Source organism: Flavobacterium flavigenum, assembly GCF_027111255.2.
Taxonomy (GTDB): domain Bacteria; phylum Bacteroidota; class Bacteroidia; order Flavobacteriales; family Flavobacteriaceae; genus Flavobacterium; species Flavobacterium flavigenum.
On sequence record NZ_CP114285.2, the window covers coordinates 4,383,030 to 4,440,700 of the forward strand.

A 57,671-nucleotide genomic window follows, 5' to 3' on the forward strand; every position below is an offset into this window, starting at 1 on the left:
GTCGCGCAATATGACGCAGGCCAACTCGCCGGTATTGTTGTAAGGGCTTTTTATAATGATCCGGCAGATGTAGATAATTATTATTTATATAAATATACCTATTCCAATAAAATTACCTCTACGTATTATGCTGATAAAGACGAGTTTTATCAGGGCAACGAATTTTTTAGCGTTTCTGATGACGAAGATTTAAAAACAGGAGACGAAGTCGAAATAACGCATTATGGAATTTCAAAGCAATACTATAATTATATGAATATATTAGTAAGTCTTGCAGGCAATAATATAGGTGGTCCTTTCCAGACTCCTCCGGCAACAGTAAAAGGCAATATTATTAACACAACCGATAAAAGCAATTATCCGCTGGGTTATTTTTCGCTAAGTGAAAGTGTTTCAAGAAAATATACGGTAAAATAATTAATTATATGGATTCCAGAATCGAAACCCTAACCGGGAAAAAACTCATAGGCAAACACATTACAATGTCTTTCGTCGAAAATAAAACATTCCAGTTATGGAGCAGTTTCATGCCGGAGAGAAAAAAAATCAGGAATTCTATAGACTCTAATTTATACTCACTTGAAGTTTTTCCTGAAGGACATTTTAACAATTTCGATCCTAAAAATACTTTTGAAAAATGGGCAGCTGTTGAAGTGTCTGATTTAAATGAAATTCCGGCAGGTATGGAAAGTTTGTTGATTCCTGATGGATTGTATGCTGTTTTTATTTACAAAGGGCCATCGACAGAAGCTGAGAAATCCTATCGTTTTATTTTTACAGAATGGCTTCCGGATTCAAAATATTTTGTTGATGACCGTCCACATTTTGCTGTAATGACTGAAAACTACAAAAAAGATGATCCGGATTCAGAAGAAGAAATCTGGATTCCTGTAAAAAATAAAGTTTAATATTATGCTGATAGAAAATTTACGATTGCTTTTTAACCGCGATCTCAATAAACTAAAAGAAGAAATCGAAGCGTATCAAACCGAAAACCAGCTTTGGGTTATTGATAAAAACATTGCTAATTCTGCAGGAAATCTTTGCCTGCATTTAATTGGAAATCTTAATAATTACATAGGTGCTGTCCTCGGAAATACAGCTTATGTCCGTAACCGCCCTTTAGAATTTTCATCAAAAGATGTTCAAAAAGATCAATTAATAACTAAAATTGAAGAAACAATTTTGATGGTAAACAACACATTGGATATTTTAAAGGAAGCCGATTTAGAAGCGATATATCCGCAAATTGTTTTTGAAAAAGAAATGAAATTGGGTTTTTTTCTTATGCATCTTTCTACTCATTTGGCATATCATTTAGGGCAAATCAATTACCATAGGAGGCTGCTGGATTTTGATTCTGTAAAAGATCGTAAATCTTAAATTTGAAATATAAAATAGGAGCAGTACCTTTGCACAGCATTCAAAAAAACACACAGCATGTCATCACATCATATAGTTCGCGACGATCAGGAACCTGCATTAATTATTGCAAACGGAGCTGCCTGCAGTGCTGAATTACTAGGACAATTGCTCGAATGGTCTCCGCTTGTTATCGTACTCGATTCGGCTATTGAACGTGTGATTGATCTGGAAATTAAAGTTGATGTACTGTTGGGGGATTTCGATCGGGGGTTTGATCCTGAAATCTATAAAACAGCCCAGTATCCAATCGAAATTGTGTATACCCCGGATCAAAATAAAACCGATTTAGAGAAAGCTTTTGATTACCTAATTGATAGAAAAATCCCTGCTGTAAATGTAGTCTGGGCTACAGGAAAACGTGCAGACCACACCATTACAAATCTTACCAATATCGTTCGGTACCGCGATTTACTTAAAATTGTTATTCTCGACGATCATTCCAAAATATTTCTACTGCCCAATAAATTCGAAAAATGGTACACTGAACAAACGCCAATTTCCCTTATCCCGATTGGAGTTGTAAATGGCATTTTTTCGAACAACCTAAAATATGAATTACAGGATGATACGCTCACAATGGGGTACAGAACAGGCAGCAGCAATTCAGTAGCAAAGGACGGAATAGTTACTATTACGCACAATAAAGGTGATTTATTATTGATGGAATGTACGGATTAGCCATTGAATTTGAAATTGACATTGCTATTTGAATTTGAAGAAGCTATTTACTTTGTATCTTTGCCGCTTAGAACTATTGAATAAATAAAATGCGAATTGATATTATTACGATTTTGCCAGAATTATTAAAAAGTCCTTTTGAGGCTTCGATTATGAAACGTGCCATTGATAAAGGTATGGTTGAAGTTCATTTTCATAATTTACGCGATTATACTACCAATAAACAAAAAAGTGTTGATGATTATCCTTTTGGAGGAGGAGCCGGAATGGTAATGACCGTTCAGCCTATTGATGACTGCATTACACACTTGAAAAGCCAGCGCGAATATGACGAAATCATTTATATGTCTCCGGATGGAGAAACACTGAATCAGAAAATGGCTAATACCATGTCGATGTATGAAAATATTATTATTTTATGCGGACATTATAAAGGTGTAGACCAGCGTGTTCGAGATCATTTTATTACCAAAGAGATTTCAATTGGTGATTATGTTTTATCTGGGGGTGAATTAGGTGCTTTAGTTTTATCAGATGCATTAATCAGATTGATACCAGGGGTTTTAAGTGACGAAACTTCGGCATTGACAGATAGTTTTCAGGACAATCTGCTTTCTGGTCCTATATATACAAGACCTGCAGATTATAAAGGCTGGAAAGTGCCGGAAGTTTTAACCAGCGGTCATGCTGCCAAAATTGATAAATGGCGCGAAGACATGGCGTATGAACACACAAAAAACAGACGTCCGGATTTACTCGAATAAATTCTAAATTTTTAAAATTCCAAATCCCAATTAATCAGTTAGTTGAAAAATGGAATTTGGAGTTTGTTTTGTTTGGAATTTTATTTTTTTTATCTACATTTGCACCCGAATTAGACCAACCTCTGGCGAAATCCGTGTATGTTGCTTTATTATAAAAACCATAATTTAAATTATCATGGCAGATTTATTAAAATTCGTTCAAAACGAATTCGTTGCTAAAAAAGATTTCCCTGAATTTGGAGCTGGAGATACTATCACAGTTTTCTACGAAATTAAAGAGGGTGAAAAAACAAGAACTCAGTTTTTTAAAGGAGTTGTTATTCAAAGAAGAGGTTCTGGTAACACAGAAACGTTTACTATTCGTAAAATGTCTGGATCAGTTGGTGTTGAGCGTATCTTCCCTGTGAACTTGCCAGCTTTACAAAAAATTGAAATCAACAAGAAAGGTGCTGTACGTAGAGCAAGAATTTTCTACTTCAGAGATCTTACTGGTAAAAAAGCTAAGATTAAAGATAAAAGAAGATAATCATTTATCTCTTTGTTATAAAAAACTCGTTTCAGGTAATCTGAAACGAGTTTTTTTTTAGGGCTATTTTTTGAAATACCAAAAACATAATTTTTTATTGTAAAAATCATTGATTTAATAATTTAAAGTCTGCGAAATAGTAATCTGTTAATTTCAGGATTTCTGCTCAAAACTACACCGTTTTCGCAGTGTTTTTACTATATTTGCTCCGCTCATTTTGAGCCAACTATACTTTGAAATTGCTGATTTCGGCAATACCAATCATAAAAAAAAAAAAATGACACAGAATTCAAAAATTTTTTACACCTTAACTGATGAGGCGCCATTATTAGCGACTTATTCTTTATTGCCTATTGTTCAGGCTTTTACTTCTACAGCCGGTATAGCAATTGAAACCAGGGACATTTCTTTGGCAGGAAGAATTTTATCTAATTTTCCTGAATCATTAACCGATGCTCAAAAAACAGGAGATGCATTGGCAGAATTGGGTCAGTTAGCTACTCAACCAGAAGCTAACATTATCAAATTGCCAAACATTTCAGCATCTGTACCACAATTAAAAGCTGCTATTGCTGAATTACAATCTCACGGATACAACTTACCAAATTATCCTGAAGATCCTCAAAATGATGCTGAAAAAGAAATTAAAGCTAAATACGCAAAAGTATTAGGTTCTGCTGTTAACCCGGTTTTACGTGAAGGAAACTCTGACCGTAGAGCGCCAAGAGCAGTTAAAAACTTTGCAAAAGCAAACCCGCATTCTATGGGTGCCTGGTCTGCTGACTCAAAAACTAAGGTTGCTTCTATGTCAGGCGGTGATTTTTACGGAAGTGAAAAATCTGTTACTGTTACTGAAGCTAATGATGTAAAAATTGAATTCGTTGCTAAAGACGGTACTGCTACTGTTCTTAAAGCAAGTACTCCACTAAAAGCGGGCGAAATTATCGACAGTTCTGTATTAAGTGTAAGTAAATTAAAAGCTTTTGCTGCTGAAGCTATTGCTGAAGCTAAAAAAGAAGGTGTTTTGCTTTCTGTACACTTAAAAGCTACAATGATGAAAGTTTCAGATCCAATTATCTTTGGGGCTATCGTTGAAGTTTATTTTGCTGATCTTTTTAAAAAATACGAATCTTTATTTGCTGAATTAAACGTTGATACCAGAAATGGTTTAGGTGATATTTATGCAAAAATTGCAGGAAGACCTGAACAGGCTGAGGTTGAAGCAGCTATTACACAAGCTATCGAAAACGGACCAGCTTTGGCAATGGTTAATTCTGATAAAGGAATTACAAACTTACACGTTCCGTCAGACGTAATTGTTGATGCTTCTATGCCGGCAATGATCCGTACTTCTGGACAAATGTGGAACAAAGAAGGGAAATCACAAGATACAATCGCTGTTATCCCGGATCGTTGTTATGCAGGAGTTTATACAGCTACAATTGATTTCTGTAAAAAACACGGGGCTTTTGATCCAAAAACAATGGGAAGTGTTCCTAACGTAGGTTTAATGGCTCAAAAAGCTGAAGAATATGGTTCTCACGACAAAACTTTCCAAATTGCTGCAGATGGAATTGTTCGTGTTGTTGATAAAAATGGAAATGTTTTAATGGAACAAAACGTTGAAACAAACGATATTTTCAGAATGTGTCAGGCGAAAGATGCGCCTATTCAGGACTGGGTTAAACTAGCGGTAAACAGAGCTCGTTTATCTGACACTCCTGCTGTTTTCTGGTTAGACGAAAACAGAGCACACGACAGGGAATTGATCGTAAAAGTTCAAAAATATCTTAAAGATTACGACACTACAAACTTAGATATCCGTATTTTAAATCCTGTTGCTGCTACTGAATTTACTTTAGAAAGAATCATCAAAGGTTTAGATACAATTTCTGTAACCGGAAACGTATTACGTGATTACTTAACAGATTTATTCCCAATCTTAGAATTAGGAACTTCAGCTAAAATGCTTTCTATCGTTCCTTTAATGAATGGTGGTGGATTGTTCGAAACAGGTGCCGGAGGTTCTGCTCCTAAACACGTTGAGCAATTTACTGAAGAAGGATATTTACGTTGGGATTCATTAGGGGAATTTTTAGCGCTTGGTGCTTCATTAGAGCATTTAGGACAAACTTTAAACAATTCTAAAGCTATCGTTTTATCTGAAACTTTAGATCAGGCTAATGATAAATTCCTGGCAAATGATAAGTCTCCTGCTCGTAAAGTAGGTCAGATTGACAATAGAGGTTCTCACTTTTACCTTGCTTTCTACTGGGCTCAGGCATTAGCGACTCAAGATAAAGACGCTGAATTAAAAGCAATCTTTACTCCAATTGCAGCTGAATTTGAAGCTAATGAAGCTAAAATTGATGCTGAATTAATTGCTGCTCAAGGCAAGACTCAGAATATTGGGGGGTACTATCAGCCAACACCTGAATTAGTTAGTAAAGCGATGCGTCCTAGCGAAACTTTCAATGCTATTATTGCTAAAATTGTATAATTAAAGCAATCTTATTTATATATTAGAAAAAGACAATCAGAAATGGTTGTCTTTTTTTGTTTTCAAAAATGAAGACATTTTTTTGATACTTCATTTACTTTAGAATAAACATTCACAAAGATAACTTCATTTACATTTAGGAAGCATTATAATAATAGATAGTAGGATGAAGGGCTGGAGAAAGACGCAGTATTCTTTTATCCTGATTTATTGACTATCATAGATAAATTGATCGGCAACGTAAAAGCTATTTTTGAAAACGGTTCACGATACATTTTTGTCTGTTTCTCTCCACAAAAAAATACTCAACCGATGTTTTTCAATCATGTCACTCAACTGGTGGACTTAAATTACTTCTGAGTCATCATAAAATTCATCATCAGCCGCTGTCTGATTTGTAAAAGCTCCCCACCCAGGGAGCTTTTTTTATTGTTTTTACTGAATGAAATCTCATACTTGATTTTGTCAGAAAGCGGATTCTGCCAAATAACAAACACGCTATGATACTTGTTGACGGTTTTTTAAAGCCATTGGTCTAAAGCAAAAAGCCAATCATCTAATAGTTCCGGAAAAGCCTAAAACGTAAACGAAATTTGTAGTGTAATAATGGCATTGCTCCCCAACGATAAAATTATTACGCAAAACAATTTTAATGAATTAAAGGCTCTCCTCCCCAAGGGAGCTTTTAATATTGGTTTTGCGAATTATGAATTGCAATTGAATTCTGTTTAAAAAAAAGAAATATTAAATACATTTTACTTACGTAATATGACTACAAAAATGAATAGCACATTCGTTATTTTCCTCATTACTTTGCTTTCGTTTTCGCAGGAAAAATTCACATTAAGTGGTACAGTAACTGACTTCAAAAATAATGAAACCCTGGCAGGGGTTCATATCTATGTACAGGATCTGAAAATTGGTACTTATACTGAAAAGTATGGATTTTATTCGCTGGCGCTACCTGCTGGGAAACATCAATTGAGGATAAAAAACCTGGGATATAAGGAGGTTGAAAAAACAATATTTTTAGAGGAAAATACAAAAGAAAACTTATCCTTAGATCAAAGCAGTGAAGAACTTCAGGAAGTTGTAATTAAGGAGGGCAGATACAAAACCAATCTTCAGTCACCTGAAATGAGCGTTAACAGACTGTCTGTTTCTTCCATAAAAAAAATGCCTGTAGTTTTTGGTGAAGTCGATGTTTTAAAATCCATTTTGTCGCTGCCTGGGGTTACCAGTGCAGGAGATGGTGCTTCAGGATTTAATGTAAGAGGAGGCAGTGCGGATCAGAATTTAATTTTATTAGACGATGCGCCCCTATTTAATTCTTCACATGTTTTTGGATTTTTTTCTGTTTTCAACCCGGATGTTGTTAAGGACTTAAAATTGTATAAAGGAGGAATTCCGGCTCGTTATGGAGGAGCAGTATCTTCTGTTTTGGATATTTATCAGAAAGACGGAAATAGTAAAGAGTTTCATTTAAATGGAGGCATTGGCCTGATTACCAGCCGGCTTCTCGCTGAAGGCCCAATAGTCAAAAACAAAGGTTCGTTTTTGATAGCAGGAAGAGCCTCTTATGCCCATTTATTTCTAAAATTATCTAAGGACCAAAAAGATAACGCAGCCTATTTTTATGATCTGAATGCCAAGTTGAGTTATGAACTAAACGAGAACAACAGTTTGTTTTTATCAGGTTATTTTGGACGTGACGTTTTCAAGCTGAATGAAATTTTTATGAATACTTATGGAAACTTGATGTTGAATTTACGTTGGAACCATTTGTATTCGGATAAATTAAGTGCTAATTTATCATTGATCTACAGTGATTATTATTATGGGCTTGATTTGAATTTTGTAGGTTTCAAATGGAATTCCGGAATTAAAAATTATACGGTCAAATACGATTTTGAAAATTTTATTTCGGATAAATTCAAACTAAATTATGGTTTAAACGGAATTTATTATGAGTTTAATCCCGGAATAATCGAGGCTTTAAGAGATAAATACACAATCAATCCAAAGCGGTTAGATAAAAAATATGCGCTTTCTATGTCACCTTATATTGGCGCAGAAAGTCAGCTTTCTGAAAACATCACGGTTAGTGGCGGGGTACGGTTTAGTATGTTTTATCGTTTGGGAGCCTCGACAATTAACCTTTATGAAAACAATAGTCCGGTAGTGTTTAATTCAGACATGCAGATTTATGAGAAAGGGACACCAATTGGTACTTCATATTACAAAAACAACAAGACCATTGAACAATATAACAACTTTGAACCCCGATTTTCGGTTTCCTTTCAGCTCAATGAGGCTGCAGCGATAAAAACGAGTTACAACAGAATGGTGCAATACCTTCAGTTAATTTCTAATACCTCGTCCCCGACACCTCTTGATGTCTGGATGCCGAGCGACAATTATATCAAACCTCAGATTGCAGATCAGGTTGCCCTGGGTTATTTTAGAAACTTTAATGACGGCGCTTATTCGCTTGAAACGGAAATTTATTATAAGAAAGTTAAAAACAGGCTGGATTATATCGATGGTGCTGATCTGATTGCAAATGATGCAATAGAGCAGGTGGTTTTAAATGGTCGTATGCGTGCCTGTGGTTTAGAGGTCATGTTTAGGAAGAATGAAGGGAAATTCAACGGCTGGATTTCCTATACATTATCTAAATCAGAACAGCAGACTCCTGGAAGAACAGCTGAAGAAACAGGGATTAATAATGGGCAATGGTATAGCTCGGCTTATGATAAAAGACATAATCTGGCCATTACAACAGCTTATAATTTAAGTGAAAAATGGTCGTTTGGAGCGAACTTTGCCCTGCAGTCCGGACAGCCGGTTACCTATCCAAATGGTCAATATCAATATTTAGGAATAACGGTTCCAAGCTACGGATTGCGAAATGAAAACCGTTTACCGGCATACCATCATTTGGATGTTTCGGCAACACTTACTCCAACAAAAACTAAAAAAGCAAAGTGGAGTAGCGAATGGGTATTTAGTATTTATAACCTATACAATCGTCAAAATGCAGCCTCTATAAACTTCCGTCAAAATGCAGACAGTGGATATAATGAAGCAGTGAAAACCTCCATATTCGGTATTGTTCCGGCAATTAGTTACAATTTTAAATATTAAGAAAACATTTTCTATAAAAGATATAAAAAGGATATAACATGAAAAAAGTAATTTTGTCAATCGTATTTTTTACCTCCCTATTCTTTACCAGCTGTGAAGAAGTTGTAGATGTAGATTTGAGTACTGCTCCTCCAAAATTAGTAATAGAAGCTGCTATTAATTGGAAAAAAGGAACTTCAGGCTCTAAACAGACCATAAAACTGACTACTACAACGGCTTATTTTGAAAACGAGATCCCGATAGTATCAGGAGCAGTTGTTTTTATTAAGAATAGCGCCAACCAACAATTTACTTTTACAGAAGTCCCAAATACGGGTACCTACGTCTGCAATGATTTCAAACCTGTACTGGATGAAACTTATAACCTTACCGTAGTGAGTAATAATAACACCTACACGGCAAGCGAAACCCTAAAATCAATAGCGCCTATTAACTATTTTATACAAGATGACGGTTCTCAACTTGCAGGAATTGTTGTGAGGGCCTTTTATAATGACCCGGCCGGAGTGTATAATTATTATCTTTATAAGTATACATATTCAAACAAAGCTATAGCGACGTATTATGCAGATGAGGATAAGTTTTATCAGGGCAACAAGTTTTTTAGTATTTCTGATGATGATGATTTGAAAGCCGGAGATGAAATTGAGGTTACGCATTATGGTATTTCAAAACAATATTATAATTATATGAATATCCTGACAGATATTGCGGGTAGCGGTATGGGAGGGCCATTTCAGACACCTCCGGCCACTGTTAGAGGGAATATTATCAATATAACAGATAAAAATAACTATCCATTGGGTTACTTTTCTTTAAGTGAAACAGTTTCAGAAAAGTATAAGGTCAAATAAGGGATGCGTGCAAAATTGTAGAAATCTTAGTTGATATTTAAGAGGCAATCAGAAATGGTTGTCTTTTTTTTCGATGAAATTTTTTTCCTGAATTCGCTTACTTAAAGTTTATTCTGTATCAATTATAAGGAGGAGACTAGTGTAAAATTCTTGTGTATAATACTGATATCATGAAAACAAACTGATTTTTACCAGATTTTGGGTTATATGATCGGTTTTATTTTAAAAAAAAAGCACCATAAATAAGCGAACATTCATTTATATTTAATAATTTCGTATTGTAATAACATAATCCAATGCGTACAAGAGATCTTAAAAAAGAAGAACAGGTTAAGCAAAAAGCGATTGAAATGCTTGTCAGGTATGGCATTGAAGGCTTTGGGATGAACAGACTGGCAAAAGAAAGCGGTGTCTCTGTAGCCACATTATATATTTATTATTCGGACAAAGAGGATTTGATAAAGAAAATTGGGACAGAAATCGGTCAAGCTTTTTTTAGTGAAATGGTAAAAGATTTTTCCCCCAAAATGTCCTTCAAGGAAGGATTGCGAAAACAATGGGAAAACAGGGCTCGTTTTGTATTGAAAAATCCTTTAAAAGTAGCATGTTGGGAAGCTTTAAGCCATTCCAGTTACCGAAATGATATGTTAGAGGAAAGTCTGGCAGATTTTAAAAAAACGATGTGGAGTTTTGTCGAAAATGCATTAGAAAGAAAAGAACTTTTGCCTATTTCTATTGAAGTATTCTGGAGTGTAGCCTATGGTCCTTTATATGCTTTACTTCGTTTTGAAAATGAAGGTAAAAGTTTTGGTGACACGCCCTTTAAGCTCACAAAACAAAAAATGGATGAGGCATTTGAACTCGTAATAAAAGCATTAACACCATAAATAAATACGCTTATGAAAAATACTCTGAGTGATATATTGGTATTTGCAACCAATATCAGGACCAATAGCGACAAACAATTAATAAGTCGGATATTTGATGAACATTCCGAAATCCAGGAATGGAATATTGATCAGGAAGACATTGATTGTGTTTTAAGAATTGTAACTAAAAAACTGTCGGAAGAGCAGATAGTCCATATTCTCCAACAGCAGAATTTTAATTGTACACCTTTAGAATAAATCAAAATGAAAGAAGAAAATCAGGCGATCCCTTTTACAGGATATCAGAAATTTGCAGTTTTTATACTTGCCATTACACAATTTACAGTTATTCTGGATTTTATGGTAATGTCTCCGTTAGGTGATATCCTGATGAAAGATTTGGATCTAAAACCCACCCGTTTTGGTTTGGTGGTTTCAGCATACGCTTTCAGTGCAGGAATTTCAGGACTCCTAACCGCGGGTTTTGCAGATAAATTTGACAGGAAAAAATTATTGCTGTTCTTTTATATTGGTTTCATAGGCGGTACAATTTTATGTGGATTGGTTGATTCTTACCCATTATTAATCGCAGCCAGAATCGTTACCGGTTTATTTGGCGGTGTAATAGGTTCCATTTCGATGGCGATAGTTGCCGATTTATTTATGCTTCAGCAACGAGGAAGGGTAATGGGATTTCTTCAAATGGGGTTTGGGGCAAGCCAGATTCTTGGTATTCCAATTGGGTTATATCTGGCCAATGCATGGGGCTGGCATGCCCCTTTTTTATGGGTAGCAGCAATGGCAGCACTAATAGCAGTCTTAATTGCTGTGAAATTAAAACCAATTAATGAACATCTTGGACTTCAGGAAGATAAATCTGCTTTTACCCATTTAATGCATACTATTCGCAAAAAAGAATACCGAATTGGATTTACAGCTACAGCTTTACTTTCAATCGGAGGTTTTATGATTATGCCCTTTGGAAGTGCTTTTGCTATCAATAATTTAAAAATCACCCAGGACGAGCTGCCAATTGTATTTATGATTGCAGGCTTATCAACTTTGGTTGTAATGCCGGTAATTGGAAAATTAAGTGATAAAATGGATAAATTCAGGATATTTGTTTACGCTTCTGTATGGACAATCGTAATGGTTGGTATTTATACGAATCTTGGCGCTAACCCGCTCTGGCTTGTTATTATATTTAATGTGCTTATGATGATGGGGGTAATGGGGCGTATGGTTCCTTCGACAGCATTAGTCACTTCAATACCCGCTATGCAGGACAGGGGAGCTTTTATGAGTATCAATTCATCACTGCAGCAAATAGCCGGTGGAATAGCAGCTGCTTTTGCCGGAACGATTGTGGTACAAAAAGACAAATTCAGTCCGCTTGAGCATTATGATACTTTGGGTTATATAATTATTGGAATTTCATTGATTACCATATTCCTTTTGTACCGTGTCAGCCAACTTGTAAAAAGAAAAGCAAGAGTAATTACCGAAACTGTTCAGGAAATTCAGGAGGTTTGAATCTGGAAAAGTATTTTATTGCTATTTAAAGGCAACTTTATCCGCGCCAGCTGGGTTTACTTCTGCCCGTGCCAGCCTAGGGGACACTCGCACTAGCCGTGCAACTTTCTTAAAAACAATAAAAGCCACTCCGTAATAAAGTGGCTTTATTTATTTTAACCGCGTTGCAAACGCTACGATTTGTTTTCATAAGTTAAGTTAAGTAGGTACTCGATGTAATCGAGCACCAGAGATCCCGGACAAACGAGCGCCAGTGGGGGGGTATGTATTGTGTGAGTAAGCTGATGAAAAAGACTCCTGAACAAAGCGTAACAGCAATTCCGACACTTCATGAAATCTAAGAAAGTTATTCATTATATATTTAAGATAACTCTTTTTTGTTTTTTTTTTATCCCTACCAACCATGGCGAATTACTTCTAATAGATCTCTTTTAAATTCAAATAATTCACCAGAAATAAAAATACCATTGTTTGTATAAAGATTTCTTCCGCTGTGGAAAACTCCCGCCTCCAACAAGCAATATTTGAAATTGTATGATGTGGACTGCGAAACGGCCTTTGATAATTAATCCCGCTTTTTTTAATTACCAGCAACGCTGTGAATTTTTGTAGTTTTTAAAACTTCATGCAGGGTAATTTGTGGTAAATATTCGGTAAACATTTAGCAAACATTACCTCTCCTGCTCTTGGTGGTTCAATCAAAATGATGTTATATTCGGTACTTAGCAAGTACAGCAAAATAATAAAAATTGTATTTAAAACTTTAAATTTAGAACCCAGCTGGTTGAAAGAAAAGAATCAGATAATGAATTAGATGTTTTTTATAGAAAAATATCCTTATATAAATTTAAAGAAAAAGCTATATTGATTATTTAGTATTTTTTAAAATATTTAATTAAAATCATTTAAAATACAGGTGTTTATACTCTATTTTAAAGAGTCTTGAAATTATAATTTTGTGTTAACAAACAAAAACTAAGAAATTATGAAAACAAAATTATTATTTTGCTACTTATTTGTTCAAAGCATTTGTATAAGTCAAACTAAAGAGATTCCTAGCACATTGCAAAATGTAATAGTAACCTTAAAGCAAATTAGTGGAAACGCTAATCCCGACAGAATTGTTAAAATTGATGTAAACAATGATAAGGTTGTTGATTACTCCATTGTTGTAAATTATAGAGGTTATTTTGAACAAACATTAACGACAGAATTAAAATCAGGGGAAATAATTAAAGTTTGGACTGTTGATGAATTAAATAAAGAATCAACTATATTAGAATTTACATCAGCAACACCTGAAGAGATTCTTAATAAAGTAAAATTAAATACTATTTCTCTCCCTTATCAGTCTATTAATCCTGAACTTGATGGGGCGCAACCAGCAAGTACTAATTACAAATATAATTGTAGGATGCTAAACACTAACTTTACAATACCAATTGCTAGGTTCAATTTGACAAAACACGATGATACGACTTCTAAGCAAGGTGATGTAATTTTATTCAATTCTATCGGTGCTGGAGTGGGTATGAGCTGGGGTCAATTTGAAAAAACAACAGATGCAAAAGGTGAAATAATAAATACTGAATTTACAAATTCATTTGGTATTCATATAGGTTTTTTATTCTCGGCTGGTAATGATGATACTGAAAATAAAAATGTTTTTGCTCCATCAGTTTCAATTAGTGTATTAGATTTTCAGATTGGATATGGTCACGAATTAGGAACTCTTGCACCAAGTCAAAAGAAAGGTTTTTTAACTTTAGCATATGCAATACCAATATCCAAACTTTTAAAAGGTAAATACTATATTTTCAAATCATCAAAAGGTTATAATTCAAAAAATCCTTTACCAACAATCTTAATTGATGAAGGCTCATCGAACACTACCATGCCTAATAAAACTGATAAACCCGATGAAACTAAGAAATCTAATAAAGCTAACTTTTCTGATTGGAAACGCATACGCAGTTTTGTGGGTTAATAAATGTTATCTTAATCAATGCTAGTTTAATCGATAGCTTTTATTATTATATTTGAATACAATTATTAATTTATCGAAAATAAAAAATTTGATATACATCAACTTCAATTGAAAAAGGAATTGATTTAATTTCAGTATTCATTGAAAAACTTGCTGGTTCCACAATCGAATAAGCTTGTTTAATGTTTGGTGATAAAATGAAGGTAAAAAGATTAAAGAATCAAATAAAGGTATTTTCAGAAGTTAAAAAGACGACAGAAGAAAATAATATCACACTTAAGAAATAAATCTTAAACGCTTGTACCACTACTTGAATTTTCATCACTTGAAGAAGACGAAACATTACAACAAAAATGAATTATCAATTTTCCTACTTATATTAAATCAATTAACAAGTAAAGAAGTAATTGAAATCCAAAAGATAAGTGAATCAAATACTACAAGTGGACAAAAGATAAAGTTATAATAGAGTAGATAAATCAAATTTAGTAAGATTATGATTAATAGAAATTATTTATGAAGAATCAAGCAAAAGAACAAGTCCATTTAACATTAATAGAGCAAAATCATTTAATGATTGGTTTGGTAAAAACTTAGAAGGTAAATATAAAATAACTGATTTGGGTGTAGAATTTGTTAAATGCTGTTCAAGAAAATAAAAGCAATAAGGCCATCGTAATTGATAGCCTTATTTTTTTGTTGTCTTTTTACCCCAACCACCCATCACGATCTAAGCTTCTATACTGAATTGCTTCAGCAATATGCGATGAAGCGATTTGAGGAGCAGCATCTAAATCAGCAATAGTTCTGGCAACTTTTAAAATACGGTCGTAAGCCCTTGCTGAAAGATTCAGTCGTTCCATGGCGGTTTTCAATAATTCTTTTGATTGCTCATCAAGAACACAGTACTCCCTGATTAATTTACTGCTCATTTGTGCATTATAATGAATGTTTGTCAATTCTTGAAAACGAACAGACTGGACTTCACGTGCAGAAGTCACTCTTTGTCTAATTGAGGCACTGCTTTCTGCTTTATTGTCATCTGATAGTTTCTCGAAAGGCACCGGTGTTACTTCTATATGAATATCGATCCGGTCTAATAAAGGTCCGGAAATTTTACTCATGTAGCGTTGCATTTCATGGGGGGAAGAAGTATTGGGCATTGATGGATCGTTAAAAAAACCACTCGGACTCGGATTCATACTGGCGACGAGCATAAAAGAAGAAGGATAAGTTACAGTAAATTTGGCTCTTGAAATCGTAACTTCCCTGTCTTCTAAAGGCTGACGCATTACCTCCAATACATCTCTTTTAAATTCCGGCAATTCATCCAGAAACAAGACTCCGTTATGCGCCATTGAGATTTCTCCCGGCTGAGGATAACTTCCACCGCCAACCAGTGCAACATTCGAAATAGTATGATGCGGACTACGAAATGGCCTTTGGTTCATTAATCCAACTTCTTTTAATTTACCCGCAACGCTATGAATTTTTGTTGTTTCTAACGCTTCTCTCAAAGTCATTGGAGGTAAAATACTTGGCAGACGTTTCGCTAACATTGTTTTTCCTGCTCCCGGAGGTCCAATCAGAATGATATTATGTCCTCCGGCAGCTGCAATTTCCATACAGCGTTTAATGCTTTCCTGGCCTCTAACATCTGAAAAATCAAACTCAGGGAAATCTAAGGTTTTGTAGAATTCTGCGCGGGTATCAATAATTGTAGGTTCTAAAGTTCCTTTTCCTTCAAAGAAATCAATGACTTCCTGAACATTTTCAACCCCGTAAACATCTAATCCGGCAACTATAGCAGCTTCTTTTACATTTTGCTTTGGAAGAAAAAAACCTTTATAGCCTTCTTCTTTTGCTTTAATAGCTATAGACAATGCACCATTTATAGATTGTAAACTTCCATCCAGTGAAAGTTCGCCCATGATGATATAGCGATCAATTTCTGCAGCCTTTATCTGGTCTGAAGCTACTAAAATTCCAATAGCTAAAGTTAAATCATAAGCAGAACCTTCTTTGCGCAAATCGGCAGGTGCCATATTTATCGTTATCTTTTTGCCTGGCATAGTATAGCCATTATTTTTAAGAGCTGCAGCTATGCGATAACTGCTTTCTTTTATTGCATTGTCAGGCAAACCTACCAAATGATAACCAATTCCTTTGTCCATATTCACCTCTACTGTTATAGTAGTAGCTTCAACTCCAAAAACGGCACTTCCATAAACTTTAATGAGCATACTTATTTATTTTTGTAAATATTTTTTTAATTTTTTACAAAATAAGTAAATATTTTAATAAATAAAGTATTACAATAGGTATTTTTTTCTTTCAATTTAATCAAATTTTAAACCAATCTGATTTTTTACTTCTTCGACAATTTTACTTAAATCCAAACAATTTTGATGCGACCAGAGCTTACTTTCAAGTTGATTGTTTTTAATACAGGTATGGCATTCTATAGCTTCATGCGCAAAACCTTTTCCGATATTAGGTATACTAAATTTTTCTTCCTGCTCATCTTCAATAATAGAATATCCTTCTGTCATGAACCATGGTGAATTAATGTCAATTCTTCCCTCAGTGCCGCTAATTGTGGCTTTCATGTCAGAAGCAGAAACTAAACCGGCGTGTAAAACAGACTGAGCCGACTCATATTGTAAAATCATAGTAGTCTGCAAATCGACTCCTGTTGTATGAAAAGTTGATTTGGCTATAATTTCTTCCGGAATTCCGAGTATGATATAAGACAGAAATAGCGGATACACGCCGATGTCATAAAGTGCACCGCCACCTAATTTTTTGTCTGTCAGCCTAGTTCCTAATTCTTTATTATAATAGGCAAAATCAGCTTTAAGGTATTTAACTGATCCTATTTCTCCATTTTTTACTTTTGACAAAAGTTCCTGAATGGATGGAATAAATCGCGTCCAAAAAGCTTCCATGAAAAATTTATTGTACTTTTTTGAGGCATCAGTCATTCGTACCGCATCTTGGTAGGATAAAGACAAAGGCTTTTCGCATAATACATGTTTGCCGTTTTCCATTGCGCGGATTGATAATTCGGCATGTGAATCGTGAGGTGTTGCTATATAAACAATATCAACGTTGTCGTCTAAAAACAGGTCATTATATGATCCATAAAATGTATCGCAATCGTACTTTTTGGCAAATTCACCGGCCTTACAGATGTCTCTTGAAGCTACGGCAACTAATTCGGCTTCATTTATTAATTGTAAATCAGCAGCAAATTGGCCTGCAATGTTTCCTAAACCAACTATTCCCCATTTTATTTTATTCATTTTTCATCTAAACAGGCCATATTACTAGAACCTAAGAGTTATTGGATTAAAGATAAGATTTATATTAAGTAGGAAAAATAAAAGTTGTAGGATTATATATATTTTATATTTTTATAACAAATATATACTTGTAAATGAAAAAAATATTCTTACTGCTCTTTCTGGGTTTTTTTGTAACAAAAGCATGGGCTCAGGAATACTTTCCTGTTAATGAAAGTATTCAAAACAAAAACAACAATTATACAGTTTTTACCAACGCTGTGATATACATCACACCGACCCAAAAAATTGAAAAAGGAACCTTAGTTGTTCAAAATGGCAAAGTAGTCAATGTTGGAAATAATATAGCGATTCCAAAAAATGCGATTTTGATTAGTCTTGAAGGCAAAACAATTTACCCTTCGTTTATTGATATTTATACCAGTTTTGGAATTGAAAAACCTAAGCGAAATTTAACTCCTGGCAGAGAAGATAATATTTATGATACCAAAAAAACAGGATATTACTGGAATGAAAGTGTATTGTCTCATCTAAATGGATATGAGACATTCAAATATGATCAGCCAAAAGCTGAAGAATTTTTAAAAGCAGGATTTGGCATTGTAGGTACGCATATTCATGATGGAGTTGCACAGGGAACAGGACTTTTGGTTGCTTTGAATAATACTGATGGCAAGAGTCAAATTATTTCGAACAAAATAACCCATCACTTTTCGTTTAACAGAAGTGCTTTAACAAATCAGGCTTATCCTAGTTCTTTAATGGGATCGATGGCGCTTCTTCGCCAGATGTATTTTGATTTGGATTGGTACAAAAAAGGAAATTCAGAGACGAGAGATTTATCATTGGAAGCTCTGGCTGCAAATGAAAAACTGGTACAGATTTTTACATCAGAGGATAAATTAAATAGCTTAAGAGCTTCTAAAATTGCAAAAGAATTTGGTTTAAACTATATTTTAAAGGGAAGCGGGAATGAATTTGAAAGAATTGAGGAGATTAAAAACACCAATTCAAAATTCATTATTCCAATTCATTTTCCTGAAGCTTATGATGTTTCAAATCCGTATTTATCCAATCAGATAGAACTTGCCGATATGCGTTTCTGGAATCAGGCACCTGCCAATCCGAAAGTACTTTCAGATAACGGAATCATTTTCGCTCTTACAACAGATAAACTGAAAAAAATGGAAGATTTTAGAATTAACCTTCTAAAATCAATTAAATATGGTTTTGATAAAACAAAAGCCCTGGAAGCGCTAACTACAATTCCGGCAGCAATTTTAGGAAAGAGCAACGAAATTGGAAGTTTGAAAACAGGAAGTTTTGCCAATTTTGTAATTACTTCTGGCGAAATATTCGATGAAAAAACAATTTTATACGAGAATTGGGTACAGGGAAATAAATACGTCATAAACGATATCAGTGCAAAAGATATTCGAGGCAATTATAATCTGACCATTGGAAATGAAACATTAAAATGGAAAATTGACGGAACCGTCGAAGCGCCAAAATCTGAAATAACTACAGCGGATAATAAAAAAGTAAAGAACACTTTTTCTGTTTCAAAAAACTGGATTTCACTTTTGATAAAATCCAATGACACTATAAAATCCAATTTTACCCGTTTAACCGGATTAGTAGAAAATACTAATAATATCTCAGGAAAAGGTGAATTATACAATGGCACTCAGGTAAACTGGACAGCTGTAAAAACTTCTCCGTTTGTAGTAGTAAAAGATACTGTAAAACCTGAAAAACCAAATCCCATCATGCCAACAACTTTTCCGAATATTGCTTTTGGAAATCCAAAAAAGTTAACAGCTCAGACTTTACTGTTTAAAAATGCAACAATTTGGACCAATGAAAAAGACGGAATCTTAACCGAGACTGATGTTTTGATAAAGAACGGAAAAATTATTTCCATTGGTAAAAATCTTTCAGATGCTTCAGCAGCAATTATTGATGCCAAAGGAAAACACCTTACCAGCGGAATTATTGATGAACATTCGCATATTGCCATTTCAAAAGGTGTTAATGAAATGGGGCATAATTCTACAGCCGAAGTTACTATAGAAGATGTCGTAAATTCTGAAGATATTAATATTTACAGGGATTTAGCGGGAGGTGTGACTATTTCGCAATTACTACACGGTTCTGCCAACCCAATCGGAGGACGCTCTGCAATTGTAAAATGGAAATGGGGGCTATCTCCTGATGAAATGCTATATAAAAACCAGCCTAAATTTATCAAATTTGCTTTAGGTGAAAATGTAAAACAATCTAATTGGGGGATAATTAATCCATCACGTTATCCTCAGACCAGAATGGGGGTTGAACAGGTTTTTACAGACTATTTCCAGCGCGCCAAAGAATATGATGAGAACTGGAAAAAATTCAATGCCAATCCTAAAAAAGAAAAAGCACCAAGAGTGGATCTTGAACTACAAACGCTGGCCGAAATCTTAAATAAGAAGCGATTTATTACCTGTCATTCTTATGTAGAATCGGAGATATTAATGCTGATGAATGTTGCAGATAAATTCAATTTTAATGTGAACACTTTCACACACATCCTGGAAGGCTATAAAGTTGCTGATAAAATGAAGGAACATGGAGTTGGGGCTTCAACTTTTTCAGACTGGTGGGCTTACAAATTTGAAGTAAATGATGCTATCCCTTTCAACGGACCAATTATGCATAACGAAGGTTTGGTTGTAGCTTACAATTCAGATGATGCAGAAATGTCCCGAAGATTAAATCAGGAAGCTGCAAAAGCGGTAAAATATGGCAACATTTCAGAAGAGGAAGCCTGGAAATTTGTAACCCTTAACCCGGCTAAATTATTACATATCGATGATAAAGTTGGAAGTATTAAAGTGGGTAAAGATGCCGATTTAGTACTTTGGAGCGACAATCCTTTGTCTGTTTATGCAAAAGCAGAAAAAACGATTATTGAAGGCGTTGTGTATTTTGACATAGAAAAAGAACTTGAAAAACAAGAAGCTATTACAAAAGAAAGAAATCTGTTAATAGGTCAGATGCTGCAGGAAAAAAATAAGGGAATGAGCACACAGGAACCAACAAAAAAAGAGAAAAAAGAATATCACTGTGACACTTTGGAACAATACTAAGGAACTAAAGGATTTCACATAAAAATGACAAATATGATAACTAAAAACATATATATATTGTTGTTGGTTTTTGGGATGATAATACAAACCAAAGCTCAACAGATTCCGGCACCAAAGCAGGCAAAATCAATCCTGATCCTAAATGCAACGGCACATATTGGAAACGGAAAAATAATAGAAAATAGTGCAATAGGTTTTAAGGATGGCAAGCTGACATTAGTAGCTGATTCCACGACTATAAGACTTTCAGAAAATGCTTATGATAATATCATAGATGCTACCGGAAAGCATGTCTATCCTGGCTTTATTGCACCTAATTCTACTTTAGGACTTGTTGAAATTGATGCGGTAAAATCATCCGACGATCAGGAAGAAATTGGTAATATGAATCCAAACGTTAGGAGTATAGTAGCTTATAATTCAACTTCAAAAGTAACCGAAACTGTTCGTCCAAACGGAATTTTAATTGCTCAGATAGTGCCTCGTGGAGGAAGAATTTCCGGAACATCTTCAATTGTTCAGCTGGATGCCTGGACGTGGAAAGATGCCCTTGTAAAAGAAAATGACGGAATACATTTAAACTTTCCTTCCGGATTTAGAAGGACAGGAAACTGGTTTGAACCTGGTATAATTGAGCCTAATAAGGATTATGCAACACAGATTAACGAAATAAATAGCTTTCTAATTAATTCGAAAGCTTATTTAGGAGAGACTTCAAAACAAAGAAATGTGATTTTTGAATCAACAAAAGGACTTTTTGATGGAACCCAGACCTTATTCATTCATGCTGATGAAGAAAAGCAAATTACAGATGCAATTCAGTTAGCTAAGAGCAATGGAGTAAAAAGAATAGTTATCGTAGGTGGTTTTGAAGCTTACAAAGCTGCCGATCTATTGCAAAAAAATAATATCGGGATACTTTTAAGACGTGTACATGATATGCCTGCAAGTGATGACCAGGATGTGAGGGCTCCTTTTAAGATGGCTAAGATTCTAACAGATAAAGGAATTTTGGTTGGACTTGAGAACAGTGGTGATAATGAACGAATGAATACCCGTAACTTGCCTTTTTTAGCAGGGACCTGTGCTGCTTATGGGCTTGATAAAGAAAAAGCTTTACAATTAATAACCCTTAATACGGCTCAGTTATTAGGTATCGATGCCTTCTGCGGCTCTTTAGAAACAGGAAAAGATGCTACATTGTTTATTTCAGAAGGAGATGCTCTTGATATGAGAACCAACCAACTTACTCATGCTTTTATTCAGGGAAGAGCAATAAGCCTTGAAACACACCAGACTCAGCTTAATAAAAAGTACAAAGAAAAATACGGCCAGAAATAACCAAATACTATTACCAAGAAAAGGCATCATCTGAATCAGCAGGTGATGCCTTTTTTCATTAATTATTTAATGTTTTTTAGAAAAAGCAATAAATAATGCTATAATTAACTTAAAACCAAAATTATTTTCGTGTTTTTTCTTATAAAATACATTTAAAATGCATTTTCGTCACATCCCGGATTGATGATTTGTAAATTTTAAGTCATTTTTAGCCAAAATGAATAAAACTTAAGGGGGGTAAATTGAAAAATTAACAAAAATTAAGCATAATAGGGTATTTTTTATGGGGGTATTAAATGATTTTATACTTTTATCAAAAATTTTAAAACTAAATAACGATGCGAAAAATTATTTTAAGTGTGATTCTTATCACAATTTTGTTACTGTCCATTTTTTCTATTTCATTTGTTACTGAATCAAAGACATTGGGTGCTCATGTTGTCGAATTGAAAATGGACACAGGGGATACCGCATGGATGGTTGTTGCAACTGCTTTTGTGTTATTAATGACGCCAGGTTTAGGTTTCTTCTACGGAGGTATGGTTGGTAAGAAAAACGTAATTAGTACCATGCTGCAAAGTTTTATGGCAATGGTTATTGTTACTATTTTATGGGTAGTTATTGCTTTTGGATTATGTTTTGGTCCATCAATAGGCGGATTCATAGGAGATCCTACTTCAAATATATTCTTTCAGGGGGTCAGTGCTAATACTGCCTGGGAATTAGCTCCAACAATCCCTTTTATTCTTTTCGCATTATTTCAGGCTAAATTTGCTATTATTACACCTGCGTTAATAACAGGAGCTTTTGCTGAGCGTGTACGCTTCTGGGCTTACTTATTATTCATGGTTTTATTCATATTATTAATTTACGCTCCATTATGTCACATGACATGGCATCCTGATGGACTATTCTTCGGATGGGGAGTTTTAGATTTTGCTGGAGGAACAGTGGTACACATGAGTGCTGGATGGGCTGCATTAGCAGGAGCTATGTTCTTAGGAAAACGTAAAGTTCAAAAAGTAAACCCTGCAAGAATTACCTATGTATTATTAGGTACAGGTTTATTATGGTTTGGATGGTTTGGTTTCAATGCAGGTTCTGCTGTTGGAGCTGGTAGCCTTGCTGCTCAGGCGTTAGGAACTACAACAGTTGCGGCTGCTTCTGCGGCAATGGCATGGGTGTTCCTTGATAAAATCTTAGGGCACAAATTATCTGCTATGGGTGCTTGTATCGGGGCTGTTGTAGGTTTGGTAGCTATTACGCCTGCTGCAGGTTTTGTCTCTATTCCTCATGCATTGGCAATTGGAATTATCGCTGCTGTAATCAGTAATCTTGTAGTGAGCAAATTCCCTAAAGGAAAAATTGATGATGCTCTTGACGTTTTCGCTTGCCACGGTGTTGGTGGAATGGTAGGAATGCTGTTAACAGGAGTATTTGCATCAAATACAGTTAATTCAGTAGTAGGAGATCATCAAGGTCTGATTTTTGGTGATGCTACTTTATTTCTGACTCAGTTAAAAGCATTAGTATTGGTTTCTATATTTGCTTTTGCAGCATCATATGCATTATTCTTCATCGTTAACAAAATTACTCCTCTAAGAGTTACTGAAGAAAAAGAAGAATTAGGATTAGATATCTCTCAACACGGAGAATACCTATAAGGAATTATTCAGGTACTTACATAAAAAATGCCCTCTAAGCTTTAAAGTTTTAGAGGGTATTTTATTTTGAATTAATTTCACCTTGAAATAAATTTTGGTAAGCTTTTCTATTTAGAAAGTAATGAATTTACAAAAGAGAAAAAATGAACTATGCAAAAAATAATCAAAAAGAAAATAATTGCCCATGATTTAAATATTTCTACTCGGGTTAAACCTTCATGCATATCTTTTTCTCTTCGTGTTTTTACATTGTCCTTATTAAGCAAATAAAATAAAAATGCCAATAAGCCCAATGCTCCACTAATAATTAAATCTAAAAAGCCAGGAAATTTCATTTTATTACTTGAAATTTGAAATCCCTTCTTTTAACCAAACCAAATACTCTTCAACATCAACATAGCTAATTGTAGGTTTTGAGCTGTTCAGATTATTTCCTTTAAGATCAGTTATAACATATAAAGGCTGAGTATTAGTTTTGTATTTTGAAATCATAAACTCGGTCCATTTATCTCCAACCGTTTCAATTTTATCTCCCGAAGCTGTTACAAATTGTTGGTCTTCAGGTAATTTACGTTTATCGTCCACATACAAAGAAATCAAAACCAGTTCATTTTTTAAGATGGGTAAAACTTTTTCATCAGACCAGACATTGTTTTCCATTTTTCTGCAATTTACACAGGCATGTCCGGTAAAATCAAGCATAATAGGTTTTTTAACAGATTTTGCATAGGCTAAACCATTTTCATAATCATCAAATACAACAATACCATTCGGACCTAATTTTGCACCCTTCGGCAATTCTTGCTTAATTGAGTTTGATTCTCCCAAGCTACCTATTCCAAACGGACTTTCGCTATAGGTTAGAGGTGGAGGAAAAGCGCTGATTAATTTCAAAGGAGCTCCCCAAAGTCCCGGAATTAAATAAAGTGTAAACATCAGCGTAATCAATCCTAAGTATAATCTTCCAACAGAAATATGATGCAAAGGGCTATCATGAGGCAATGTGATTTTTCCGAATAAGTATAATGTCAGTGCTCCAAAAATGGCAATCCAAATGGCTATAAAAACTTCTCTTTCCAGAAAGTGCAATTGTAAAACCAAATCGGCATTTGATAAAAATTTAAATGCTAAAGCTAATTCTAAAAATCCAAGAACAACTTTTACTGTATTTAACCAGCCTCCTGATTTTGGTAATGAATTTAGCCATCCCGGAAACATCGCAAATAACATAAACGGAAGTGCTAATGCAGATGAGAATCCCAGCATTCCAACAACTGGAGCGATTCCTCCATTTGAAGCTGCTTCAACTAGTAAGGTTCCGACAATTGGTCCAGTACATGAAAATGAAACAATAGCCAAAGCTAAGGCCATAAATAATATACCAATTATACCGCCTTTATCTGCCTGCTGATCAGCTTTGTTTGCCCATGAATTAGGAAGCATAATTTCGAAAGCTCCTAAAAAAGAAGTCGCAAAAATGACCAATATCACGAAGAAAATCAGGTTAAACCAAACGTCTGTTGATAAAGCATTCAGAGCATCTGCTCCAAATATCTTTGTTACAATTAAGCCTAAAATCACATAAATAGCAATGATGGAAAATCCGTAAATAATAGCATTACGAATTCCTTTTGCCCTGCTTTTGCTTTGTTTTGTAAAAAAACTTACCGTCATTGGTATCATTGGAAATACACAAGGAGTCAGTAAGGCTGCGAATCCTGATATAAAAGCAATAAAAAAGATAGACCATAAACTTCTTGCCGGAGCAGGCTTTTTTAAATCATCTACAGCTTTTGCCGTTGCATTATCTGTTTTTTCTAACTTAATTCCTTTAGGATCTGCTGCTTTTTCTACTGTATCAACCGCTAAACCTTCTCTTTTGGTTTCATCTTTTTGAGCTTCAGTTACAGCGGGAACTGTTTCCATTTTAAAGGTTACCGGAACTGCAATTGAGAATTTTTTATTCGAATTGATGCATACTTCTTTACAAACCTGAAAATCAAATTCAACTTCTACAGTTTTTAAATTAGGGTTTGTAATCTGAATTTCCTGCTCAATATGTGCCTTTCCTTCAAAATAAGTTTCGTTTACTTCAAAAACATCGTTAAAGGATGTCTTTGTTTTTCCTTCTTTGGCTTTGCCAACTAAATTGTAATTTCCTTTTTGATTTTTAAAGGAAATTTCTAAAGCCAATGGGCCTCCTTCTGGTGTAAACTGGGAATACATGTGCCAGTCTTTCTCTATAATTCCGTTAAAAATTAAAACAAAATTAGTTTCTGATTTCTTTTCGATTTTAGAAGTCCATTTTACCGGTTCTATGATTTGGGCATTACTGTTTGCAAAAGCAAAAAAGAAAAACAGTAAAAATAAAATGGATGTACTCAAGAAGCTTCTTGATAATACAGCCTGAAGGGATTGATTGAAGTTCATTATTGCAGTTCTATTTTAAGTATTTTTTTTGTGGTTTTTTCTATTTTAAATCTTTCATCCTGCCTGATTCCTAAGACCCATACAATCTGGTCTTTTGAACATAAAAGCCAGGAGTTTTCTTTTTCAATCAGCGATAACTTTTCATCCTTAAAAAGTTTACTGATTTTTTTTGATTTTCCGTTCATTCCAAAAGGCTGAAAAGAATCACCTTCTTTCCATTTACGCAAAATTAATGGGAACTGGATTTTTTCAGCATCCACAAATATAATCTTATTTGATTCTATAGTTATGTGACTAACGTTACAAAACTTCAAATTTAAGGGAAAATTAATTTGTGTGTCGTTTTTATTGATTTCAAACTCCTCTTTTTCTTCTGGATTATTATTTAACGGACTCAAAATCAAAGCCTCTCTGTTTTTTAGCAATCGAAACTCTGAAGAGAATACTTGTTTTCCGGATTGTCCGTCTACTAGATCATAAATAGCATTCCATGCCAGAAATCCAAATTCATTGAGCCATTCATACAAATACGATCTGTAATTAGGTAATTGTGTAAGCTTATTTAAATCGAAATGAATTTCTTCTCCTGCCTCTTTTGCTACCTGCTGATAAATCATAATCGAAGCATCTTCGGCCATTTCATTAGATTCCTGCAAATAGGATTGTGTTTTCTGGAAAGCTTTCAGAAAATTAGGATTGATTTCCTTTAAAACAGGAATTAAATCATGACGAATTTTATTACGAAGGTATTTATCAGATGCATTGCTGCTGTCTTCCCGCCATTGGATATTATTTTCTTTCGCATATTGTAAGATTTCTCCTCTTGAAAAAGGTAAAAACGGACGTATAATTTTATCATTTTCTTCGGGAATACCAACAAGACCATCCAGTCCTGTGCCACGGCTTAGATTAATCATAAACGTTTCCAGATTATCATCGGCGTGATGGGCAGTCAGGATATAATCAAATTTGTGGGTTTCCAATAATTCATAAAACCAGCTGTATCGGAGTTCGCGGGCTGCTATTTGAGTAGACAATTTATAGTCTTTTGCAAAAGCTTCGGTGTCAAACTGGGTTGTAAAAATGGAAATATTGTTTTCTTTACAGTAATTTCGAATGAAATCCTGATCGCCTAAACTTTCCAGTCCGCGAAGTTGAAAATTACAATGCAATACGGCAATTTCATAATCTAATTGCTGAAACAAATGCAGTAAAACCATACTGTCAAGTCCGCCACTGACAGCAAGAAACAGTTTTTTATTTTCCAGAAACGGAAATCTTGCCAAAATATGATTTTGAAAATTTGTAAGCATCAGAAAAATTAAAAGATGAATATTTTAAGAACTGCAAAATTAAGGCTTTTGAAAGAAATAAGAAGCTTTCTAAGAAAGTTGTTCCTGTAACTTTTTAATATCGTCACGTAGTTTTGCAGCCTGTAAAAAATCCAGATCTTTTGCCGCTTTTTCCATGGACTTGCGCTTTTCACGAATCATTTTCTCTAATTCAGGTTTTGATAAATAAGCTGCTTCGGGTTCTGCTGCTGCTTGCAGGTCATGCCCAAGTTCATATTCGACTAAAGGGTTTTTAGTAAAGGCTGAATCTATTTTTTTGTTTAAGGCTTGTGGTGTTAAGCCGTTTTCTGTATTGAAATTAATTTGTTTGGTTCTGCGGTAATTGGTTTCATCAATCGTTTTTTGCATACTGGCTGTAATTTTATCAGCATACATAATCGCTTTTCCATTTATATTTCTGGCAGCACGACCAATCGTCTGGGTTAAAGATCTGTGGTTTCTTAAAAAACCTTCTTTATCGGCATCCAAAATAGCTACTAACGAAACTTCTGGTAAGTCCAGTCCTTCACGAAGCAGGTTTACTCCAATCAATACATCAAAAATTCCTTTTCGTAGATCCTGCATTATCTCAATTCGTTCAAGGGTATCTACTTCGGAGTGAATATAGCGGCAGCGTACATTTACTTTAGTCAGGTATTTGGCTAATTCTTCGGCCATTCTTTTAGTTAAGGTAGTTACGAGAACCCTTTCGTCCAATTCGCAACGCACCTGAATTTCTTCAATTAAATCATCAATCTGATTCAGACTTGGGCGCACTTCAATGATCGGATCCAGTAATCCGGTAGGCCGGATAATCTGTTCTACATAAATACCGTCAGATTTTTGCAATTCGTAATCGGCAGGAGTTGCAGAAACATACACCACCTGATTTTGCAAGGCTTCGAATTCTTCAAATTTCAAAGGTCGGTTGTCCATTGCAGCAGGTAGGCGGAAACCATATTCCACAAGATTTTCTTTTCGGCTCCTATCGCCTCCGTACATAGCGTGAACCTGTGAGACGGTTACGTGACTTTCGTCTATTACCATCAAATAATCACTCGGAAAATAATCCAGCAGACAGAAAGGCCTTGTGCCGGCTTCTCTTCCGTCAAGATAGCGAGAATAATTCTCTATTCCGGAGCAATAACCTAATTCGCGAATCATTTCGAGATCGAAATTGGTTCTTTCTTCCAGGCGTTTCGCTTCCAGATGTTTGCCTATCTCTTTAAAATAATCAACTTGTTTTACCAAATCCTGCTGTATCTGCCAGATTGCTCCCTGAAGAACGTCCGGGGAAGTCACAAACATATTGGCCGGATAAATAGTCAGTCTTTTAAATTTTTCAATAACCTGTGATGTTTTTACATCAAATGATTCAATTTCTTCAATTTCATCTCCAAAAAAGTGAATTCGATACGCATCATCAGCATAACTTGGATATACTTCTACAATATCTCCCTTAATCCGGAAAGTCCCGGGATTAAAATCGGCTTCTGTTCGCGCATATAAACTTTGTACAAGACTGTGTAGTAATTTAGTTCTCGAAATAACCTGATCTCTTGAAACTTCAATTACATTTTTCTTAAATTCTACAGGGTTTCCAATACCATAAAGACAGGAAACAGAAGCAACTACTAAAATATCCCTGCGTCCGGAAAGCAGTGAAGAAGTTGTGCTTAAACGCATTTTTTCCAGTTCTTCATTGATAGATAAATCTTTTTCAATAAATACTCCGGTTACGGGCATAAAGGCTTCAGGCTGGTAATAGTCGTAATAAGATACAAAATATTCTACAGCATTATTCGGGAAAAACTGTTTGAATTCGGAGTATAGCTGTGCTGCCAAAGTCTTGTTATGTGCTAAAACTAAGGTAGGTTTCTGCACTTCCTGAATGACATTGGCCATTGTAAATGTTTTACCTGAACCTGTTACACCTAATAAAGTTTGATATTTTTCACCATCAACAATACCTTGTGAAAGTTTTTGGATTGCCTGAGGCTGATCTCCTTTTGGACTATATTCTGAGGATACCTGAAAATTCATTTCGAATTATGAAAAAATTAGTTTTGTAAAGATACAAGTTTGAACGCTATTAAATGTTAAGTTGTTCTTATTCTAAAAAGTCAATCATGGCATCATTCACAATTTTACTCTGATCAATGCTCAAAAAATGTCCTGCATCTTTGATTATTCTGGTTTTGCTGTTCGGCAGAAATTCCTTTGCTTTTTCCAGACTTTCTGCTGAATTGATTACATCTTTGTCACCAATCAGTACCAAAACCGGATTGTTAATGGATTTTAGTTCATCATTAGAAAAAGGAGTCATCTTTAGCATGCTTGAATTTGATTTGGCGTATTTATTGGCTAAATAAAATTGTCTTTTGTAAGCAGGACCAATTTTTTCTGGATGAGTTGAAAAAGTCTCTAGTGTTTTTCCGAATTTTTTTTCGCTTGGAAAAAGTTTTAGCATTAATGCTGAGGATGTTTTACCCATTTTATCAATGAATTTAAAAGTTTGAGCCGGACTTAACAAAACTATTTTATCAATAGTATTTTCTTTTTGAACAGCCAGTAATGTTGCAATCCAGCCACCACGAGAAGCTCCTGCAATATCAAATTTCTTTAACTTATAATGTGCAAAAATTTCATTATACCACACAACGATTTGTTCTTTAGCGAGAGGATTGGCATTCAGATTCGATTTTCCGGGTTCCATCAGAAAATCGATGGCATATATTCGATGGTTTTTTGCCAAAGCTTTAATGTTTGGATACCACATTGTTGAACTGGCGTCCATTCCGTGTAACAATACCAAATCTTTTCCGTTTTTGGGACCTGCAATTATCACATGTGCATTTCCAAATCTGGTTTTAATATTTTCTTCGGTATAGGGAATATTCCAAAGTTTTAAAGCTTTGTCGTAGGAGTTTAGATAGCTTTGTTTTTCTTTTTTGGTGTGGAAGACATAGTCTTCAAATTTTGCTTTTTTAGATGAAGCACAGCTAAAAAGCATAACCAAAATCATAAATTTAAGTAGTACTCTTGTCATAAGATCTTGTATTTAATATAAAAGTACAATAATCAATATGGAATGTATTCCAGAATTTTGTTTCAAAATATCATAATTATAAGCTTTACGATTTTTTGACTGTAAGGTGATAAATCTGTACAAAAGCTAAGATCGCGTTTGGAATAATTACTGGTAAAAGCCATTGATTAAAATCTCTGAAATCTTTTAAAAAGATGCCGTAAATCACAAAGCATATACAGCCAAAAAGATTAATCAACCGGATAGTTCTGAGATTTTTAAGCAAAAAACCTCCGACTATAAAAACTGATGCAAGATAACCTATATATTCAGCCATAGATTTGATACTAAATAGTTTAGGTTAAATTTAGCAAAAGCAAATTGTAAAATCAAGGATTGGATTTGAAAATCAGCTATTTAAGTTGTGATTATAGTTTTTTTGGATTTCGGCTTGTGTGTCGAATTCTCAAAATATAAACTTCAGTAAGAGTTATTCGGTAAGAGATTCGATAGCTGTATATTTGAAAAGCACGATAATTTAGATCAGTAGGAATTTTCATTTCGTCTAATTCATAAATTTCCCAATTTGTACTTAAGATTGTAACTGAATTATAAATTGTATCAATTACTTTGTTTGGAATATTTTTACTTCTGGTTTCTTCAAATAAATGGAAATATATTTTTTCAAGCTGATTTTGAGCAGCTTTTGACCAAATTATTTTTTTTTCCATTGTTCTATTTTATCCTTAATATCATCATGAGAATAGAAATTACCGCTATCAATATCATCTTCAGCAACTTTTAAGTCATTATTATATTCTTCCGAATAATCTTTAGGTGAATTTTTTCGGCTGTCCAAAATAGTTTTTAATGCTGATAGAAATGCATTATCATCAATTTTATTGATTTCAGAAATCAGGATATTTTTAAGCTCAAGTGTATTCATAATGTTATAATTTACCCGAAGTTACAAAACAAAAATTGAAAATATTATTTATGATTATTAAATCTTCCATGTCTTTTGTTGGGATTCATTTAGAAAACTCCAGGCCACAATCCGGCTGTTTTTTTGTCCCTGAGCCATATCAATAGTTCTGATTTCTAAAGCATTTACTTTTTTTAAGGTTTTGTAAATGGCTGAAAGATTTTCTTTTTTAGAAACCAGGCTTGTAAACCATAAACATTGCGAACTATATTTTAAGCTTTCGTAAATCATTTGAGTTATAAAACTAATTTCTCCTCCGTTACACCATAACTCAGCATGCTGACCTCCAAAGTTTAGAACAGGTTTAGCATTTTTTTTATCTTTCGGATTTAGATTTGATATTTTCCTTAGAGTACTTTTATTCGCTTCTTCTGCAGAAGCATGAAAAGGCGGATTACACATCGTAAAAGTAAAACGGTCTTCCGGTGTGATAATGTTTTTAAAAATAAAACGGGATTCTGTTTGCTGTTGTAAACTGATTGCCTCAATCAATTTCGGATTCGCTTCTATAATTTTACTGCAGTTTTCGATTGCTTTTTTATCAATATCGGTCGCAACAAAACTCCAGTCGTAAATTGCATTTCCTAAAATGGGATAAATACAATTGGCTCCAGTTCCAATATCCAGTCCTAAAACTGAAGATCCTACAGGAATATTTCCGTTATTGGATTCACTAAGTAAATCGGCTAAATAATGAACATAATCAGTTCTTCCGGGAATGGGTGGGCAAAGATAATTTTTAGGAATATCCCAATTTTGAATCTCATAATAGGTTTGCAGCAAAGCTCTATTAAGCGTTTTTACCGCAATTGGGTTGCTGAAATCAATTGTTTCAATTGCATATTTGTTGATAGAGACAAAAGGTTTTAGTTCAGGACAATTTGAAATAAGAAGCTCAAAATCATATCGTGAACGATGTAGATTTCGAAAATGTAAATTATTTTTCTCAGAATTGTCTGCTGCTTTCATTTTGCAATTTTGAGTGCAAAGATAGTCATTCCTTTTTTAAAGAATGTTTGATGGAATCATTAGATATATTGTGACTGAAGTTTTAATATTGTGCAATAAAGAATACAAAAAAGTAGAATAACTAGCTATTAAACAAGAAAAATTTTATAAATAATTACGGTTTTCAGAGTTTGATTATTTACTTTTGGTTTACCAATCCAAATCTAAATGAAAAAAACAGCACTTTTTATAATCATAATTTTCTGTACTACATGTATTAAACAGGATGGCAATGAATATTTCGACCAAATCAAAAAAAATGATGTTGAATTAACAAAACCGGTTGAAGGCGATTGGCTTTATTCTCATAAAGAAAAAGGCCAGACTTTTGAGCAATTCATGAATTCAAAACATATTGTTCCAACCAGTGAATCCAATATTATTTATATAAGGCCTATTGGGAATTTTAATTCTTTGCAAAATAAACAAATAGAACTGTTAAGGGAATATCTGGAAATTTATTTTCAGTTAAAAACAAAAATTTTGGAAACAGTTTCTAATGATGTTATTCCTGAATCTGCGCAGAGAATTGGATACGAAAATAACCAGCAGTTTTTGGCAGGATACATTTTGGATAATGTTTTGAAAAAAGACAAGCCTTTAAAAAGGATTGCGCTTATGGGATTGACGGAAGTTGATTTGTATCCTAAACCGGAATGGAATTTCGTTTTTGGACTGGCCTCTTATCGTGATAAAGTAGGGGTAAGCTCTATTTACAGATTGCAGGACGGAAAACTGACCCAGGAAAATTTTAATTTGTGTTTGTCCAGACTTCTTAAAATAAGTTCTCATGAAATTGGTCATATGTTTGGTCTGCATCATTGCATTTTTGCAGATTGTGTAATGAATGGAACCAATAGCATGAGCGAAACAGACAAAAATTCTGCAAGATTATGTTCTGTTTGCCAGAGAAAATTGAATTCAGGTATAAAATACGACAACAAAAAAAGATTGTTGCAATTAGAGGGGTATTTTAAGAAGAATAATTTGACAGAAGAAATAGAATTGATTCAGAAAGATGTTGCTGCTATTCAATAAAATTAAATGTAAATTTGAAAAATGAAAATCTTTGCAATAACAGGGAGTACGAGGTATAATTCAAACAATTTTAAAATTCTGAAGTTTATTTCTGAAAAAATTAATCCACGTTTTGAAGTTGAAATTTTTGAAGGTCTAGATGAAATACCTCATTTTAATCCGGATATAGATACACATAATCCACCTGAAAATGTTGTTTCATTCAGAGATAAAATCATATCTGCCGACGGAATTATAATATGTACCCCCGAATATATTTTCAGTTTGCCAGGAAGTTTAAAAAACGCCTTTGAATGGTGTGTTTCGACGACAATTTTTTTAAATAAACCTGTTGGACTAATTACAGCTTCTGTTTCAGGCAAAATGGGGCATGAAGAGCTTTTATTAATCATGAAAACCCTTGATGCTAAATTTGAAAAACACAATCAGCTTTTAATATCTGGCATAAAAGGAAAAATAGATGCACAAGGAAAAATTACAAATAAAGAAACTTTAATTGCTCTTCAAAACTTTATTCAAAATTTTGAGAGCCAGTTTTCAAATGAACTCATTTAATTTATTTTTTCAAAGTAAAGATAGTTCCCATTGCTTTCATCCCGAAAGCGTATTACAGAATTATTAAATTCAAATAATACCCAGCTATAATCCAATTTATGAAGCATTAAGAAACTGTAATTGAAGTAGATTTTGAAAGCTTTGGCGCCGTTTACTACATTATAATCCCATTGTCCTGTAGTAGAAATTCCATCTTTTGTAGCGACCACAGTTTTGTCGTTTTTAAAAGCAAATTCATATCCAGTATAGGAAGAAGTTTTGTCTGAATCCTTAAAAAAATAAGCAATCTTCCAGGGACCTTTAGTTATTGTTTCTGCAAAATCAAGCGATACAATGTTATTTTCTGAGCAATTGTCAATTGCATATTTAATGGCATTTTCAAATTCCAAATTATTTGTAATCGATTTTGTCTGATTATTATAATCTTTTATTGAAACAGGATAACGCAATGAAATATACTGACTGGCGTTCAAATTCTTTATAAAATCAAAAAAAGCCTGATCGCTTGTAATCGTAACAGAACTGGCTTGCTGGTTGTAACTGTTATAAATATTAATAGATATTGGATATTGAATATTTAGTCCATTTATTTTAGACAAAAGATCAGGATAAAGATTCCAATAATCAATTAATGTATCAAAATCGGATTGATTTGGAATTAGTTTTTCGATATAATTATAGTACACCATACTTACCGGAAAACTGATTCTCACAATATCTTCATCAGTAGTATATGCGTTGATATTATCTATTACTTTTTGATAATCAGCCGTTGTATTTATGGCAATAGTCTCATTATTAACTGTAACAGTATAGGGTAATTTTATAGTACAATAACTTGAACCGTCGATTATATTATCCTGAACTGTTTTTACCATTGCTACCCTTTGCAGATAAGATGTAAGCGGAGAAGCGTTAGTAACAGTCTGGTCGTTATAATTTTGTTCGTCTATTTCATTTTGACAAGAGAAAAAGAATAAACAGGCAAATACTAATAAATATTTATGAAAGCGTAACATATTAACATTTTTACAAAGGTAATAATTTAAGAATTTGTTTTGTCTAAATCGCCTTTCAGCTATGCGAAATTGAGCTTATTTACTCCATAAGTAATCCTTTTTTTACAAGGAAAGTCTACGCCTGAAATAAAAACCAGAAGAGACTAAAAATAGTTTTTAGAAGAATGTAATTCACTCTGTCTATACCTGAATAAAAACAATTTACTTTGCTTTTACCCTACTTGAATTAAAAAGAAATACTTTTGCAAATTCCCAATTGAAAGATTTTACTACTAATGTTAAAATTAAACCAATCAAATACTTGTGACGAAATAATATTTTCGTCTTTTTTTAAGAGCCATATTAAAGCTCTTCGGAATTTTCTTTTTTACAAATATGGTAATAAAGACCAGGCTGAAGATGTGGCTCAGGAAGCGTTTTTGAAACTTTGGCAAAATTGTGCTGCTGTACCAATTGAAAAGGCAAAATCGTATATTTATACAATTGCAAATAACAGTACTTTAAATGAAATTGCACATCAAAAAGTGGTCCTGAAATATGAAAAAAACTTCAACGGTTTAGACAGCACTAATGAAAGCCCGGAATTTATTTTGGAAGAAAAACAATTTCAGGCAAAACTTTTAAAAGCTATTGAAAATTTAAATGAAAAACAGCGCGTGGCTTTTTTGATGCATCGAATAGATAAAAAAAAGTATAGTGAAATTGCCGAAGTTTTAGAAATAAGTGTAAAAGCAGTAGAAAAGCGCATCCACCTGGCTTTGTTAAACTTGCGCAAAGAAATTGATATATAAAGTAGGGCAAATACAGTTCTAATTGTTTTAATGATATAATTTCCAAATACAATGAAAGAAAATCACTTATTGGCCAAATGGCTCAACGATGATTTAACAGAAGATGAATTAGCTGAATTTCAAGCGAGTCCGGATTTCAAAAAATACCAAAAAATTAAAAACTACACCCAGTATCTGGAAGTTGGCGATTTTGATGAAGATGCAATGCTGTCAAATATTCTTCAGCAGGAAAAAACAACTCCAAAAGTGATTCCATTATATAAAACATTGATGTTCCGTGCTGCGGCTATTTTTGTTCTGGCTCTTGGAGTTGCCTTTTCGGTAAAGAATTTTGTCCCGGAGACTGAAACTGCCAGTTTTGGAGAGACAAACACATTTTTGTTACCCGATAACTCTGAAGTAGTACTGAATTCTGGTTCTGAAATAAACTATAAAAAATGGAACTGGGACAATAAACGACGACTTGAACTAGAAGGAGAAGCTTATTTCAAAGTATCTAAAGGCCGGCGTTTTGAGGTTCAGACCAATCTGGGAAAAGTAGCCGTTTTAGGGACTCAGTTTAATGTAAAAGCCAGAAAAAACAGATTTGATGTAACGTGTTACGAAGGTCGTGTAAAAGTAAATTATGCTAATATCCAACTCATTTTAATTCATGGACAAAGCGTAACTTTTGAAAATGGAAAACAATACAAAACCTCCATCAATTCCTCTAAGCCTGAATGGATGGATAATCAAATTTTATTTAATAAAGAGAATATCAAAACTTTACTGGACGAAGTTCAAAGGCAATACAATATCACAATCGTATTAAATGCAAAAGATACAACTTCCCTGTTTACCGGAAAATTGCCAGATAACGATCTTGATACGGCATTACAAATTATAAGTACAACCTACCATTTGCAGGCTAGAAAAGTATCTGGAAACAAAATAATTTTTGACGAAAAATAGATGTTGGGCCCCAAACGATTTCATTTTTCGTTTTTCTTATTTTTTCTTGTCCTGAACCTTTTCGCTCAGGGCAAAGGGAAAACTACATCTTTAAAAAAGATAATAATTGATATTGAAAACCAGCATCAGGTAAACTTTAATTATACTGAGGATAATGTCTTTGGTTTACAATTAACACCTCCTAAAAAGTCCCTTACATTAGAACAAAAACTACAATATCTCACACAAAGAACGAGCTTATCTTTTGAAAATTTAGACAATAAGTATATTAACGTTTATAGAAATCATAATAAAACTGAGATAATTTGCGGGTATGTTTTTTCTAATATTGATAAAAACCCCATTGAAGGTGCTAATATTCATTTTAATACTAGTACACACACCGCAACAGCTTCAAATGGATATTTTGAATTTGAGAAAGGATCTAAGAATGTTTTTTCTATTAGTCACGTAGGATTTACACCCAAAAAGATTTCAATAGCAAATATCAATTCTAAAGAATGCCTCAACATCATTTTAGAATCAGAAGTCACAGAACTCGAAGAAATTAAGACCAATCCTATTCTTGCCTCTGGAATTTCTAAAAACAGTAATGGTTCTTTTGAAATTAAACCTAAAAAGTTTGGTATCCTGCCTGGACTTATCGAACCTGATGCCCTGCAGACGATGCAGCAAATTCCTGGTGTAAACAGTCTGGATGAAAGTGTTTCAAGTATAAATGTTCGGGGAGGGACACATGACCAGAATTTATTTTTATGGAATGGAATACGAATGTTTCAAACAGGACATTTTTTTGGTTTAATATCAGTCTTTAATCCCAATCTGGCACATACTATTTCTATACATAAAAACGGAAGTTCTCCTTTCTATGGCGAAAGTGTTTCTAGTGTCGTGGCTATTTCATCTACACCTGAGACAGCAGAAGAAAACTCTTTTAGCGCAGGAATCAACATGATTAATGCTGATATTTATGCAAAATACAATCTTTCGAAAAAAAGTTATGTTGAAGTTTCAGGACGAAAATCGATTACTGATTTTGTAGAAACCCCAACTTATAAAGAATATTTTAATAAAGTATTCCAAAACACTACTATTACTGATTTTGCCCGAAATCAAAACATCAACTATAAAAGTGATAAAGAATTCGATTTCTACGATGCTACTCTTAAATACTTTCAAAAAATAGGGTTAAAAGATGAAGTAATATTAGATCTCATCACAATACAGGACAACTTAAAGGTTTTTCAGAGTGCAGCATCATACAACATAGTTAAATCTGAAAACAATATTTTACGACAGCAAAATTTTGGTGGAAACCTATCCTGGAAAAGAAACTGGAATAACTTCAATACGACTAAAATTAATATATATAACTCTTCGTATGAGCTTCTTGCTAATCAAAAAACGACTAATGAAGAGCAAATCGTAATTCAGGAAAATACTGTTGCAAATAATGGAATCAATTTAGAAAATAACCATACCCTAAGTTCAAAATTCAGTTTTAATAATGGATACCAGTTTAATGAAATTGGTGCTGTTAATTTAGAACATGTAAGCAATCCTGATTTTTACCGTAAAACTAAAGAAGTTTTAAGAACTCATGCGCTAATTTTGGAAGGAAAATATAATGACACCGTTTCCAGAGTAATTCTTAATGCCGGACTAAGACTAAATTATATTGAAAAATTCAAAAAATACATTCCGGAACCCCGAATTCAATTTAATTATGGCTTCATCAAAAATTTAAATATCGAATTACTAGGCGAAATTAAAAGTCAAAACTCCCAGCAAATTATCGACTTGCAAAAAGATTATTTTGGTATCGAAAAAAGACGATGGATTATTGCAAACAATTCGTCAATTCCAATTCAGAAAAGCAAACAGCTATCATTAAGTTTATTTTATAAAAAAAATGACTGGCTGCTTGATATTGAAAATTTTTATAAAAAAGTAAGCGGAATTACAAGTGCAAGCCAGGGTTTTCAGAATCAGCTTGAATTTGTACGTATAACGGGCAATTATGAAATCGTGGGAACAGAATTTCTGATTCAAAAAAAGATGAATCATTTTCTAACCTGGCTTAGTTACACGTACAACAATAATAATTATCATTTTGAGAATTATGAATACCCGAGTTTTCCTAACAACTTCGAATTAACCCATACTGTATCATGGGCCGGAATTTATGAAAGAAACAATTTCAAAATTGCTTTGGGAACAAAATGGTCTTCCGGCAGGCCTAAAACGTCTCCGGACCTTAGTAAAATTGACCTTTCAAATCCTGTTTTGGTTTACAATAAACCCAACAATACAAATTTGAGGATTTTTTCACAAGTCAACCTTTCCTCCACTTATAAGTGGGAAACAACTAGCGGTGTTGTTTACAAATTAGGAATATCTATCTTAAATATTCTAAACAGGAAAAATGAAATTAGTGAATATTACAGAATGAGTCCGCTCTCAAATTCTATTGAAGAAGTTGAAACATTCTCCCTACAAAGAACTCCAAATCTGAGCTTTAGGGTTTCTTTTTAATTCAGACTATCCCTTATAATAAAACATTTCAATTTTTTTTTCATCTTTTTTTTTACAAAAAATAACTATTCTTTGGTAGGGTAATCTTTATCAAGTCTGTTTTACTATTAAATCTATTAAAACGAAAAAAAAATGAAGAAAAAAATAATCCTTGCCACTTTAGCAATAATTGCATTAGGAGCATTTGGTTATTACTATGTCTGGTATGGAGGTGCCAGAAATGTTTCGGCCGAAGACGCTGCTTTTAGTGTTTCATCAAAAAACATCATTGATGAATTTGATTCTGATATTGAAAAATCAAACACAAAATACCTCGAAAAAGCAATAGCTGTAAAAGGAATTGTCAGCAAAATAAGCCCAAAACAAATTATTATAGACCATACCATTGTTTGTGATTTAAAAGAATCTGACTCCTCAATTAAACAAGGTCAGCCTTTGACGCTAAAAGGAAGAGTTGTAGGATATGATGACTTAATGGGCGAATTAAAATTAGACCAGTGTTCAGTAGTAAATAACGATTAATACAATTAAAATGAGGAATTTTTTAAGCTTTGTGCTTGTGTTTTTTTTAACGGCAAATCTATTTGCCCAGGACGATTTGCTAAATCAGTTAGACACCATTAAATCAGATGAAAAACAAATAGAAATTGCCGCTTTCAAAGGTTTACAGATAGGTAACATGCAATCTACAAAACTACCCGCAAAAGGAGAATGGTATATGCTTGTTTCACACCGTTTTGGTGATTTATCTGAAGGATTTAATAATTTCTTTGGTTTAGATAATGCCCTTACAAAATTTGGCGGAATCTATGGTGTAACAAACTGGCTAAGCTTTGGTGCTACACGCCATACCTACAATAAAATCTATGAAGTTACAGCCAAATATAAAATGGCGAATCAGGAAGTAAACGGATTTCCTGTTACAATTGTGGGATATAATACGATGGATATCAATAGCGCACTGGAAAAAGAACTATATCCAAACATTCAATTTTCGGATCGTTTGGCTTTTACAACTCAATTGCTGGTTTCCAGAAAAGTAAACGAAAAGCTTTCTGTCGAATTGGGACTTATTAATGTTTACAAAAATTTATACGACGATTCAATTGAACAGCAAAATGTATTTTCTGCAGCAGGAGGATTACGATATAAAATTGCCAAAAGAATGAGCGTTAATCTTGAATACGCCGCGCGTGTCATTACCGAAGAAAAAGCTATAGATCCCTATCATAATCCGCTTACAGTTGGTTTAGATATAGAAACCGGGGGACACATTTTTCAACTCGTATTCTCAAACAGCCAGCCTATGAATGATGTTGCAGTATTCTCAACTGCTTCAGGAGACTGGAATAAAGGAAAGATTTATTTTGGATTCAACATGTACAGATCCTTTTAAAAAAACAACTATTTAAGTTAAAATATCATCTCAATATGAAAAAGAATATATTAATAATACTATTTTCCTGTGCTGCATTTTTAGTTTCGTGTACACCGAGAACTTACGAAGAAATTTCAGAAACAGAGACAAATACTTCACCTACTTATACAGCAAACGTTGGGCCAGTCATACAAGCAAATTGTGTGAGCTGTCACTCAGCAGGAGGCCGATTCCCAACTTTACAGACTTACGAGCAGGTAAAAGATGCCACTCAAAACGGCGACCTAATTTGCAGAATTGACCAAACTCAGTCCTGCGGAAACGTAATGCCGAGATCGGGAGCCATGCCAAGGCAAACTATTGATATGATTATACTTTGGCAAAAAGAAGGTTATAAAAATTAAAATACATTTAAAATGAAAGAAATAATAATATCTGCATTGTTTTTATTAGCGGGAAACGTAATTTTTTCGCAAAAGATGATCACCAGAACCGGTGAAGTAAAATTTGAAGCTTCAATGCCTGCTTTTGAGGAGATAGCAGCGACTAATAAAACAACCTCCTGTATTCTGGAAAAAAGTACAGGTGACTTTGTAGCCCTGACTCTGATAAAATCATTCAAATTCAAAGCACCTTTAATGGAAGAACATTTTAATGAAAATTATATGGAATCTTCCCAATATCCAAAAGCGACTTTTAAAGGAAAGATTTTAAATTTTGATGCTAAAAAATTATCTGCTTCAAAAACAGCTTACGATTTAGAAGGTGATTTAACCATTCATGGTGTTACCAAAAAAATAAAAACCAAAATCAATCTTACCTTAAACGGGACCAAAATTCTGGCATCTAGTGCAATTTCAGTTAAACCACAGGATTACAAAATTGAAATTCCAAGTTTGGTAAAAGGAAAAATTGCCGAAAATGTAAAAGTAGCTATGAATTTTGTCCTGGAGCCGAATTAATTAACAACTATTTTTTATGAAAAAACTATTAGTCGCCATTGCGTTTTTATGCTATTTTATCTCTACTGCACAAGAAAAAAACGTTTTTGATATTGCAAGAAGCGGAACTTTAGCAGAGATTCAAAATCTCTACAAATCAAATCCCGATTTAATCAATTCTCTTAACGAAAGCAAAACAAGTCCACTGATTTTGGCCTGTTACAGAGGAAACATTCAAGTTGCACAATTTCTAATAGAAAATGTAAAAGATATCAACTACAACTCTGATATGGGAACGGCATTAATGGCTGCTACTTATAAAAATTACCCAGAATTAGTAAAAAAATTATTAGAGAAAAAGGCAAATCCAAATGCAACAGATGCAAACGGAATAACAGCATTGTCACTGGCTGTTCAATTTAAGAATACTGAATTAGTAAAATTACTTTTAGATTATAAAGCAGATAAAACAATTAAAGATAATCAAGGAAAAACAGCATTTGAATATGCTGTTTTTTCTCAAAATGAACCAATCATTAACCTTTTAAAATAAGTAAATCATGAAAAAAATTACTCTTTTAACTTTTTTATCAATTGGTATAAGCTGTTTTGCCCAGCAAAAATCGACAGGAGATGTTACTTTGTCAAATAATATGACAGCCAATTTAACATTAAATAACAACACATCAAAAGCCACTATTAAACTTACCGGACCTTCGGATAGATGGTTTGCTTTGCAGTTTGGAAATTTTGCAAATGGTGGTGGCATGGTCTCAGGACAAGATTTAATATACTCTAACGGGAGTACTCTGGTTGATGCAAGACAAAACGGAGTTGGCGTTACTCCAAGTACAGATGCTACACAAAACTGGACTGTAACTTCTAATACCGTAGTCTCCGGAATTAGAACTATAATCGCAGAACGAAATTTTTCAACCGGTGATGCAAATGATTATACCTTTAATTATACAAACACTACTATAGATTTTGCATGGGCCAAAAATAGCTCTGCCGGACAATCACTAAACAATCATGGAGGAAACCGCGGATATGCTATAGATACACCTCTATCGACTACTTTAGGTGTAGAAGATTTTGGGTTAAAAGCATCTTCAATTTCTCCAAATCCATCAAACGGGAATTTTACCATTGAAACGAAAACAGGTTTAGATATAATAAATGTATATTCTTTAGTAGGGACACTTGTTGAGAGTATTGAAGTAAAAAACAAAGCTAATACTATTGATGTTTCATTGAAAAGTTTGCAATCTGGAATTTACCTAATAGAATTGCAAAACGATCAGGAAAAAACGTGGAAAAAAATAATTATCAAATAGTTGCGAAGCTGTCCATTAAAGCAAAATTAAAGATTGTTTAGTAAACGCCAATTTATTTTCCTAAATGAGTAAATATGGTTGGCGTTTTTTTTTCATATAATTGATTTTGGAGAAATGCAATTAAGATAATTGAAGTTTAATCTCTCAAAATGCACTACTTTTGTCCTGCAATCAATTTTGAAAAAAAACAATATGGAAAATTCTGTTGCAAGTAAAGAGTTTCTTTTTGGAGAGGAAATTCAATGGGAAGTGGTTGGAGAAGGTGTAAAACGTAAAATTTTAGCTTTTGATAATCGCGTTATGCTGGTAAATGTACATTTCGAAGCTGGTGCTATTGGTGCTTTGCATGAACATTACCATACGCAGGTTACTTATGTAGCAAAAGGCAGGTTTGCTGTTACCATTAACGGGATTACAAAAACGCTGAAAGAAGGAGATAGCTTTTACATTCCGCCTCATGCAATTCATGGTGTTTTGTGTTTAGAAGAAGGAATGCTGACAGATGTTTTTAGTCCAATGCGTGAAGACTTCATGAAATAATAAATCAATACGATTTCTAAAACACCAATCTGATTAGTCTGAACATTCGAAAAATTATACATTTTTTAAAGTTTAGATAAAAATTAGATTGGTATTTTTGCTAAATGAATTTATCCAAAACGAATGTCTTGTTTATGGCAGCCTGCACTGGACTCATAGTTGCAAATCTGTATTACTGCCAGCCTTTAATTGTTTTAATAGCCAATGAATTTAAAATTCCTGAAGCCAATGCAGGTACAATAACCTACCTAACGCAGGCAGGATATGCTATAGGCTTGTTTTTTATGGTTCCGTTGGGAGATAAAATAGAACGAAAAAAACAAATCTTAATCACCACTTTTGCTTCTGTAATTGCATTGTTAATTGCAGCTACGGCAAAAAGTTTCCTTATATTACAAATTGCTTCACTGCTTATCGGGATCACTTCAATAGTACCCCAGCTTATTTTGCCTTTGGCAGCTTCTTTAAGCGCGCCTGAAGAAAGAGGAAAAGTCGTCGGAACTATTATGAGCGGACTTTTAGTCGGGATTTTGCTTTCGCGAACATTAAGCGGGTTCATCGGTCAGGTTTTAGGCTGGAGATCGATGTTTTTTATTGCTGCCGGAATTTGCCTTTTGATATTTTTTGTGATTCAGAATAAGTTTCCTGTCAATAAACCCCAGTTTCAGGGATCTTACGGTCAATTAATTCAGTCTCTTTTTACACTTATAAAAACTCAGCCTGTATTGCGTGAAGCAACGTTAATCAATGTTTTTAGTTTTGCGCAGTTTGGTGCTTTCTGGACTACGATGGTTTTATTGCTTTCGGGGGAACCGTTTCATTTTAATAGCGCAACAATTGGTTTATTCGGAATTGTTGGGGCTTCCGGAGCTTTGGCTGCTCCATTAGTCGGAAAAATGGGTGACAAAGGAGGTTCAAGAGTAGCAGTCGGTTATGGATGTTTGCTGATACTAATCAGTTTTTTGATTTTTTATTTCTCTATTGAAAGCGTTATCGGAATTGCAATTGGAATTGTGTTTATTGACATCGGAATCCAGGGTGTTCATATTTCAAATCAAACCCGGGTTTATTCGTTGCTCCCTGAAGCCAGAAACAGATTAAATACGGTTTTTATGTCCTTTAGCTTTTTAGGAACAGCTGCGGGATCAGCTTATGGATTGTTATTATGGAAACTAGGCGGATGGCACGTTGTAACTATCGGATGTGTTGGGTTATCAATATTGGCATTGACAGTTTACGGACTCACTTATAAATCAAAATCTAAAAAATAGAAAGACAAATTGATATAAAATTAATTTGTAAATTTGCGTTCAATTAAAAAATAACAACAATGGAAAACGGAATATACGCTAAATTCAACACTAGTAAAGGTTCGATTTTAGTTAAATTAGCACACGAATTAGCACCAGGAACTGTAGGGAATTTTGTCGCTCTTGCAGAAGGAAATATGGAAAATAAAGTGAAACCTCAGGGACAAAAATTCTATGATGGTTTAACTTTTCACAGAGTTATACCTGATTTTATGATTCAGGGTGGTTGTCCTAAAGGTACAGGAACTGGTGATCCGGGGTATAAATTTGATGATGAATTTCACCCAAGTTTAAAACACGATCGTCCGGGCGTTTTGGCAATGGCAAATTCAGGACCTGCAAGTAATGGTTCTCAGTTTTACATTACGCACGTTCCGACTTCATGGTTAGACAACAAACATACTGTTTTTGGACACGTTATCGAAGGTCAGGATGTGGTAGATGCTGTTGCTCAGGGTGATGCTCTTGAAACATTAGAAATTATCAGAGTTGGTGAAGAAGCTCAAAAATGGAATGCTATTGAAGCTTTTGTTGGTTTAAAAGGAGCACGTCTAAAACGTGAGGCAGCTTTAAAAGCAGAATCTGAAGCAAAAATGGAACAATTAGCTGCAGGTTTTGATAAAACAGAAAGTGGTTTACGTTATAAAATGATTCAAAAAGGTGAAGGTAAAAAAGCAGAGGCTGGGAAAACAGTTTCTGTACACTACGAGGGATCTTTGGAAAACGGAAAAGTTTTTGATTCTTCATACCCAAGAAAAAAACCAATCGAATTCAAACTAGGAGTTGGGCAGGTTATCGAAGGATGGGACGAAGGTATTGCTTTATTACAGGTTGGAGACAAAGCACGTTTTGTAATTCCATCTGATTTGGCTTATGGCCCAGGTGGTGCAGGCGGTGTTATTCCTCCGCATGCAACTCTTATTTTTGACGTAGAATTAATGGATGTAAAATAAGAAACATTCTATTATCTTAATAATGTCCCATTCGGTTTTCCGGATGGGATTTTTTTATTTCTTTTATAAGGAATTATATCATTCAAAACCATAGTAATTAGTGAGTAGTAGATAGTTATAAAAAAACACCTTCATAAATGAGGTGTTTGCAAATTAAGAATGGGACACAATGGTATTGTTTACTTCAATTATTTTTAATGTTTTTATTCCGGAAGGTAATTCCCAATCTACCTGGTCGTTTTCTTTAAATCCAATGATAGCAACGCTTAAAGGGGCTAAAATTGATATTTTTCTTTCTTGTACATTTGCTAAAGAAGGTAAAACAATTTGAATTTTCATTTGCTTATTTGATTTAACATCTTCAATCGTTACATGCGAATTGATTCGGATAATCGAATTGTCAAGAATGCTTTCTTCACTGATGATGGCACGGTCTAATTCTTGTGAAAGCAGCCCGGCTTCTTTTGCATTTGAATCATTTTTACTTTTTAATATCAACTCTCGTAAGAACTGATACTCTTTTTTACAGAAAATGGGTGTTGGTTTCATAGTATTTAATATTAAATATTGATAAAATAATTGATTATGTTAAATCCCAGTTTGCAATAATGTGCTAACTGAAACTTAATATATTGTTTGATTGGATTTCTCTTTATTTGAAAGATGTAAATCTCTCAATAGAAAAATAATTTGGTAAAAATCCTCCGTCTGAAAGAAGAAAAAATGAAATAGACGGAGGCCTAATTAATAAAGGCCTTGCGGTGTGAAATAATTATAGCCGCAATTGGTTTTCTCTCAAAAGAAAACAATAATACGGATGTTATAAGTAACATAATATTCACAATCACAAAATTTGATGGAATGTAAAGATAAGGAAAACAGATTAGATAATAGCTATTTCCATTTGATGTTACAGCCTATGCTTGGTTTTTGGATTTGGTTTAAGCTCCTGTTGTAAATCAAAGCATCAATCGCGCTCCTTAAATCGTTTCCGCTTAACGGAATTCCGTTTCCGGGTCTTGAATCATCTAACTGGCCTCTGTAAAACAATCGGTTCTGATTGTCAAATAAATAAAAATCTGGCGTACAGGCAGCATCATAAGCTTTTGCCACTTCCTGAGTTTCATCAAATAAATAGGGAAAGTCTATTTTGTTTTCAAAAGCAAACTGAGTCATCATTTCAGGTGAATCCTGTGGGTATTTCTCAATATCATTACTTGAAATAGCAATGATGCCAATCCCCTGAACACGATAATCATTAGCAATCATGGCAACTTCATTAATTACGTGAAGAACGAAAGGGCAATGATTGCACATAAAAATGACAAGTGTACCTTTTGATCCTTTTAAATCTTCAAAAGAATATTTATTATTTGAATTGGTATCTTTGAGATTGAAGTTAGGAGCAATAGTTCCGAGTGGAATCATATTTGAAGGAGTTCGTGCCATTTTCTAAAGAATTAGTTCTTCAAAAATAACTTTAAATTCTTAAAAGAAACTGTACAACTGTAAAAAAATATCCAAAGAATTTTTTAATAAAGTTCTTTGGATATCAGTTAAAATTTATGCATTTAAGAAGTTGAGCAAGTCTTCGTTTAGCCGGTCTTTTTCAGTGTAAAATAATCCGTGTGGTGCTCCTTCATAAACAATAAAAGTGCTGTTAGTTACTGCTTCAGCAGTTTTTTGTGAACTCACTTCAATAGGAACATTTTTATCATCATCTCCATGAATGATTAAAGTAGGTACTTTTATAATGTGTAATTCATCTCTGAAGTCTGTATTTGATAAAGATTCTGCGCATTTTAGCGTTGCCCTTGGAGAAGCTGCCGAACATAGATTTCTATAATATTCCAGTAAAGGCGTACTCAAAGGTTTATTGATAATATTAACACCAAAAAAAGTTTTTCCAAAATTCTCCAGAAATCCTATTCTGTCTTCTCTAATTGCGGCTGCGGTTGCTTCCCCTTTTTCTTTAGGACGTCCTTCAGGATTGTCGTCTGTCTTTAACAAGAAGGGAATAATGGATGAAATTAAAGCTGCTTTTGTAACGCCTTTGCCACCATGGCGGCTAAAATAACGTAATACTTCACCTCCTCCCATAGAAAAGCCAACCAGTGTAACATTTTCTAATTGAAGCTGATTGATAATTTCACTTAAATCATCTGCCAGAGTATCGTAATCATAGCCATCCCAAGGTTGTGATGATTTACCAAAACCACGGCGATCATATGCGATTACCCTATAATTATTCTGAACCAAAAATTCAATTTGATATTCCCACATTTCGTTAGAAAGAGGCCATCCATGAATCAGGATTACCGGTTTTCCTTTTCCGTAATCTCTCACATAAAGTTTTACATTTTGAGCCGTTTCAATGTATTTATCTGTGTTTTGGAGCTGGATATCAAAATCTGAATCTCTAAGAGATGTATTGCTGTAAGTAAGACTATTTTCCATTTCTATATCTTTTTAATTGGCTTAATAATATGTTTTGTAAAATTAAAAACACAGGTAAAAAAAGGGTTATAAAATTAGTATCATTTAATTACAAAATTAATAGGTTTGTAAATAAACACTAAGAAAATGGATTTAACCTGGGACGAATTTGAAAGAACCGACATGCGTGTTGGGACCATAATTGATATAAATGACTTTCCTGAAGCAAGAAAACCGGCTTATCAGCTTACGATTGATTTTGGAACTGAAATCGGTGTCAGGAAATCATCGGCACAAATTACAAAACGGTATCAAAAAGAAGATTTACTCCATCGTCAAATTGTAGCAGTTGTAAACTTTCCTAAAAAGCAAATTGGGAAATTTATGAGTGAATGTCTGGTACTGGGAGCTGTAGGCGAGGAGGGAGACGTAATTTTACTGGCTCCCGATTTTAAAATAGAAAATGGATTGAGGATTGGATAGTAGTCAATGTCATTAAGTTAAGAAATTTTCAATCGTCACTTCGAGTGATTTTAATAATAATGCGATAGCTTTATGATTAAAATTGTATCGAGAAGCTTTTTTAATACGAAGGTCCTCGATACATTTTGTTTTAAAAAATCTATCGAATTTTTTAAACAAAGCACTCGAACTGACGGTAGTGTCCTCAAAAGTATTGTGATATTAGTTTTAGTTAAATATATAAACGGATACTGAAAGACTCTTTAAAATCACTTTATTTTCTCTATTAACTGTTGCAAAATTAATTGCCCTTCTTCCCAATATTTTAAATCAGAATCAGAGTTGATGTGTCCTTGCTGACCCACATTTACAAAATCACTTCCCCACATTTTGGCAAAATATTCTTTTCTTTCGAAAGAAGCATAAGGATCATTTTCACTCGCAATAACAATTGAAGGGAATGGCAATTGATAAAGTGGCATTGGTGAAAAATTTCGAATAACATCCGGTGTATGTTCCGGAGAATCCACATCTGCGGGAGCTACTAATAAAGCGCCGATGATATTTTTATTAGAATTGGTTTCTGCCCAATGTAAAACCAAAGAAACAGCGAGACTATGTGCAACTAAAATCGTTGGATTTTCCAGTTTTGAAACTTCTTCGTTTAAACGTGTGATCCAATCTTCCCGAACCGGTTCATCCCAGTTGTCCTGATTCAGGCGTATTGAATTTTTAAATTTTTTATGCCAAAAGGTTTGCCAGTGTTTGTCGCCTGAATTTCCAAGTCCGGGTAAAATTAATAGTTGTGTCTCCATTGCCGTGGATTTTTTTAATAATTATTTTTTAGGTTGTTTTTCTTTTAAAATTCGGTTTACTTCGTTTACCAATAATGGAAAACCAGGTTCAGTCATACCGTGTCCATATCCGTCCAATTCAAAAAGTTTGATTTGTTTATGTCCAACAAGTTTCATCATACGCTCCATATAAGCGTTTTCTTCATATCGGCCTAACATTTCCAGTTCACGGTCTCCTGTAATTAATAAAACAGGCGGAGCATCTGCCCGAACATGAAATAAAGGGGCAAAAGCATCAATTGTGGGTTGTTTTTCGGGAATTCCGTTTTCTCTTCTAATTTCAAAATGGGTAATGCATTGGCTGCTAAACGGAATTAATCCAGCTATTTTATTGGCATCAATATTTTCTTTTTGAAGCCATTTTTTATCCAGGCCAGTCATCAATGCCAGGTAAGCGCCGGCAGAATGCCCTGAAACAAAAATTGAGGAAGTATCACCTCCGTAGGCTGCCATGTTATTAAAAGCCCAGGCTATAGCTGCAGCTGCATCTTCAATACATTTTGCTGCTTTTACTTTTGGAGATAATCTGTAATTAACCCCAATAATAGCAAAGCCTTTGTTTTTTAATGCTTCAGGGATTTCTTTGCTGCCACCGGTTAATCCGCCTCCGTGAAACCAGACTATCGTAGCAAATCCCTTGGTATTTTTTGGATAATAGATGTCTAAAACACATCTTTCATTAATATAAGAATCAGATTTATTGATGGCTGCATTATAATACTGAATGTTTTCTTTTACCTCATATTCTGATTTTTGGGCAAAAGACGAAAGTCCAATAATAAACAAACTAAGTAAAAACGCTATTTTTTTCATATATAATTATTTTATTCAATTTTAAAATCACCTTCCAGACCATTTTCAGCATTCGAAGCAATCCATACTTTAAAATCACCCGGCTCTGTTTTTAGTTCCATTTTATCATTATAAAAAGCAAAGTCTGAAACAGGAATTGAAAAGTTTATCGTTTTAGATTCCTGCGGTTTTAATTCGATTTGTATAAAATCTTTAAGCTCCCTGACAGGTCTGACAATACTTCCTGTAATATCACGAACGTATAATTGAACAGTTTCTGTCCCTGTACGGTTTCCTGTATTGGTAACAACAGCTGAAACGTTTAACTTTTCACTGTTATTATTATTTCTAAGGACAGCTTTTTCAATTTTTAAATTCTCGTAGGAGAAAGAGGTATAACTCAATCCAAATCCAAAAGGAAACTGAGGTTCATAACCTGCATCAAGATAATGCGAATTGTTTCCTAAAGAACTTTGCCAGGCTTCGACCGGAATATCCTGAATAGCTACAAAAGTTTTTGGATCTGCAGGTCTTCCTGTGTTAGGATGATTGTAATAAATCGGAATCTGACCAACTTCTTTTGGCCAGGTTACAGGTAGTTTTCCAGATGGATTTACCTCCCCCAATACTATATCAGAAATTGCCGGGCCAGCCATCGTTCCCGGATGCCAGGCCATAATTACTGCATTTACTTTTGGCAAAACAGCTCCTAAAGTTATTGGTCTTCCTGCCATTAGGATTAAGACTATTGGTTTTCCTGTTTTTTGTAATTCGGCTATCAGTTTTTCTTGTAATCCCGGCAGATTAATATTTGCTCTTGAATGTGCTTCTCCAGAAAGAATGGCTTCTTCTCCGGCAAAAAACAAAATAACATCTGATTTTTTAGCAGCTGTTATTGCAGCTGTAAATCCCTCTTCAGATAAGGAACGGCTATGTGAAAGTCCGGAAGCATAAAATACATTATTTTCTCCAAAACTATTTTGTAAAGCTTTAAGAGGCGTTTGAGAATCTTCTTTGTTGCCATCAAAAACCCATGTTCCTAATTGTTCTCTTGGAGCATCTGCTAATGGTCCAATTACAGCAATTTTTTGATTCGGTTTTAAAGGCAAAATCTGATTTTCGTTTTTTAATAAAACGCAGCTTTTAATGGCAGCTGTTCTCGCAGTTTGTAAAGCATCTGCATTTAATAAGGAGAATTTTTCACGGTCTTTAAAATACGGATTGTCAAAAACACCGGCCCTGAATTTTATTCTAAGGATATTGCGTACCATTTCATCTAATTGTTTTTCAGAAATTTTCTTTTCAGCAATCAGTATTTTTAAATGATTTGCATAAGATAAACTGGTCATTTCCATATCTAATCCGGCAGATGCTGATTTAAGAGCAGCGTCTTTTTCATCAGCGGCGTAACCATGTGGGATCATTTCAGTAACCGAATTCCAGTCACTCACCACAAAACCATCGTATTTCCATTCTTCACGTAAAATTTTCTTTAGTAAAAATCCATTTCCTGAAGCCGGAATTCCGTTGGTGTCATTAAATGAAGTCATAAAAGTTGCTGCGCCGGATTTTGCTGCTGCTTCAAAAGGTTTTAAATACACATTTCGAAGTAAGGATTCAGCCATGCTGACCGTGTTGTAGTCTCTTCCTCCTTCTGCGGCACCATAGGCTGCAAAATGTTTGGCACAGGCTAAAATTTGCCCGGGAACAGAAGGGTCATTTCCCTGAAACCCTTTGATGTAAGCAGTTCCTAATCGGGATGCCAATAAAGGATCTTCGCCCGGGGACTCTGCAATTCTTCCCCAACGGGCATCCCTGGCAATATCAACCATTGGGGCATAGATCCAGTTGATGCATCTTGAATAGGATTCATTAGCTGCGATTTTTGATGTTTTTTCAACCAATTCCATATTCCAGGATGCAGCTAATCCTAAAGGAATCGGGAAAATAGTTTTGTATCCGTGAATAACATCCCTGCCAAACAATAGCGGAATGTGTGTTGGACTTTCTTCTACTGCAATTTTTTGTATTTGAAGAACGAGATCAGGATCTGTAAGGTTTAAAATGGCTCCAACCAATCCCATTCGGACTTCTTTTTTAAGTTCCTCAGACAATCCTTTGCTTCTGCTGGAAGTTCCTTTCAGACATGCCTGACCGATTTTTTGTTCCAAAGTCATGCTTTTTATGACCTTGTCTATATTTTTTTCAACATTTAAATCTGGTTTTTGGCTGTAAGATATTGAACTTATTAATAGAGTAAATAATAAACAATAAAGTAATCTTGTGGTTAATGTTTTCAAAGCTAGTAGTTTTAAAAACTTAAATATATAAAAAAAGTCCAAAATGCTGAACATATTGGACTCGTACTTTTCGAAAAGTTATATGGAATTAAATATCGTCAAAGTCGATATCTGTAAAGCTTGATCTTTGCCCTTCCGCTTTATCAGAACTATATTCTTTTTTAAAATCTTTTTGATGTCTTTCAGATATTACTTCTTCTCCTTTGTGGTTCAGGACATAAGAAGTCATTTCGTCTAAAATTTCAGCAAATGAGCTAAAGTCTTCTTTGTACAGATAAATTTTGTGTTTTTTAAAATGAAAAGAACCATCCTCTTCAGTAAATTTTTTGCTTTCAGTAATCGTGATATAATAATCGTCAGCTTTAGTAGCTCTCACATCAAAGAAATAAGTTCTTCTTCCTGCTCGTAATACTTTAGAAAAAATCTCTTCTTTTTCTAACATGTCGTTTTCTCTCATAATACGTTCTATCATTTTGGAATTAATAGTACTCAAAAATCATAAAAAATTATCTATTACGCAACATTTAAAGTAATTCTTTTTCCGAAAGTTGTTTTAAATATAACGCTGAATAATAGCCTTCCTGATTTATTAATTGATTATGAGAACCTTGTTGAATGATTTGCCCATCTTCTAAGATAATAATTTTGTCAGCATTTTTTGCAGACGATACACGATGGCTAACAATTATGGTTGTTTTGTTTTTGCAGATTTCAAATAAATTGTTCAGAATTGTTTCTTCTGTTTCCGTGTCAACTGCTGAAAGACAGTCGTCAAAAAGCAAAATGGCAGGGTGTTTAATAATTGCGCGGGCAATAGAAACACGCTGTTTTTGTCCACCGGAAAGCGTGATACCTCTTTCTCCTAAAATAGTGTCGTATTGTTTATTGAAAGCAATGATGTTATCGTGGACTACTGCATTTTTTGCAGCCTCAATTACTTGTTCATCGGTTGCATTCTGGTTGCCAAATTTGATATTATTTTTAATAGTATCCGAAAATAGAAAGGCATCCTGAGGCACAATTCCGATGTTATTTCTTAAGTCATTCAGATTCAAAGTACTGATTTCATTGCCATCAATTGTGATTTTTCCTTCGGTAACATCATACAGACGTGAAATTAAAGATAATATAGTTGATTTTCCGGAACCAGTTTTTCCTAAAATAGCCAGTGTTTCTCCATTTTTGACTGAGAAAGTCACATTTTTTAAAGCCTCAATATTGGTGTCCTCATAAGTAAAACTAACATTTTCAAAAGCAATTGAACCTTGGATATCTGATGAATCAGGATTGTTGTTTTTGATTTCAGGCTCAATTTTCAAAAATTCATTTAAACGTTTTTGAGAAGCTTCTGCCTCCTGAACCATTGATGAAACCCATCCCAATGAAGCCACTGGCCAGGTAAGCATATTGACGTATAAAATAAATTCGGCGATAGTTCCGATGTTCGGAATCGTTCCGTTAATGTACATCACACCTCCAAAATAAATAACCACCAGATTACTGATTCCGATAAGGGCAATCATCAAAGGGCCAAACAGCGACTGGACTCTTGCCAGGCTTAAACTTTTGCTTTTGCTTTCGTCAGACAAGGCAATCATGTTGTTCTGGTGTTGATTTTCTAAAGAATAAGCTTTGATGACGCGGATACCTGAAAATATTTCCTGAGTAAAACTGGAAACTTTTGATAAATATTGTTGAAAAGTGGTGCTGCGTTTATTGATTTCAGAACTCAGTTTAAAAATACAATACGATAAAATAGGTAGTGGTAGCAGTGTATATAAAGTCAATAATGGGGACACATTATACATATATATAATAACAATGGCAAAACGTATAAAAGTATTGATTGTGTACATAACTGCAGGTCCAACATACATACGAACTTTTGAAACGTCTTCACTAATACGGTTCATTAAATCCCCTGTTCGGTTTTGCTTGTAGAAATTCTGGGAAAGTTTTTGATATTGGTTAAAAACCTCATTTTTTAAATCAAATTCAATGTGGCGCGACATTACAATTAAAGTCTGGCGCATTAAAAAAGTTAAAAATCCGGCAACAATTGCACTTCCTATGATTAACAATACATTATGGATTAAATCCTGTTTGTAATATCCAATAATTATTGAAGATTTCCGATCAGTTTCAGATAATTTCAGGAATTTTTCAATTGTATCAAAAGACTGGCTAACCAGTTTTGGAGTAAATAAGAAAAATATTTGTGCGATTATAGTGATTAAAATTCCAAAAGAAAAACTGTATTTGTACTTAATGAAATATTTGTTTAAATAGCTTAATTCTTTCATTTTTTTAAGAAATGTGATATTAAATTGATTTAAAATTTTGAATTATTATGAATTAAAAATATAATAATTTGCACTTTAATCAAAACAATAATATTGTAAAATTATTAATTATAAGTTTAAAAATTAGCACATGTGTATTTTTTATGTATGTTTGAGTTGTCTTTTTGACGAATTCATAATTTTAACTAAATAACACTAGCTATGGATGCAACTTTCGCAACTGGAAAGGAACTTCAAAAAATGGACCCTGTTTTTGGTCAGTTATCTTTTAATGATCACGAACAAATTGTATTTTGCAATGACAAAGATACAGGTTTAAAAGCAATTATTGGTATTCACAATTCGGTTATGGGACCAGCTTTAGGAGGTACAAGAATGTGGAATTATGCTACTGAATGGGAAGCTCTAAACGATGTTTTGCGCCTTTCAAGAGGTATGACTTATAAATCTGCCATTACCGGACTAAATATTGGTGGCGGTAAAGCGGTTATTATTGGTGATGCTAAAACCCAGAAAACACCTGAGCTAATGCGTAAGTTTGGTGAATTTGTTCATTCTCTTAGCGGAAGATATATTACAGCTGAAGATGTTGGAATGGAAACAAAAGACATGGATACCGTTAGGGATGTTACACCTTATGTAACAGGAATCTCTGAAGAAAGAGGTGGTTCGGGAAATCCTTCTCCTGTTACAGCTTATGGCGTTTATTTAGGAATGAAGGCTGCTGCTAAAAGTCAGTTTGGTTCTGATGTTTTAGAAGGTAAAAAAGTTTTAGTTCAGGGAATCGGACACGTGGGTGAAACTTTGGTTGAATATTTGACTAAAGTAGGAGCACAGGTAACCATTACGGATATTAATGAAGAAAAATTATATCAGGTAGCTCAAAAGTATAATGCAAACATTTATACTGGCGAAGACTTATATACTGCAGATGTTGATATTTATGCACCATGTGCAATGGGGGCTACAATTAATGAAGGTACGATAGAAAAAATTAAGGCAAAAGTGATCGCCGGTGCTGCAAACAATCAGTTGGCAGATGAAAACATTCATGGAGCAAGATTACAGGAAAGAGGCATTTTATACGCTCCGGATTTCTTAATCAACGCAGGTGGAATTATTAATGTTTATGCAGAATTAGCACATTATGGTAAAGCTGAAATCATGAGCAAGACCGAAAATATCTACAATACAACTTTGGAAATTATCGATTTTGCAGCTAAAAATGGTTTAACAACACATAAAGCTGCTCTTACAATTGCTCAGAACCGCATCGATCAGAGAAAAATCGAGAACGGAAAAAAATAATTTTGTAGTTTAAATTCTCAGTCTCAGTTTTTAGTTTCAGTTGTTATACAGCGGTTACTTGAAACTGAGATTTTTTTAGGCTGAAATTTAATTCATTTTCACGGATTTTTTTATTGGATTAAATTTTAATATAATTTCTTTAATTCTTATTTTTGCAGACTAATTTTTAAAAGTTCTTACAAGGTGGTAAATAGAAGACACTTACGCATTAAAGTCATGCAATCCATTTATGCAATGCATCAAAGCGGTTCTGATAATCTGGAAAAAGAAGAAAAATTTCTTTTTTACAGCATAGATAATATTCAGGATTTATATTTAATAATGCTTTCTTCATTGATTGAGATTTGTAAAAAAGAGTCTGTTTTTTTACATCTTTCAAGTAAAAAACATCTTGCAACTGCTGCAGAACGTAATCCAAACGAAAAATTCATCAAAAACAAAATTTTTCAACTTTTGGCCGAAAGCAACTCTCTTAGCATTGCTTTAGAAAATCGTAAAATAAATAACTGGTCATTAAATGATGACTATATTTTATTGCTTTTAAATGATATTAAAGCAAGTGATCTGTATGCGAAATACATGAGTAACAATGTGAATACTTTTGAAGAAGACAGACAATTTGTAATAGATTTGTTTGAAAATGTTATTGTTCCAAATGAAAAGCTGTATGAGTATCTGGAAGACGATAAATTAACATGGGTTGATGATATTCCAGTTGTAAATACACATATCGTAAAACAGTTAAAAGCAATTAAAACAGAAGATCCGGATGATTTCAGGGTTCCGAAATTGTATAAAGATGTTGAAGATAAGGATTTTGCAAAAGATTTATTCAGACGTACCGTTTTAAATGAAACCGTTTTAGCAAAAGAATACGATGATAAAACACCAAACTGGGATAGCGAAAGAATTGCAGAAATTGATACAATTATTCTGAAAATGGCTATTTGCGAATTTTTGAAATTCCCTTCAATTCCGGTAAAAGTAACGCTGAACGAATATTTAGAAATTGCAAAAGAGTATTCTACACCAAAAAGCAGTATTTTTATCAACGGAATTTTAGATAATCTTGTAAAAGAACTTACTGCTAATAAAAAGATGATTAAGGTTGGAAGAGGGTTGATGTAATTTTAAATAAACTCTAAAAATCAAATACCAAATTCCAAAAAAGAATATTTTAAATATAAATCAAAAACAGAATTTAATTATGGGAGGACAATTAACGCAATTTGCGCCATTTCTTTTAATGTTTGTGGTAATCTATTTCTTTATGATCAGACCGCAGCAAAAAAGAGCAAAAAACGAAAAAGAATTTGAAAGCAGCCTGAAAGTAGGTGACAAAATAGTGACAAAAAGTGGTTT

Annotated in this window: 52 protein-coding genes and 1 pseudogene (2 of these 53 cut by a window edge); 34 read left to right on the top strand and 19 right to left on the bottom strand. The window is 33.9% G+C overall.

Translation table 11 applies throughout. From position 1 onward, the window contains the following. The 12 genes from OZP09_RS18150 to OZP09_RS18205 form a co-directional block, all read left to right on the top strand. A protein-coding gene (locus OZP09_RS18150) for a DUF4249 domain-containing protein (RefSeq protein WP_269235084.1) crosses the window boundary here: on the top strand, nt 1-417 show its 3' portion. The gene continues 399 nt to the left of window position 1, outside the view; only the last 417 of its 816 coding nucleotides appear in the window; its start codon lies beyond the left edge, outside the window; its stop codon occupies nt 415-417. An 8-nt stretch (nt 418-425) separates the two neighbouring features. After that, the gene (locus OZP09_RS18155; protein WP_281309772.1) at nt 426-908 is read left to right on the top strand and encodes a GyrI-like domain-containing protein; all 483 of its coding nucleotides are present in this window, start codon (nt 426-428) and stop codon (nt 906-908) included. 4 nt (nt 909-912) lie between these two features. Next, nucleotides 913-1,383, top strand: a complete 471-nt coding sequence (locus OZP09_RS18160) for a DinB family protein (RefSeq protein ID WP_269235085.1) — start codon at nt 913-915, stop codon at nt 1,381-1,383. Nucleotides 1,384-1,440: 57 nt separating this feature from the next. Then, nucleotides 1,441-2,103: a thiamine diphosphokinase gene (locus OZP09_RS18165; RefSeq protein WP_269235086.1), complete on the top strand. Its 663-nt coding sequence runs from the start codon at nt 1,441-1,443 to the stop codon at nt 2,101-2,103. 89 nt (nt 2,104-2,192) lie between these two features. Then, nucleotides 2,193-2,867 carry a tRNA (guanosine(37)-N1)-methyltransferase TrmD gene (gene trmD / locus OZP09_RS18170; RefSeq protein WP_269235087.1) on the top strand — a complete coding sequence of 225 codons (675 nt, stop codon included), beginning with the start codon at nt 2,193-2,195 and terminating at the stop codon, nt 2,865-2,867. 175 nt (nt 2,868-3,042) lie between these two features. Further along, entirely contained in the window at nt 3,043-3,393 is a 351-nt protein-coding gene (gene rplS / locus OZP09_RS18175; protein WP_163399939.1) for a 50S ribosomal protein L19, read from the top strand. A gap of 277 nt (nt 3,394-3,670) precedes the next feature. Beyond that, nucleotides 3,671-5,893 carry an NADP-dependent isocitrate dehydrogenase gene (locus OZP09_RS18180; protein WP_269235088.1) on the top strand — a complete coding sequence of 741 codons (2,223 nt, stop codon included), beginning with the start codon at nt 3,671-3,673 and terminating at the stop codon, nt 5,891-5,893. A 768-nt stretch (nt 5,894-6,661) separates the two neighbouring features. Beyond that, the gene (locus tag OZP09_RS18185) at nt 6,662-9,040 is read left to right on the top strand and encodes a TonB-dependent receptor (protein ID WP_269235089.1); all 2,379 of its coding nucleotides are present in this window, start codon (nt 6,662-6,664) and stop codon (nt 9,038-9,040) included. Between the two features lie 38 nt (nt 9,041-9,078). Continuing rightward, on the top strand, nt 9,079-9,894 hold the full coding sequence (locus tag OZP09_RS18190; RefSeq protein ID WP_281309773.1) for a DUF4249 family protein: 816 nt from the start codon (nt 9,079-9,081) through the stop codon (nt 9,892-9,894). A gap of 296 nt (nt 9,895-10,190) precedes the next feature. Next, entirely contained in the window at nt 10,191-10,781 is a 591-nt protein-coding gene (locus OZP09_RS18195) for a TetR/AcrR family transcriptional regulator (protein ID WP_269235091.1), read from the top strand. A gap of 12 nt (nt 10,782-10,793) precedes the next feature. After that, nucleotides 10,794-11,021, top strand: coding sequence for a hypothetical protein (locus OZP09_RS18200; protein ID WP_269235092.1), 228 nt, complete (start codon nt 10,794-10,796; stop codon nt 11,019-11,021). Nucleotides 11,022-11,027: 6 nt separating this feature from the next. Continuing rightward, a complete protein-coding gene (locus OZP09_RS18205) occupies nt 11,028-12,296 on the top strand; it encodes an MFS transporter (protein WP_269235093.1) in 1,269 nt (422 codons plus the stop codon). 406 nt (nt 12,297-12,702) lie between these two features. On the opposite strand, the pseudogene OZP09_RS18210 reads toward OZP09_RS18205, so the two are convergent. Then, a pseudogene (locus OZP09_RS18210) lies at nt 12,703-13,010 on the bottom strand (ATP-binding protein); the annotation flags it as partial. A gap of 271 nt (nt 13,011-13,281) precedes the next feature. Between OZP09_RS18210 and OZP09_RS18215 the strand changes: the two are divergent. Beyond that, nucleotides 13,282-14,283, top strand: coding sequence for a hypothetical protein (locus OZP09_RS18215; protein WP_269235094.1), 1,002 nt, complete (start codon nt 13,282-13,284; stop codon nt 14,281-14,283). Nucleotides 14,284-14,990: 707 nt separating this feature from the next. On the opposite strand, the gene OZP09_RS18220 is transcribed toward OZP09_RS18215, so the two are convergent. Both OZP09_RS18220 and OZP09_RS18225 read right to left on the bottom strand, forming a co-directional pair. Beyond that, the gene (locus OZP09_RS18220) at nt 14,991-16,526 is read right to left on the bottom strand and encodes a YifB family Mg chelatase-like AAA ATPase (protein WP_281309774.1); all 1,536 of its coding nucleotides are present in this window, start codon (nt 16,524-16,526) and stop codon (nt 14,991-14,993) included. A gap of 96 nt (nt 16,527-16,622) precedes the next feature. Then, nucleotides 16,623-17,588, bottom strand: a complete 966-nt coding sequence (locus tag OZP09_RS18225; RefSeq protein ID WP_269235095.1) for a Gfo/Idh/MocA family protein — start codon at nt 17,586-17,588, stop codon at nt 16,623-16,625. 134 nt (nt 17,589-17,722) lie between these two features. Between OZP09_RS18225 and OZP09_RS18230 the strand changes: the two genes are divergently transcribed. From OZP09_RS18230 to OZP09_RS18240, 3 genes are all read left to right on the top strand, one after another. Then, nucleotides 17,723-20,719: an amidohydrolase family protein gene (locus OZP09_RS18230; RefSeq protein ID WP_281309775.1), complete on the top strand. Its 2,997-nt coding sequence runs from the start codon at nt 17,723-17,725 to the stop codon at nt 20,717-20,719. Nucleotides 20,720-20,752: 33 nt separating this feature from the next. Next, a complete protein-coding gene (locus tag OZP09_RS18235; RefSeq protein ID WP_269235096.1) occupies nt 20,753-22,060 on the top strand; it encodes an amidohydrolase family protein in 1,308 nt (435 codons plus the stop codon). A 338-nt stretch (nt 22,061-22,398) separates the two neighbouring features. Continuing rightward, nucleotides 22,399-23,724 carry an ammonium transporter gene (locus OZP09_RS18240; RefSeq protein WP_269235097.1) on the top strand — a complete coding sequence of 442 codons (1,326 nt, stop codon included), beginning with the start codon at nt 22,399-22,401 and terminating at the stop codon, nt 23,722-23,724. Nucleotides 23,725-24,063: 339 nt separating this feature from the next. Here the strand turns inward: OZP09_RS18240 and OZP09_RS18245 are convergent, their stop codons facing one another. The 7 genes from OZP09_RS18245 to rlmF all read right to left on the bottom strand — a co-directional run bounded on the left by OZP09_RS18245 (nt 24,064) and on the right by rlmF (nt 32,467). Further along, nucleotides 24,064-26,154, bottom strand: a complete 2,091-nt coding sequence (locus OZP09_RS18245; RefSeq protein WP_269235098.1) for a protein-disulfide reductase DsbD family protein — start codon at nt 26,152-26,154, stop codon at nt 24,064-24,066. Further along, a complete protein-coding gene (gene tilS, locus OZP09_RS18250) occupies nt 26,154-27,467 on the bottom strand; it encodes a tRNA lysidine(34) synthetase TilS (protein ID WP_269235099.1) in 1,314 nt (437 codons plus the stop codon). Before tilS ends, OZP09_RS18245 begins: the two co-directional genes overlap by 1 nt. A 69-nt stretch (nt 27,468-27,536) precedes the next feature. Continuing rightward, on the bottom strand, nt 27,537-29,528 hold the full coding sequence (gene uvrB / locus OZP09_RS18255; RefSeq protein WP_281309776.1) for an excinuclease ABC subunit UvrB: 1,992 nt from the start codon (nt 29,526-29,528) through the stop codon (nt 27,537-27,539). Nucleotides 29,529-29,595: 67 nt separating this feature from the next. After that, nucleotides 29,596-30,534 carry an alpha/beta fold hydrolase gene (locus OZP09_RS18260; RefSeq protein WP_281309777.1) on the bottom strand — a complete coding sequence of 313 codons (939 nt, stop codon included), beginning with the start codon at nt 30,532-30,534 and terminating at the stop codon, nt 29,596-29,598. 407 nt (nt 30,535-30,941) lie between these two features. Beyond that, nucleotides 30,942-31,244 (bottom strand): type II toxin-antitoxin system RelE/ParE family toxin, encoded by a 303-nt coding sequence (locus OZP09_RS18270; RefSeq protein WP_281309778.1) that lies wholly within the window; start codon nt 31,242-31,244, stop codon nt 30,942-30,944. Next, the gene (locus tag OZP09_RS18275; RefSeq protein WP_281309779.1) at nt 31,229-31,459 is read right to left on the bottom strand and encodes a hypothetical protein; all 231 of its coding nucleotides are present in this window, start codon (nt 31,457-31,459) and stop codon (nt 31,229-31,231) included. The genes OZP09_RS18270 and OZP09_RS18275 overlap by 16 nt, the downstream gene beginning before the upstream one ends. A gap of 57 nt (nt 31,460-31,516) precedes the next feature. After that, nucleotides 31,517-32,467: a 23S rRNA (adenine(1618)-N(6))-methyltransferase RlmF gene (rlmF, locus tag OZP09_RS18280; RefSeq protein ID WP_269235104.1), complete on the bottom strand. Its 951-nt coding sequence runs from the start codon at nt 32,465-32,467 to the stop codon at nt 31,517-31,519. Nucleotides 32,468-32,674: 207 nt separating this feature from the next. Here rlmF and OZP09_RS18285 point away from each other — a divergent pair, with 207 nt between their 5' ends. Then, entirely contained in the window at nt 32,675-33,544 is an 870-nt protein-coding gene (locus OZP09_RS18285) for an archaemetzincin (RefSeq protein WP_269235105.1), read from the top strand. Between the two features lie 21 nt (nt 33,545-33,565). After that, complete coding sequence (locus tag OZP09_RS18290) at nt 33,566-34,099, top strand: NADPH-dependent FMN reductase (protein WP_269235106.1); 534 nt, start codon at nt 33,566-33,568, stop codon at nt 34,097-34,099. On the opposite strand, the gene OZP09_RS18295 is transcribed toward OZP09_RS18290, so the two are convergent. Next, nucleotides 34,096-35,118 (bottom strand): hypothetical protein, encoded by a 1,023-nt coding sequence (locus tag OZP09_RS18295; RefSeq protein ID WP_269235107.1) that lies wholly within the window; start codon nt 35,116-35,118, stop codon nt 34,096-34,098. The two genes, OZP09_RS18290 and OZP09_RS18295, sit on opposite strands and share 4 nt — an antisense overlap. A gap of 275 nt (nt 35,119-35,393) precedes the next feature. Between OZP09_RS18295 and OZP09_RS18300 the strand changes: the two genes are divergently transcribed. The 12 genes from OZP09_RS18300 (at nt 35,394) to OZP09_RS18355 (ending at nt 45,854) form a co-directional block, all read left to right on the top strand. Next, complete coding sequence (locus OZP09_RS18300) at nt 35,394-35,909, top strand: RNA polymerase sigma factor (protein ID WP_269235108.1); 516 nt, start codon at nt 35,394-35,396, stop codon at nt 35,907-35,909. Nucleotides 35,910-35,960: 51 nt separating this feature from the next. Further along, nucleotides 35,961-36,860 (top strand): FecR family protein, encoded by a 900-nt coding sequence (locus OZP09_RS18305; RefSeq protein WP_269235109.1) that lies wholly within the window; start codon nt 35,961-35,963, stop codon nt 36,858-36,860. Further along, nucleotides 36,861-39,395, top strand: a complete 2,535-nt coding sequence (locus OZP09_RS18310; protein WP_281309780.1) for a TonB-dependent receptor — start codon at nt 36,861-36,863, stop codon at nt 39,393-39,395. Between the two features lie 132 nt (nt 39,396-39,527). Continuing rightward, on the top strand, nt 39,528-39,917 hold the full coding sequence (locus tag OZP09_RS18315) for an OB-fold protein (protein ID WP_269235112.1): 390 nt from the start codon (nt 39,528-39,530) through the stop codon (nt 39,915-39,917). 10 nt (nt 39,918-39,927) lie between these two features. Then, nucleotides 39,928-40,791: a DUF5777 family beta-barrel protein gene (locus OZP09_RS18320; RefSeq protein WP_281309781.1), complete on the top strand. Its 864-nt coding sequence runs from the start codon at nt 39,928-39,930 to the stop codon at nt 40,789-40,791. A gap of 35 nt (nt 40,792-40,826) precedes the next feature. Continuing rightward, on the top strand, nt 40,827-41,177 hold the full coding sequence (locus OZP09_RS18325) for a hypothetical protein (protein WP_269235113.1): 351 nt from the start codon (nt 40,827-40,829) through the stop codon (nt 41,175-41,177). A 12-nt stretch (nt 41,178-41,189) separates the two neighbouring features. After that, nucleotides 41,190-41,735 (top strand): YceI family protein, encoded by a 546-nt coding sequence (locus OZP09_RS18330; RefSeq protein ID WP_269235114.1) that lies wholly within the window; start codon nt 41,190-41,192, stop codon nt 41,733-41,735. Nucleotides 41,736-41,751: 16 nt separating this feature from the next. After that, on the top strand, nt 41,752-42,267 hold the full coding sequence (locus tag OZP09_RS18335) for an ankyrin repeat domain-containing protein (RefSeq protein ID WP_269235115.1): 516 nt from the start codon (nt 41,752-41,754) through the stop codon (nt 42,265-42,267). Between the two features lie 7 nt (nt 42,268-42,274). After that, nucleotides 42,275-43,051, top strand: a complete 777-nt coding sequence (locus OZP09_RS18340; RefSeq protein WP_269235116.1) for a T9SS type A sorting domain-containing protein — start codon at nt 42,275-42,277, stop codon at nt 43,049-43,051. Between the two features lie 192 nt (nt 43,052-43,243). Continuing rightward, on the top strand, nt 43,244-43,591 hold the full coding sequence (locus tag OZP09_RS18345) for a cupin domain-containing protein (RefSeq protein ID WP_269235117.1): 348 nt from the start codon (nt 43,244-43,246) through the stop codon (nt 43,589-43,591). A gap of 134 nt (nt 43,592-43,725) precedes the next feature. Beyond that, nucleotides 43,726-44,862: an MFS transporter gene (locus OZP09_RS18350; protein ID WP_281309782.1), complete on the top strand. Its 1,137-nt coding sequence runs from the start codon at nt 43,726-43,728 to the stop codon at nt 44,860-44,862. 59 nt (nt 44,863-44,921) lie between these two features. After that, a complete protein-coding gene (locus OZP09_RS18355) occupies nt 44,922-45,854 on the top strand; it encodes a peptidylprolyl isomerase (RefSeq protein WP_281309783.1) in 933 nt (310 codons plus the stop codon). A gap of 153 nt (nt 45,855-46,007) precedes the next feature. Here the strand turns inward: OZP09_RS18355 and OZP09_RS18360 are convergent, their stop codons facing one another. The 3 genes from OZP09_RS18360 to OZP09_RS18370 all read right to left on the bottom strand — a co-directional run bounded on the left by OZP09_RS18360 (nt 46,008) and on the right by OZP09_RS18370 (nt 48,311). Next, nucleotides 46,008-46,403: a GreA/GreB family elongation factor gene (locus OZP09_RS18360; RefSeq protein ID WP_269235118.1), complete on the bottom strand. Its 396-nt coding sequence runs from the start codon at nt 46,401-46,403 to the stop codon at nt 46,008-46,010. A 345-nt stretch (nt 46,404-46,748) separates the two neighbouring features. Further along, on the bottom strand, nt 46,749-47,303 hold the full coding sequence (locus tag OZP09_RS18365) for a thioredoxin family protein (RefSeq protein ID WP_281309784.1): 555 nt from the start codon (nt 47,301-47,303) through the stop codon (nt 46,749-46,751). Nucleotides 47,304-47,417: 114 nt separating this feature from the next. Further along, nucleotides 47,418-48,311, bottom strand: a complete 894-nt coding sequence (locus OZP09_RS18370) for an alpha/beta fold hydrolase (RefSeq protein ID WP_281309785.1) — start codon at nt 48,309-48,311, stop codon at nt 47,418-47,420. A 126-nt stretch (nt 48,312-48,437) separates the two neighbouring features. Between OZP09_RS18370 and OZP09_RS18375 the strand changes: the two genes are divergently transcribed. Then, nucleotides 48,438-48,773, top strand: coding sequence for a tRNA-binding protein (locus OZP09_RS18375; RefSeq protein ID WP_269235119.1), 336 nt, complete (start codon nt 48,438-48,440; stop codon nt 48,771-48,773). A gap of 248 nt (nt 48,774-49,021) precedes the next feature. Here OZP09_RS18375 and OZP09_RS18380 read toward each other — a convergent pair whose 3' ends face one another. From OZP09_RS18380 to OZP09_RS18400, 5 genes are all read right to left on the bottom strand, one after another. After that, nucleotides 49,022-49,567 carry an RBBP9/YdeN family alpha/beta hydrolase gene (locus OZP09_RS18380; RefSeq protein ID WP_269235120.1) on the bottom strand — a complete coding sequence of 182 codons (546 nt, stop codon included), beginning with the start codon at nt 49,565-49,567 and terminating at the stop codon, nt 49,022-49,024. A 21-nt stretch (nt 49,568-49,588) separates the two neighbouring features. Next, nucleotides 49,589-50,419 (bottom strand): alpha/beta hydrolase, encoded by an 831-nt coding sequence (locus tag OZP09_RS18385; protein WP_269235121.1) that lies wholly within the window; start codon nt 50,417-50,419, stop codon nt 49,589-49,591. 11 nt (nt 50,420-50,430) lie between these two features. Further along, complete coding sequence (locus OZP09_RS18390; protein ID WP_281310770.1) at nt 50,431-52,575, bottom strand: glycoside hydrolase family 3 N-terminal domain-containing protein; 2,145 nt, start codon at nt 52,573-52,575, stop codon at nt 50,431-50,433. 211 nt (nt 52,576-52,786) lie between these two features. Beyond that, on the bottom strand, nt 52,787-53,155 hold the full coding sequence (locus OZP09_RS18395) for a PUR family DNA/RNA-binding protein (RefSeq protein ID WP_223681236.1): 369 nt from the start codon (nt 53,153-53,155) through the stop codon (nt 52,787-52,789). A gap of 67 nt (nt 53,156-53,222) precedes the next feature. Then, entirely contained in the window at nt 53,223-55,001 is a 1,779-nt protein-coding gene (locus OZP09_RS18400; RefSeq protein ID WP_269235123.1) for an ABC transporter ATP-binding protein, read from the bottom strand. A 201-nt stretch (nt 55,002-55,202) separates the two neighbouring features. Between OZP09_RS18400 and OZP09_RS18405 the strand changes: the two genes are divergently transcribed. From OZP09_RS18405 to yajC, 3 genes are all read left to right on the top strand, one after another. Then, a complete protein-coding gene (locus tag OZP09_RS18405; RefSeq protein WP_269235124.1) occupies nt 55,203-56,309 on the top strand; it encodes a Glu/Leu/Phe/Val family dehydrogenase in 1,107 nt (368 codons plus the stop codon). Between the two features lie 216 nt (nt 56,310-56,525). Continuing rightward, nucleotides 56,526-57,437 (top strand): transcription antitermination factor NusB, encoded by a 912-nt coding sequence (nusB, locus tag OZP09_RS18410; protein ID WP_269237915.1) that lies wholly within the window; start codon nt 56,526-56,528, stop codon nt 57,435-57,437. A gap of 79 nt (nt 57,438-57,516) precedes the next feature. Continuing rightward, on the top strand, nt 57,517-57,671 hold the 5' portion of the coding sequence (gene yajC / locus OZP09_RS18415) for a preprotein translocase subunit YajC (protein WP_269235125.1). Its footprint extends 127 nt past the window's final position; 155 of the gene's 282 nt are visible here — the first part of the coding sequence; its start codon is at nt 57,517-57,519; its stop codon lies beyond the right edge, outside the window.

Excerpts from the sequence above, each read along its gene's own strand:
- OZP09_RS18390 (WP_281310770.1), bottom strand. The coding sequence starts at position 52,575 with ATGACTTTGGAACAAAAAATCGGTCAGGCATGTCTGAAAGGAACTTCC.
- OZP09_RS18355 (WP_281309783.1), top strand. The coding sequence starts at position 44,922 with ATGGAAAACGGAATATACGCTAAATTCAACACTAGTAAAGGTTCGATT.
- OZP09_RS18285 (WP_269235105.1), top strand. The coding sequence starts at position 32,675 with ATGAAAAAAACAGCACTTTTTATAATCATAATTTTCTGTACTACATGT.
- OZP09_RS18220 (WP_281309774.1), bottom strand. The coding sequence starts at position 16,526 with ATGCTCATTAAAGTTTATGGAAGTGCCGTTTTTGGAGTTGAAGCTACT.
- OZP09_RS18340 (WP_269235116.1), top strand. The coding sequence starts at position 42,275 with ATGAAAAAAATTACTCTTTTAACTTTTTTATCAATTGGTATAAGCTGT.
- OZP09_RS18325 (WP_269235113.1), top strand. The coding sequence starts at position 40,827 with ATGAAAAAGAATATATTAATAATACTATTTTCCTGTGCTGCATTTTTA.
- OZP09_RS18245 (WP_269235098.1), bottom strand. The coding sequence starts at position 26,154 with ATGAACTTCAATCAATCCCTTCAGGCTGTATTATCAAGAAGCTTCTTG.
- OZP09_RS18395 (WP_223681236.1), bottom strand. The coding sequence starts at position 53,155 with ATGAGAGAAAACGACATGTTAGAAAAAGAAGAGATTTTTTCTAAAGTA.
- OZP09_RS18380 (WP_269235120.1), bottom strand. The coding sequence starts at position 49,567 with ATGGAGACACAACTATTAATTTTACCCGGACTTGGAAATTCAGGCGAC.
- OZP09_RS18230 (WP_281309775.1), top strand. The coding sequence starts at position 17,723 with ATGAAAAAAATATTCTTACTGCTCTTTCTGGGTTTTTTTGTAACAAAA.
- OZP09_RS18290 (WP_269235106.1), top strand. The coding sequence starts at position 33,566 with ATGAAAATCTTTGCAATAACAGGGAGTACGAGGTATAATTCAAACAAT.
- OZP09_RS18235 (WP_269235096.1), top strand. The coding sequence starts at position 20,753 with ATGATAACTAAAAACATATATATATTGTTGTTGGTTTTTGGGATGATA.
- OZP09_RS18370 (WP_281309785.1), bottom strand. The coding sequence starts at position 48,311 with ATGGAAAATAGTCTTACTTACAGCAATACATCTCTTAGAGATTCAGAT.
- OZP09_RS18315 (WP_269235112.1), top strand. The coding sequence starts at position 39,528 with ATGAAGAAAAAAATAATCCTTGCCACTTTAGCAATAATTGCATTAGGA.
- OZP09_RS18350 (WP_281309782.1), top strand. The coding sequence starts at position 43,726 with ATGGCAGCCTGCACTGGACTCATAGTTGCAAATCTGTATTACTGCCAG.
- OZP09_RS18375 (WP_269235119.1), top strand. The coding sequence starts at position 48,438 with ATGGATTTAACCTGGGACGAATTTGAAAGAACCGACATGCGTGTTGGG.
- OZP09_RS18295 (WP_269235107.1), bottom strand. The coding sequence starts at position 35,118 with ATGTTACGCTTTCATAAATATTTATTAGTATTTGCCTGTTTATTCTTT.
- trmD (WP_269235087.1), top strand. The coding sequence starts at position 2,193 with ATGCGAATTGATATTATTACGATTTTGCCAGAATTATTAAAAAGTCCT.
- OZP09_RS18365 (WP_281309784.1), bottom strand. The coding sequence starts at position 47,303 with ATGGCACGAACTCCTTCAAATATGATTCCACTCGGAACTATTGCTCCT.
- OZP09_RS18400 (WP_269235123.1), bottom strand. The coding sequence starts at position 55,001 with ATGAAAGAATTAAGCTATTTAAACAAATATTTCATTAAGTACAAATAC.
- OZP09_RS18190 (WP_281309773.1), top strand. The coding sequence starts at position 9,079 with ATGAAAAAAGTAATTTTGTCAATCGTATTTTTTACCTCCCTATTCTTT.
- nusB (WP_269237915.1), top strand. The coding sequence starts at position 56,526 with ATGCAATCCATTTATGCAATGCATCAAAGCGGTTCTGATAATCTGGAA.
- OZP09_RS18300 (WP_269235108.1), top strand. The coding sequence starts at position 35,394 with ATGTTAAAATTAAACCAATCAAATACTTGTGACGAAATAATATTTTCG.
- OZP09_RS18385 (WP_269235121.1), bottom strand. The coding sequence starts at position 50,419 with ATGAAAAAAATAGCGTTTTTACTTAGTTTGTTTATTATTGGACTTTCG.
- OZP09_RS18200 (WP_269235092.1), top strand. The coding sequence starts at position 10,794 with ATGAAAAATACTCTGAGTGATATATTGGTATTTGCAACCAATATCAGG.
- OZP09_RS18155 (WP_281309772.1), top strand. The coding sequence starts at position 426 with ATGGATTCCAGAATCGAAACCCTAACCGGGAAAAAACTCATAGGCAAA.
- OZP09_RS18225 (WP_269235095.1), bottom strand. The coding sequence starts at position 17,588 with ATGAATAAAATAAAATGGGGAATAGTTGGTTTAGGAAACATTGCAGGC.
- OZP09_RS18215 (WP_269235094.1), top strand. The coding sequence starts at position 13,282 with ATGAAAACAAAATTATTATTTTGCTACTTATTTGTTCAAAGCATTTGT.
- OZP09_RS18330 (WP_269235114.1), top strand. The coding sequence starts at position 41,190 with ATGAAAGAAATAATAATATCTGCATTGTTTTTATTAGCGGGAAACGTA.
- OZP09_RS18335 (WP_269235115.1), top strand. The coding sequence starts at position 41,752 with ATGAAAAAACTATTAGTCGCCATTGCGTTTTTATGCTATTTTATCTCT.
- OZP09_RS18275 (WP_281309779.1), bottom strand. The coding sequence starts at position 31,459 with ATGAATACACTTGAGCTTAAAAATATCCTGATTTCTGAAATCAATAAA.
- OZP09_RS18405 (WP_269235124.1), top strand. The coding sequence starts at position 55,203 with ATGGATGCAACTTTCGCAACTGGAAAGGAACTTCAAAAAATGGACCCT.
- OZP09_RS18205 (WP_269235093.1), top strand. The coding sequence starts at position 11,028 with ATGAAAGAAGAAAATCAGGCGATCCCTTTTACAGGATATCAGAAATTT.
- rplS (WP_163399939.1), top strand. The coding sequence starts at position 3,043 with ATGGCAGATTTATTAAAATTCGTTCAAAACGAATTCGTTGCTAAAAAA.
- OZP09_RS18165 (WP_269235086.1), top strand. The coding sequence starts at position 1,441 with ATGTCATCACATCATATAGTTCGCGACGATCAGGAACCTGCATTAATT.
- OZP09_RS18270 (WP_281309778.1), bottom strand. The coding sequence starts at position 31,244 with ATGGAAAAAAAAATAATTTGGTCAAAAGCTGCTCAAAATCAGCTTGAA.
- OZP09_RS18195 (WP_269235091.1), top strand. The coding sequence starts at position 10,191 with ATGCGTACAAGAGATCTTAAAAAAGAAGAACAGGTTAAGCAAAAAGCG.
- OZP09_RS18160 (WP_269235085.1), top strand. The coding sequence starts at position 913 with ATGCTGATAGAAAATTTACGATTGCTTTTTAACCGCGATCTCAATAAA.
- OZP09_RS18305 (WP_269235109.1), top strand. The coding sequence starts at position 35,961 with ATGAAAGAAAATCACTTATTGGCCAAATGGCTCAACGATGATTTAACA.
- OZP09_RS18260 (WP_281309777.1), bottom strand. The coding sequence starts at position 30,534 with ATGACAAGAGTACTACTTAAATTTATGATTTTGGTTATGCTTTTTAGC.
- OZP09_RS18185 (WP_269235089.1), top strand. The coding sequence starts at position 6,662 with ATGACTACAAAAATGAATAGCACATTCGTTATTTTCCTCATTACTTTG.
- rlmF (WP_269235104.1), bottom strand. The coding sequence starts at position 32,467 with ATGAAAGCAGCAGACAATTCTGAGAAAAATAATTTACATTTTCGAAAT.
- OZP09_RS18180 (WP_269235088.1), top strand. The coding sequence starts at position 3,671 with ATGACACAGAATTCAAAAATTTTTTACACCTTAACTGATGAGGCGCCA.
- uvrB (WP_281309776.1), bottom strand. The coding sequence starts at position 29,528 with ATGAATTTTCAGGTATCCTCAGAATATAGTCCAAAAGGAGATCAGCCT.
- tilS (WP_269235099.1), bottom strand. The coding sequence starts at position 27,467 with ATGCTTACAAATTTTCAAAATCATATTTTGGCAAGATTTCCGTTTCTG.
- OZP09_RS18310 (WP_281309780.1), top strand. The coding sequence starts at position 36,861 with ATGTTGGGCCCCAAACGATTTCATTTTTCGTTTTTCTTATTTTTTCTT.
- OZP09_RS18360 (WP_269235118.1), bottom strand. The coding sequence starts at position 46,403 with ATGAAACCAACACCCATTTTCTGTAAAAAAGAGTATCAGTTCTTACGA.
- OZP09_RS18320 (WP_281309781.1), top strand. The coding sequence starts at position 39,928 with ATGAGGAATTTTTTAAGCTTTGTGCTTGTGTTTTTTTTAACGGCAAAT.
- OZP09_RS18345 (WP_269235117.1), top strand. The coding sequence starts at position 43,244 with ATGGAAAATTCTGTTGCAAGTAAAGAGTTTCTTTTTGGAGAGGAAATT.
- OZP09_RS18240 (WP_269235097.1), top strand. The coding sequence starts at position 22,399 with ATGCGAAAAATTATTTTAAGTGTGATTCTTATCACAATTTTGTTACTG.